Below are 57671 nucleotides of genomic sequence, written 5' to 3'. Positions count from 1 at the left end.
CTTTCGCGATCACACATATGCGTGAGGGACACTTAACCACTGCGTCTTGCCGCGAGCATGGCACCCCACCCCAGGGATGGGCCGGACGCGCTATCACTCGGAGCAGTCAAGCTTCGGCACCGGGCCGGAGCTGATCATGGAGGAGCAGGACGTGGAGTTCGACGTCACCATCGAGATCCCCAAGGGTTCGCGGAACAAGTACGAGGTGGACCACGAGACCGGCCGGATCCGTCTGGACCGTCGCCTCTTCACCTCGACCAGCTACCCGACGGACTACGGCTTCGTCGAGAACACCCTCGGCGAGGACGGCGACCCGCTGGACGCGCTGGTCATCCTGGACGAGCCCACCTTCCCGGGCTGCCTGATCAAGTGCCGCGCGATCGGCATGTTCAACATGACCGACGAGGCGGGCGGCGACGCCAAGCTGCTGTGCGTCCCGGCCTCGGACCCGCGGGTCGAGCACCTGCGCGACATCCACCACATCTCGGAGTTCGACCGCCTGGAGATCCAGCACTTCTTCGAGGTCTACAAGGACCTGGAGCCGGGCAAGTCGGTCGAGGGCGCCAACTGGGTGGGCCGCGCCGAGGCCGAGGCCGAGATCGAGGCCTCGTTCAAGCGCCTGGAGGCCCAGGGCGGCCACCACTGAGCTCCGCTCGGTAACCGCTGAAGGAGGGCGGGCGGCATCCCCACGCCGGGGGCGCCGCCCGCCTCTTCGCTTCCCGGCAGCCCCGCGACCCCGTCCGTGGCCCCTCCGTGGCTTCTTTCGCCTTGGAGGAAACGATTCCGCATACTGATACCGCCGTTGATCAAGGGTGGGAGGATGCGTGACGGAGGCCGAAGGGCCCGGTCCCGAGGACCGGAAGCCGAAGTCCGACGAGGCGCACAGCGCCTTCACCCCGCCGCCCGGCATGGAGCCGGAGGTCCCGGACGAGGACCAGGCCACCTCCGAGTTCGCGCTCCCGGAGGGCCTCGCGACCGCCCCCGCCGGCTCCGAGGGCTCCGCCTTCGCGGCACCGGCCACCTACAGCGCCCAGCACTCCCCGCCCGCCTACACCCCGCCCCCCGCCCCGTCGTTCCCCGCCTCCTCCCCCTGGCAGGACCGGATGCGCACGATGCTGCGCATGCCGGTGGACGTCCGCCCGGTGCCCGAGGCGGCGCAGCGGCAGACCGAGTCCGGCCCGGCCGTGGGCCGCGTCCTGGACCTCACCCTGCGCATCGGCGAGCTGCTCCTCGCGGGCGGCGAGGGCGCGGAGGACGTGGAGGCGGCGATGTTCGCCGTGGCCCGCTCCTACGGCCTCGACCGCGCCGAGCCCACCGTCACCTTCACCCTGCTGTCGATCACCCACCAGCCCTCCCTGGTCGGCAACCCGGTCTCCGCGAGCCGCACCGTGCGCCGCCGCGGCACCGACTACACCCGCCTCGCCGCCGTCTTCCGGCTGGTGGACGACATCAGCGCGCCCGACGTGGAGATCTCCCTGGAGGAGGCCTACCGCCGCCTCGCCGTGATCCGCCGCAACCGCCACCCCTACCCCACCTGGGTGCTCACCGCCGCCGCCGGACTGCTCGCGGGGGCCGCCTCCGTCCTGGTCGGCGGCGGGGTGACGGTGTTCTTCTGCGCCGCCCTCGGAGCCATCCTCGGCGACCGGCTGGCCTGGTACTTCGCCGACCGCGGGTTGCCGGAGTTCTACCAGTTCGTGGTCGCGGCGATGCCGCCGGCCGCGATCGGGGTGGCCCTGAAGCTCGCCGAGTTCGACGTCCGCGCCTCCGCCGTGATCACCGGCGGCCTGTTCGCCCTGCTGCCCGGACGGGCCCTGGTCGCGGCCGTGCAGGACGGCCTGACCGGCTTCTACATCACCGCCTCGGCCCGGCTCCTGGAGGTCATGTACCTCTTCATCGGCATCATCATCGGCGTGCTCGTCGTGATCTACGTGGGCCTCCAGTTCGGCGCCGCGCCCAACCCCGACGAGGTCCTCCAGATCCCGCACCGGCCGGTTCTCCAGACGTTCGCCTCGATGGTGCTGGTGTTCACGTTCGCGATCCTGCTCCAGCAGGAGCGCTCCACGGTGTGGATCGTGACCCTGAACGGCGGGGTCGCCTGGGTCACCTTCGGCGCCCTGCGGGCCGCCGACCTGCCGCCGGTCCCGTCGACGGCGGTCGCGGCCGGGCTGGTCGGCCTGTTCGGGCAGCTCTTCTCCCGGTACCGGTTCGCGTCGGCGCTGCCGTACGTGACGGCGGCCATCGGCCCGCTGCTGCCGGGCTCGGCGACGTACTTCGGGCTGCTGTCGATCGCCGAGAACCGGCTGGACAGGGGGCTCGCCTCGCTCACCAGCGCCGCGGCCATCGCGCTTGCGATCGCGATCGGGGTGAACCTGGGCTCCGAGAGCTCGCGGCTGTTCATGCGGATCCCCGGTGCGCGCAGCGCCGCCAAGCGCCGGGCCGCGGCGAAGCGCACCCGCGGCTTCTGAGCCCCCTCCGGGGCGCGAGGGACCCCCGGACACGCGTGTGCCCCGGAGACGGGCGTCTCCGGGGCACACGGGGCTCGTGGCGGCTTGCGGGGGCGCCTGCGCGCCCGTACGTCAGCGCTTGGCGTGGCGGCCGCGCTGGCCGGGGGCCGACGGCGGCTCCTCCATCGGGTACCCGGGCTGCGCCGGGGCGGAGGCGGCGGCCTTCTTGGCCTTGCGGGCCTTCAGCACCTCGAAGATCACGGGGATCACCGAGATCAGCACGATGACGATGAAGATCGCCTCGATGTTGGTCTTGATGAACTCGAACCGGCCGAGCTGGTAGCCGAGGACGGTGACGCCCGCGCCCCACGCGACACCGCCGATGACGTTGTACGTGAGGAAGACCCGGTACTTCATCGCGCCGGCGCCCGCGACCATCGGGGCGAAGGTGCGGATGATGGGCACGAAGCGGGCGAGCACGATCGCCTTGGGGCCGTGCTTCTCCATGAAGTCGTGCGCGGCGTCCAGGTTCTCCCGCTTGAAGACCTTGCTGTTCGGCCGGTTGAACAGCTTCGGACCGAAGAACTTGCCGATCAGGTAGCCCACCTGGTCACCGAGGATCGCGGAGGCCGCGATCAGCGTGCAGACGAGCCACAGCGGCTGGCTGATGCTGCCGCTGGCGGTGAACAGGCCCGCGGTGAACAGCAGGGAGTCCCCGGGCAGGAAGGCGAAGAGGCCCGACTCCGCGAAGACGATGACCAGGATGCCGATCAGGCCGAACTTCCCGATCAGGTAGTCCGGGGACAGCCACGCGGGGGCGAGGGCAAGCGTGTAGAGGGGTTCCACGTTTCCGGGCTCTCCTGGATCAGCAGGGGGACGTCTGCGGTGGGGGACGCGACGATGCAGGCGGTCTCAATTATGAACGCACACCGCCCCCACCGGGTTCCAGGGACCGGAGGGGGCGGTAGGCGGTGGAATGTCCGCTACGCCTTGCGGACGGCGTTGGCGGTGATCGAGTCCCGCAGGTGCTCGGCCACGCCCGGGCCCATGCCGTCGTAGAAGGCCTTGAACCGCTCGTCGGAGACGTACATCTCGCCGAGGCAGACGTGCATCTCGTACCCGCACTCGTAGTAGCGGTCGCAGATGTGCCGCCGGTGTTCCTCGGCCATGTCCATGGCCGCCTCGCCGTCGGCGGGCTCCCCGGCCGCCACCAGGGCCGCGTACCGGGCGCCCCAGTCGGTGACCTCCTCCTGGATCCGCTGCCAGTCGGCCTTGGTGTAGGCGGCCGCCCGGCGCTGCGATTCGGCGTAGGCCTCGGTGCCGCCCCAGCGGCGCTCGGCCTCCTCCGCGTACTGCTCCGGGTCCTTGTCCCCGAACACCTCGAACCTCTCCTCGGGCGTGAGGTTGATGCCCATCTTCTTCGCCTCCATGGCGTGCTCCACGGCCTTGGCCATCTGCTGGAGCCGGGCGATCCGGTCGGTCAGGAGGGCGTGCTGCCGGCGCAGGTGCTCCCTCGGGTCCGATTCCGGGTCGTCCAGCAGGACCGCGACCTCGTCGAGCGGGAAGCCGAGCTCCCGGTAGAACAGGATCCGCTGCAGCCGGTCCAGATCGGCGTCGTCGTAACGCCGGTGGCCCGCGCCGCTGCGGCCGCTCGGGCAGAGCAGGCCGATCTCGTCGTAGTGGTGCAGGGTCCGCACCGTCACTCCGGCGAAACCGGCGACCTGGCCCACGGAGTAGCCCATCGCTCTTCCGCTCCTTCGGTTGGGTACGCCCTCCACTGTGGTTCCTCACGCCGCGTGAGGTGCAAGCCCGTCTTCCGGGGGGAGGCGGGATCAGCCCATCGCCTTGGTGCCGTCCAGGGTCTCGCGGATGATGTCCGCGTGGCCCGCGTGCCGGGCGAACTCGCGGATCAGGTGCAGCAGCATCCAGCGCATCGAGACCGTGGCGTCCTTGGGGAACCAGGGCGCCGGCGGCAGCGGGAACTCGTCGTCCAGGCTCGGGAGCGACTCGACGAACCCGGTCGTCTGGTCCTTGACCGTGTCCCAGAACGCGAGGGCGGACTCCAGGGTCTCCCCCTCGCCCAGCCGGAAGCCCTCGTGCCAGTCCTCGGGCGCGCGCCGGTGCTCGTTCGGCTTCTGCTGCGCCATGCGCAGCCAGTTCAGCTCGACCTCGGCCACGTGCTTGATCAGCCCGGCCAGGGACAGCTCGCTCGCGGTGGGCCGGCTCGCGGTCTGCTCGGGCGTCAGCCCGGCCGCCGCGCGGCGCAGCGCCTCGCGCTGGTCCTCGACGAAGAGCAGGAGGGTGCCGCGCTCGTCTCCCGCGACTTCCTGGGTGGGGTGTGCCATGACCGACCGCCTTTGCCGTGGTGGTGTGCGGGGTGTTCCCCGCCGACAGCCACCACGTTACGAACGCTTGCGGTCAGCTTCTGTCCTTGATCGGCCCCTAGAACGGAAAAGTCGTCCGGCCGTGCTGGATGGAGATCCACTTCTGGGTGGTGAAGGCCTCCACGGTGGCCTCCCCGCCCAGCCGGCCCAGGCCCGAGGCCTTCTCCCCGCCGAACGCGGTCAGCGGCTCGTCGCCGATGGTGGAGTCGTTGACGTGGATCATCCCGGTCTCGACGCGCCGTGCGAAGCGGACCCCGCGCTCGACGTCACGGGTGTGCACCGCGCCGCTGAGCCCGTACGGGGTGGCGTTGGCCAGGCGCACCGCCTCCTCCTCCCCGTCGAAGACCACCAGCAGGGCGACGGGGCCGAAGATCTCCTGGCCCAGCAGCGGCGAGTCCTCGGGGAGGCCGGCCAGGACGGTCGGCTCCACCAGGTTGCCGCGCGTGGAGCCCCGGACGAGGGCCGTGGCTCCGGACTCGACGGCGCGGTCCACGAGGGCGGTCAGGGCGTCGGCCTGGAAGGAGTTGATCAGCGGGCCGATGTGCGTGTCGGCCTCGCGCGGGTCGCCGGTCTTCAGGGCACGGACCCGGGCGGTGAACTTCTCGGTGAACTCCTCGGCCACGGAGGCGTCGACGAGGATGCGGTTGGCGGCCATGCAGACCTGGCCCTGGAAGACGAAGCGGCTGAAGACGGCGGCGTCCACCGCGTAGTCGACGTCGGCGTCGTCGAGGACCACCAGGGCGCTGTTGCCGCTCAGCTCCAGCACGGTCCGCTTGAAGTGGCGGGCGGCCACCGCGCCCACGTGCCGTCCGGTGCGGTCGGAGCCGGCGAAGGAGATCACCTTGGGGACGGGGTGGGTGAGGATCGCGTCGCCGATCTCGGCGATGTCGGTGACCAGCACGTTCAGCAGGCCGGCCGGCAGCCCCGCGTCCTCGAAGATCTTGGCGATGATGCCGCCGCCGGAGACCGGGGCGTTCTGGTTGGGCTTGATGACCACGGCGTTGCCGAGCGCCAGCGCCGGGGCGACCGACTTCAGGGTCACCAGGAGCGGGAAGTTGAAGGGGCTGATCACGGCGACGACGCCGACGGGCAGCCGCTGGACGCGGTTCTCCTTGCCCGTGACCGGCGAGGGCAGGATGCGGCCCTCGGGGCGGACGGCCAGCCGGATCGCCTCCCGCAGGAACTCCAGCGCGAGGTGGACCTCGTACTCGGCCTTGGGACGCGTCCCGCCGAGCTCGTCGATCATGACCTCGACGATCTCCTTCTGGCGCTCCTCGGTGATCCGCAGGGCGCGCTCCAGGACGGTCCGTCTGGTGTAGGGGCTGGCGGCGGCCCAGTCGCGCTGCGCCCGCTCGGCCGCGCGGTAGGCGCGGTCCACCTGCTCGACCGTGGCCACGGTGACGGCCGCGAGCTTCTCCCCGTTGTAGGGATTGACGTCGATGATGTCCCACGAACCGGTGCCGGCCAGCCATTCGCCGTCTATGTACTGGTGAGCCAGGTCGGTGAATATGGACATGCCATCCCTTACTGCGAGCGCGCACCCCTGCGCTGCACCGGAGACCGATCGTTCTTTATAGAGCACTGATCAGACGTCATAGTACGTGCGGTTCAAGACAGTTGGAGCAGTCCGCGCAGGAGGTCGCGGGTCTGGTCGGGGTCGGGGCAGTCGGCCTGGAGCCGCTCCATCGCCCGTGCGTACTGCCCCACTTCCTCTTCCTTGTCCAGGTAGAGCGCACTGGTGAGCTGTTCCAGATAGACGATGTCCTGGAGGTCGGACTCGGGGAAGCGCAGCAGGGTGAAGGCGCCGCTCTCACCGGCGTGTCCGCCGAAGGAGAAGGGCATCACCTGGAGCTGCACGTTGGGCCGCTGGCTGATCTCGATCAGGTGTTCCAGCTGGCCGCGCATCACGTCGCGGTCGCCGTAGGGGCGGCGCAGCGCGGCCTCGTCGAGGACGGCGTGGAAGACGGGCGCGTTCTCCGAGACGAGGACCTTCTGGCGCTCCAGGCGCAGGGCGACGCGGCGGTCGATCTCGGCGGGGGAGGCGTTCGGCATGCCGCGCTTGACGACGGCCTGGGCGTAGGCCTCGGTCTGGAGGAGGCCGTGGACGAACTGGACCTCGTAGATGCGGATGAGGGAGGCCGCGCCCTCCAGGCCGATGTAGGTCTGGAACCACCCGGGGAGCACGTCGCCGTAACTGTGCCACCAGCCGGCCGCGTTGGCCTCACGGACCAGCCCCAGGAGGGACTCCCGCTCCGCGCCGTCCGTGACCCCGTAGAGGGTCAGCAGGTCTTCCACGTCCCTGGCCTTGAAGCTCACCCTTCCCAACTCCAAGCGGCTGATCTTCGATTCGGATGCGCGGATCGAGTAGCCGGCCGCCTCACGGGTGATGCCGCGGGATTCTCGGAGTCGCCTGAGCTGTGAGCCCAGGAGGATGCGGCGCACCACAGAACCGCTGGCTTCTGCGGTCACTAGTACTGCCCTCCCCATCGCAATGGTGTGCGCGTGGTGTGCGCGTGCCTCGTCGGGGCCCCCGTATCCCCGGTCCCGCAGTCTGCCACCAAAACGCATCGGCCCGTACTCGTTCTGTAACGGAATCCGGCGTCCCGGAAAAGAAGTCCGTAAGTATGCGTAGGAAGAAATGAGCAAGAACCGTCACGGGAGTGGACAGGTCCGGCGCGTGCACGTGCATCTGCCCTTGCATACGGCTTCGGCATTCGGAACGATGGTGCCGCGCACCTGCGTGCTCTTCGCGCCGGCGCCGGACCCACCCCGCAGTTCTCTTTGGCCGGAGCCGACCGCTTCGTCCGCGAATCCCGGGAGTGCCTCGCATGGGGACGATTGGATCGGTCATGCTCGAGCCGTTACGGCAGGGGCTGCCCCCGGTCGATCCCACGGCTGTCTCCGGGTCCGCCTCCTGCGCCCTGCCCGCCCGCTTCGAAGCGGTGCGGGGCGCCCGCTCCTTCACCAGATCGACCTTGTCCCAGTGGGGCCTGGACGAGCGCTTCGACGACGTCGCCCTGGTGGTCTCCGAGCTCGTCACCAACGCGCTGCGGCACGCCCTCCCGGACGACGCCCGGCCCCGCGGCGGCGAGCAGCCGGAGCCGGCGGCGGTACGGCTGCACCTGATGCGGTGGAGCACGCGGCTGGTGTGCGCGGTGCGCGACCCGAGCGAGGACCGACCGGGGGGCTCGTTCGCGCCGGAGCGCACGGACGAGAACTGCGACCTGGAGTCGGGGCGGGGGCTGTTCCTGGTGGACTCCTACAGCGACAGCTGGGGCTGGCACCCGCTGGCGGGCCGGCTCACCGGCAAGGTGGTCTGGGCGCTGTTCCTGCTCCAGGACTGACCGCGCGCCGCGCGGGGCCGACCGCGTCCCGTACGGCACACCACTGGCCGGGCCTGATCCTTGCGATCAGTCCCGGCCAGTGCACGTGCATGGCCCGATCCGGGTGCGCTGTTCGTTCAGCCGATCAGATGGTCGAACTCGCCGTCCTTGACGCCCAGCAGCAGCGCCTCTATCTCGGCCGGCGTGTAGACGAGCGCCGGACCGTCGGGGAAGCGCGAGTTGCGCATGGCGACGTCGCCGCCGGGCAGTTTGGCGAACTCCACGCAGGATCCCTGCGAGTTGCTGTGTCTGCTCTTCTGCCAGGTCAGCTCATACAAGGAAGTGAGTTCTGCAGCTGCCGTCCCGTTGTACGCGTGGTCCACAGGAAGCCCCCGATAGTGCAGATGTCAACTCCACCGGATCATAGCTGTGTTCACCCACGCATGCATGGGCAGATGCACGTGCACGCGCGGTGCCGCAATGATCACTGTCAGGGGCGGAGGGCCCGCGAGACCTCGTCCAGCGAGTCCAGGAGCCGCTCCGCCGCCTGGCGTACGACGCCCGATGCCGGGACGCGGTTCCCCCCGTCCAGCAGCGCGCGCACCTCCTCCCATTCCGGAACCCGGCGCTCCCGCACCGCCCTCGCCCCCGCCGCCGTCGCCGAGGCCAGCGCCCGCGCGAGCTCCGCCGCCCCCGGGGCGGGAGCCTGGGCCCGGTCCGGGAGGTGCGCCTCCAGCAGCATGGCGCCCCGGCCGAACGCGGCCACGGCCTCCCCGGCACCTTCGGCGGCCGCCCGGGACAGGCCCCGGTGGCGCACCGGCTCCCCCTCGGCCCGCGCGAGGGCCTCCTGCCAGGCGACGCGGGCGTCACGGGCCGCCAGCAGGGCCTCCCGCACCTCCTGCCTCCGGGCCCCGGCCGGATCGGCGTACGGCCCGAGCACCGCGGCCGCGTAGCGGCCGTCGGCGGCGAGCCAGTCGGCCAGCCGGGTACGCAGCCGCGGCGTCTCCCAGGCCGGGTACACGGCGTACGCGAGCATCGCGACGACCCCGCCCACCAGGGTGAGGGCGATCCGGTCGGGAACCGTCTGGTCCCAGCCGACGCCCCCCATCCCGAGCAGGAACACGACGTAGGCGGAGACGAAGACCTGCGTCACGGCGTACCCGGTGCGCATCAGCGCGTACATCAGCCCCGCGCTGACCACGGCCAGCAGCCCCGACAGGTACGTCCCCGGCCGGACCAGCTGCACGATGCCGGTGGCCGCGCCCACCCCCACCAGCGTCCCCGCGAAACGGGCGACGGCCCGGGACCAGGTCTGGGTGAAGTCGGGCCGCATCACCATCACCGAGGTCATCGGCGCCCAGTAGCCGTGCCCGAACGGCAGCGCCTGTCCGAGCAGGTACCCGGCGCAGGCCGCCCCCGTCACCCGCACGGCATGGCGCAGGACGGGCGAGTCCGGCCGCAGCTCGGCCCGTACGGCCTTCAGCACCAGCGGCACCAGGGCCGGCACGGTGGGCCGCAGCCGGACCTCGCCGGGGTCGGCGGGGCGCCCGGTGCCCGGCTCGGCCGTCTCCAGGACGTCCTCCAGCAGCGCGGCGAGCCTGCGCGCGGCCCGCAGCGGCGCCCCGTGGAGCACCTCCGAGGGGTCGGGGGCCCTCAGCACCTCCAGGGCCGGTCCGGGCAGCCGTACGGGGCCCCCGTGGCGGATCGCGTGCGCGGCGGCGTCCAGCACGCTCCCGGCGGCGGCCAGCAGCGCCCGCACCCGGTCGCGCCCGGGCCCTTCGGCGGGGGCTCCGACGGCGGGGTCGGCGAGCGAGGCCAGCACGGGCCTGATCCGCTCGGCGAGCCCCCGCGCCCCGTGCAGCTCGGCGGGGCGCCGCCGGGCCTGCCGGGCGGTGACCGCGGCCGCCTCCCGGGCCTTCATCAGGGGTCCCGGATCGAAGGCGCAGACCGGGTCGTGGCGCAGCCGGCGGGCGTAGTCGGCCTCTGCGGCGAGCGCGTCGGCCAGGGCGTCGCGCTGGGCGCCCCAGCGGCGGACCGGGAAGAGCACGATCAGCAAGGCCTGGACCACCCCGCCGGCGGCGATCATCGCGGCGTGCCCGGCGGCCTGCGGGACGGAGGTCGGCAGGGTGACGGTGACCAGCATGATCGCGACGTTGCCGGACGCGATCATCCCGGCGGTCGGCCCCGCGGCCCACAGCAGCCCCGCCCCGAAGGACCAGAGGGCCAGCATGGGCAGGAACAGCCCGAGCTCGGCCGAGCCGACCAGGTACCCGAGGAAGGTGGAGACGGCCAGGGTCAGCCCGGCGGCGAGGGCCAGCACGGGCCGCGGGCGCCAGCTCTGCTGGAAGGTGGCCACGGCGGCCATGAAGGCCCCGAACGCGGAGCTCGCCGCCGCGCCCGGCCCGAGGAGGGCCAGCCCGGCCCCGATGACGACCGCCAGGCCGGCGGCGGCCCGCAGCGCGACGAGCGGCTCCAGGCGACGCCGCTCGACGGTCACGGCCACCCGCGCGGTGTCCCTCAGCGCGCGGAGCCAGCCCATGGCGTCGAGCCTAACCGCCCCGAGGGTTTTCAGGATTTCTTCAGACTTGTACGGGACCCTTGCCGCGCTGTTCGATGGCCCCGAATCATCGGTGCGTCCCTGTCCTCCGCCCCTCACCCGAATGTAGGTATCCCATGCTCCGCAACGGCCTGGAGCCCTGGCACCTGATCATCGTCCTGGTGGTCTGCCTGATGCTGTTCGGTTCGAAGAAGCTGCCCGACATGGCCCGTTCCCTGGGCAAGTCGGCCCGCATCCTGAAGTCGGAGGCCCGCGCGCTGCGCTCGGAGAACGCCCAGGACACGGCCTAGGGCAGCGAGGGCCGCCTGCCTCCCATGTGGGCGGCGTCGGCGGCGGCGGTGCCGTCCTCCCAGCCCGCGTGGTCGGTGGCCCCGCGCAGCCGGGTCGTGGTGGTCCGCGGGAACATCTCGTCGGCCCGGGAGGTGACCGCCACGTCCCGGGCCACCAGCGCGGGCAGGTAATCGGGCGCCTCGGCGGCCGTGTGCTCGGCGGTCTCGGCGAGCCTGCGGCCGAGCCGGCTGGCGTACGCGAGCAGGAACGACTGGCGGAAGGTCTTGGTCCGCTTGCGGCCCCCGGCCCGCTGCGCCGCCTCGGCCCGCGTCATGGCGGCCGTCCCCTGCACCAGCAGCGAGGTGAACAGCAGCTCGACCGCCTCCAGGTCGCTCTCGAAGCCGACCACGGTCGAGAACCCGAAGGCGCTGTTCCACACCGCCCGGCAGCGGTTGGCGGTGGCCACCGCGTCCAGCAGGACCGCCTTGGCCTCCTCGTACGGGGGCTCCACCCCGATCCGGCAGGCACCGGGCACCCGCGCCGGCCCGCCGCCGCGCACCGCGAGCAGGGCCTCGTCCACGGTGTGCCGGGCCATGAGCTCCTGCGCCTTGGCGCTGAGCGCCTCGGCCTCCTCCGGGTAGGTGGTCGCCTCGGCCTTGGCCAGCAGCGCCCGGATCCGCCCGAGCATCCGCGGCTCGATGTGCGCGTGCTCCGCGAGGTCCCCCGCAGGATCCCCCGGGACGGGCCCGACCGGCTCGACGGACGGCAGCCGGACCAGCAGCCGGTACAGCTCCAGGACGGCGGTGGCCAGGGTGAACCGGTCGGCCCGCTCGCGCCGCGCGAGCGCCTCGGCGTACGCCTCGTCCGACGCCCACCACACGTCCCCGGCCCCCCACCCGTCGGGCAGCCGTGCGTACCGCCGCGCCTCGGCGGCGACCAGGTCCCCGAGGACCCGCTGGTGCGCCTCCCCGAGGTCCCGCCGCACGAGCCGCTCCACATCGGCGGGCCGCCACCCCCGCTCCCAGGCCCGCCGCAGGAACCCCTCCCCGCGCCGCAGCAGCTCCCGCCCGACGTCTCCCCACGCCCCGGCGGCCAGCACGGAGGCGCCGGTGTCGAGCCCCGCGTCGTCATGGGTGTACAGGGCGGCGGCAAAAGCCCGGTCGACCAGGCCGGCGATCTCACTCACCGCCTCAGGGTGTCACGGCCCCCGCGACGACCGGCCGGCCGTCCCGCCCCGGCCGGAACCCGGCCCCGCCGGCCGGGGCCGGACCCCGGAAACACGGAAGAGGGGCCGGGCGGGGAGACGGCCCCGCGCAGCGGCTCCCTGTCAGCCCCCGGTGGGACACTCGCACTCGTGAGCGACCACCCCACCACCCCCTGGGCCCTGACGGAGACCCCGGACCACCAATGGCAGGCCACCCCCGTCCCCCCACCCCCCACGGGCCCCCTCACCTTCGCCACCCCCGCGGAGGCGATCCGCTCCGCACCGCCCGCCACCCGCTGGATCTGGCGCTCCACCGCGGCCGTCTACCCCCGCCTCCTGGCCGCCGGCCTCCGCGTGGACCGCTGCTACGACATCGAGGACGCCGAGCTCCTCCTCCTCGGCCACGAGGGCCGCTCCGGCGAACCCCGCTCGGCCGCCGCCGCCTGGGCCCGCCTCACCCACGCCCCCGTCCCCCCGGACCCGCCGGCCCGCACCGCCGCCCCCGCCCCCGTCCGCACCCAGGACTCCCTCTTCGACGCCGCCGGCCTCGCCGACCCGCACCACCAGCCGGCCGCTCCCCTGCCCCTGGAGGCCCTCCTCGCCGTCCACGCCGACCAGGCCCGCCGGCACGCCGCCACGGCCCACCCCGACCGGCTCCGCCTCCTGACCGCCGCCGAGTCGGCGGCGTTCCTGATCGCCGCCGAGATGCAGCACACCGGCATGCCGTGGCGGGCCGACGTCCACCGCGCCCTGCTCACCGAGCTGCTCGGCGAGCGCTACGCCGGCCGGGGCGAGCCCCGCCGGCTGGCGCAGCTGGCCGAGGAGGTCTCCGCCGCGTTCGGCCGCCGGGTCCGCCCCGACCTGCCCGCCGACGTGGTCAAGGCCTTCGCCGAGGCCGGGATCGCACTCCGCTCGACCCGCCGCTGGGAGCTCCAGGAGGTCGACCACCCGGCGGTCGCGCCGCTCCTCCTCTACAAGAAGCTCTACCGGATCTACACCGCCCACGGCTGGTCCTGGCTCGCCGACTGGGTCCACGACGGCCGTTTCCGCCCCGAGTTCGTCCCCGCCGGCACCCTCACCGGCCGCTGGGTCACCCACGGCGGAGGAGCCCTGCAGATCCCCAAGGTGATCCGCCGGGCGGTCGTCGCCGACCCGGGCTGGCGGCTCGTCGTCGCCGACGCCGACCAGATGGAGCCCCGCGTCCTCGCGGCGATCTCCCGCGACCCCGCCTTCATGGAGGTGGCCGGCCGCCCGGAGGACCTCTACGCGGCCGTCTCCCGCCAGACCTTCTCCGGCGACCGGGAGAAGGCCAAGATCGCCGTGCTGGGCGCCGTCTACGGGCAGACCTCCGGCGACGGCCTCAAGAACCTCGCCGCCCTGCGCCGCCGCTTCCCCCGCGCCGTGGCGTACGTGGACGACGCCGCCCGCGCCGGCGAGGAGGGCCGCCTGGTGCGCACCTGGCTGGGCCGCACCTGCCCGCCCCCGGCCGGCGCCGCCGAGGACGGGGAGGCCGGCCTCCCCCAGGACCGCGAGGACGAGGCCACCGGCCGGCCCCCGTCCTACGCCTCGACCGACACCCGCGCCCGCGGCCGCTTCACCCGCAACTTCGTCGTCCAGGGCAGCGCCGCCGACTGGGCCCTGCTGATGCTGGCGGCACTGCGCCAGGCCACCGCCGGGATGCGGGCGGAGCTGGTGTTCTTCCAGCACGACGAGGTGATCGTGCACTGCCCGGCCGAGGAGGCCGAGGCCGTCGCCGAGGCGATCCGCGCGGCCGGCGACCGCGCGGGCCGGATCGCCTTCGGCGACACCCCCGTCCGCTTCCCGTTCACCACGGCGGTCGTGGAGTGCTACGCCGACGCGAAATGAGCGGGGCTCACCCGAGATCGCGGAAATAGATGTGGAACCCCTCCCGCACGAACCCCTCCGACTCGTACAGCCCCTGCGCGACGTGGTTGTCGTACGCGGTCTCCAGCTGCACCCCGACGACCCCGGCCTGCCGCGCCCGCTCCAGCACCTCGCGCAGCAGGGCCCGCCCGGCGCCGGTGCGGCGCCCCGCCGGTGCCACGTACAGGTCGTTGAGCACCCAGGCCGGCCGCAGCGTAAGCGAGGAGAAGGTCCGGTAGACCTGCGCGAACCCGACCGTCCCCAGACCCGCCACCTCGCCGAGCAGCACCAGCGACTCGTCCCTGGCGATCCGCTCGGCGAGGAACTCCCGCGGCCGGTCCGGGTCTTCGACCTTCACCTCGTAGAACTCCAGGTACCCCCGGAACAGCTCGGCGGCCACATCGAGGTCCGCCTCCCCGGCGACCCGTACCGAAACCCCACCCTGCTCAGCCATCCGACGCTCCTTGATCACTCGCGCTTGGCCGTCCATTGTGCGCGGGACCGCAGGCCGGCACCACCGCCGCGGCTCAGGGACCGGTGACGGGCTGGGCGGGCAGCGCGAAGACGTGCCGCGGAGTGACGATCTTCGTGATGGCCTCGCCGAAGGCGGTGCTCGGCTCGGACCCCCGGTACGGGATGTCGGTGTTGAGCAGCACCACCAGCGTGGCCTGCGCCCGGGGCAGGTGGACGGCCAGCGCCTCGTAGCCGGGCAGCGAGCCGTTGTGCCCGATCCACCCGGCGACGTCGAACAGGCCCAGCCCGTACCCGGCGTCCGGCGCGGCCTGGACCAGCTTCAGCCGCCGGGCCTGGGTGGCGGGCTTGAGGAGGGTGCCGGCGGCCAGGGTCCCGGCCCAGCTCCGCAGGTCACCGAGGTCGGAGGTCATCGCCCCGGCGGCCCATCCCCAGGAGGGGTTCCAGTCGGCGGCGTCCTGGACCTTCCCGTCGGCGGTCTGGTCGGTGTAGCCCTGCGGGTGCGGGTCGGGGAACCGGGCGTCCGTCGGGAACAGCGTGTGCCGCAGCCCGGCCGGCTGGATCACCTGATCGGTGACGAACCGGTCGAGCGGCTGCCCGCTCACTTTCTCCACCACCAGCCCCAGCAGCACCAGATTGGTGTTGCAGTAGGAGAACTTCTGCCCCGGAGCGAACAGCACCGGGTGCCTGAACGCGTACGAGAGCAGCTCCTGCGGGGTGAACGGCCGCCGCGGATCGCTGGTCAGGGCCTTGAAGAACCCCGCGTCCTCGGAGTAGTCGTACAGGCCGCTGCGCATCTCGGCCAGCTCGCGCAGCGTGATTCGCTCCCCGTTGGGCACACCCGCCACGTACTTCCCGACGGGATCGTCAAGCCCCGCCTTCCCCTGGTCGACCAGCCTCAGCAGCGCGGTCACGGTGAAGGTCTTGGTGACGCTTCCGATCCGCATGTTCATGTCGGTCTTCATCGGCGCGCCCGTGGCCCTGTCGGCGACCCCGAAGGCCCGTACGTACTCCCCCTTGCCCGGCGCCGAGAGCGACACGAGCACCCCGGGCACCCCGGCCTCCTTGAGCACCTTCCGCACGGCCCCGTCCAGCTCCGCCGCCACCGCCGGCGTGAGCTCCGGGAACCCGTCGGCCTCCGGCGCGGCCGCCAGGACCTCGGGCCCGCCGGGCTCCCCCGCACGCCCCGCCCCGCCCCCTCCGGGCACCACCACCAGCCCCACCACGGCCGCCCCGACCGCCACCCCACGCCACCGCGCCACCCTGCCCGGCATCCCACCACCACCGTCCGGGCACATCGATCCGAACACAAGAAACCCCAGGTCACGGACAATGTGACCTGGGGTTTCGCTGAGCCGCCTTCGGGATTCGAACCCGAGACCTACGCATTACGAGTGCGTTGCTCTGGCCAACTGAGCTAAGGCGGCACCGCTGGGAAGACGAGAAAATTCCCCTGCGGGAGGCTCTCATCAGCAGCGTCGCCAAGTCTACAGGGTGCGAACCGATGCCCCGAACCAGGTTTCGTCCGGGGGGTCAGCAGCGCTTCCCGGCGGGTGGGGTCCGGCCCTCCAGGAGGTAGCGGTTGATCGCGGTGTCGATGCAGTCGCTGCCCCGGCCGTACGCCGTGTGGCCGTCGCCGTCGTAGGTGAGGAGGGTGCCCGAGTCGAGCTGGTCCGCCAGGGCCTGGGCCCACTTGTACGGGGTCGCCGGGTCGCGGGTCGTACCGACCACCACGATCGGGGCCGCTCCCCGGGCCTTGAGGGGCTTCGCCGTGCCCGTGGCCTTCACCGGCCAGTACGTGCAGTTCAGCGAGGCCCAGGCCAGCCCCGCCCCGAAGACCGGCGAGGCCTTCTCGAAGGAGGGCAGGGAGGCGTCCACCGCCTCCGGGCCGGCGAAGGCCGGGGGCTGGTCGAGGCAGTTCACGGCCGCGTTCGCGAACATCAGGTTGGCGTACTTGCCGTCCGTCTCGCGCTCGTAGTAGCTGTCGGCGAGGGACAGCAGGCCCGCGCCGTCCCCGTTCATCGCCTCCGTGAGGGCCTGGCGCAGGTGCGGCCAGGCGCTCTCGTCGTACAGCGCCGCGATCACGCCGGTCGTCGCGAGGGACTCGCCCAGCGGGCGGCCCGGGTCGCCGGAGGGGACCGGCTGGGCGTCCAGCGTGCGGAAGAACTCCTTCAGCCGCTGCCCCTGCGCCTGGGGCGTCCCCCGCCCCAGCGGGCAGTCGGCCTGCTTGGCGCAGTCCTTGGCGAAGGAGCTGAAGGCCGTGTCGAAGCCGGCCGTCTGGTCGCGGTTGAGTTCGAGCGCCGGCCGCGAGGGGTCCATCGCCCCGTCCAGGACCAGTCGGCCCACCCGGCCCGGGAAGAGGTCCGCGTACGTCGCGCCGAGGAAGGTGCCGTAGGAGGCGCCGACGTAGTTCAGCTTCGCGTCGCCCAGGACCGCCCGGAGGAGGTCCATGTCGCGGGCGGCGTCCACCGTGGAGACGTGCGGCAGGATCCGCGCGGAGCGCTGCCGGCAGCCCGCCGCGAACTCCTGGAACGCCGCCACCAGCCGGGCCCGTTCCGCCTGGTCGTCCGGGGTCTGGTCCACCTGGGTGAAACGGTCCATCTCCGGGCCGGTCAGGCATTCCACGGGGCTGCTGCGGGACACCCCGCGCGGGTCGAAGGAGACCATGTCGTAGCGGGCGCGCACGGGCGCCGGGTAGCCGATGCCGGCGTACGCCTGGAGGTAGCCGATGCCGGAACCGCCGGGGCCGCCCGGGTTGACCACCAGGGAGCCGAGCTTGCTGCCCGGGCCGGTGGCGGTGCGGCGGGACACGGCGATGTCCACGTCCTGGCCGGAGCCCGGGTTCGCGTAGTCCAGCGGCGCCTTCATGGTGGAGCACTGGAAGCCCTGGACACCGCAGTCGCGCCAGCTCAGCTTCTGGTCGTAGTACGGGCGCAGCCCGGACGGCACCGGGGACGGCTCCGCCGAGGCCGAGGCCACGTCCGGGCTGCCCGAGGTGCAGCCGGAGAGCAGCAGCCCGGCGGCTGCGATCACGGTCCCGGTGGTACGCAGCAGTCGCCTGGTGTCCATGCGGCGAGCGTACGGCCTGCGGAGGCGCCTGTCCGTCGGCCGCCGCCCGCGCGGCCGCCCGCCGACCGGGGACGGACCCGCCGTGCGACGACCGTACGGTCCTGCCCGCGCACCGCCCGGGACCGCCCGTACGGGTGAACCCGTCAGCCGGCCCGCAGGGCCATCGTCATGGCCTCCACGGCCAGGAGCGGGGCCACGTTCCGGTCGAGGGCCTCGCGGCAGGCGATGATCGCCTCGATGCGCCGCAGCGTCCGCTCGGGGCCCGAGGCGCGGGCGATCCGGTCCAGGTCGGGGCGTATGTCGTCGTTGGCGAGGGCCAGGGCGGAGCCGAGCTGGAGGGCCAGGACGTCCCGGTAGAAGCCCGTCAGGTCGGTGAGGGCGAGGTCGAGGCTGTCGCGCTGGGTGCGGGTGCGGCGACGCTTCTGGCGGTCCTCCAGCTCCTTCATCACCCCGGCCGTGCCGCGCGGCAGCCGGCCGCCGGCTCCCGCCCCGGCGCCGAGCGCGGCCCTCAGCTCCTCGGTCTCCTTCGCGTCGACCTCCTCGGCGACCTGCTTGGCGTCCTCCGCGGCCGCGTCCACGAGCTCCTGCGCGGCCTTGAGGCAGCCGCCCACGTCATCCACCCGCAGGGGCAGCTTCAGCACGGCGGCGCGCCGGGAGCGGGCGGCCTCGTCGGTGGCGAGCCGGCGGGCCCGGTCGATGTGGCCCTGGGTCGCGCGGGCGGCGGCCGCGGCGGCGGCCGGCTCGACGCCGTCGCGCCGCACCAGCACCTCGGCCACCGCCGCCACGGACGGGGTGGTCAGGGTGAGGTGGCGGCAGCGGGAGCGGATGGTGGGCAGCACGTCCTCCAGGGAGGGGGCGCACAGCAGCCACACGGTGCGCGGGGCGGGCTCCTCCACGGCCTTCAGCAGGACGTTGCCCGCGCCCTCGGTGAGCCGGTCGGCGTCCTCCAGGACGATGACCTGCCAGCGGCCCACCGCCGGGGAGAGCTGGGCCCGGCGGACCAGGTCGCGGGTCTCCTTCACGCCGATCGACAGCAGGTCGGTGCGGACGATCTCCACGTCGGCGTGCGTCCCGGCCATGGTGGTGTGGCAGCCGTCGCAGAACCCGCAGCCCGGCTCCCCGCCGAGGGCGCGGTCCGGGCTGACGCACTGCAGGGCCGCCGCGAAGGCCCGGGCGGCGGTGGCCCGCCCGGAGCCGGGAGGCCCGGTGAACAGCCAGGCGTGGGTCATCTTGGAGCCGGGCGGCAGCGGTTCGCCCTCGGCGGCGGCCGTGACCAGGGCGTCGGCGTCGCGGGCGGCGGCGGCCAGCTGCGCGTGCACGCGCTCCTGGCCGACCAGGTCGTCCCACACGGGCATCCCGCCCACCGCCTCTCACGTCCGTGGGCGCTCCGCACCCGCCTGCTCACATTGTGGCGCGCGCCACCGACAATCCGTCCCCGGTGCGGGGTGCGCCCGCCCGCCGGCTCACCGGCGACGGCGCCATCCGCCCCGGCCGCCGTCGCCCCGGCCGCCGTCGTCACCGCGCTCGTCGCGGTCGTCGCGCTCGTCGCGGTGGTCCGGCCGGGGGCCCAGCAGCTCGTCCGCCAGGGTCGGCACGTCGTCCATGGGGGTCGCCTCGGCCCAGTCGGACGGGGCCCGGCGCGGCCGGCCGTCCCCGTCGAAGACGGGCAGCTCGCGGGTCACGTCGTTGCCGGAGTCCCGGAAGATCCCCGGCGGCACCCGGTCGGCCGGGGGCTCCTGGGTGTGCGGGGCCGTCGGACGCTCCGCCGGACGGGTCCGCCCGCCGGGTGCGGCACCCGGTCCGTCGGGCCGTACGGCGGGCAGGACCGCCGTCTCGTCGGACGGGCGCGCCGCCGACGGGTCGACCTTGGGCACGGGGACCGTCTGGGTCACGTCGTCCGGCTGGACGACCCGGCGCACCACCGGCGTCTCGACCGTGACGGCCTCGTCCGCCGGGAGCGGGTCCTTGCTCATCACGACCTTCGGCGCGGGCGCCTCGGCGGCCTTCGCCCGGGCGGCCTCCGCGGCCCTGGCGGCGGAGGCCTCCGCGAGCTTGCGCGCCTCCTCCGCCCTCAGCAGGGCCTCCTCGGCCCGCCGCTGCTTCTCCAGCCGGCGCTCCTCCGCCTCGGCGCGCAGCCGGGCCTCCTCCGCCTCCTGGAGCCGGATCCGCTCCCGCTCGGCGGCGAGGGCCCGCTCCTCGGCCTCGGCGCGCAGCCGCTCGGCCTCGGCCCGGACGCGGGCCTCCGCCTCGGCCCTGCGCCGCTCCTCCTCGGCCTTCAGCCGGGCTTCCTCCGCCTTGCGGGCGGCCTCCGCCTCGGCCAGCCGACGTGCCTCGGCGGCCTCCCGTTCGGCCTTGAGCCGGGCTTCGGCGGCCTCCCGCTCCGCCCGGAGCCGGGCCTCCTCGGCCTCCCGCTCCGCCCGGAGCCGCGCCTCCTCGGCCTCCCTGGCCAGCCGGGCCTCCTCCTCGGCCTTCAGCCGGGCCTCCTCCGCCTTGCGGGCCGCCTCCGCCTCGGCCTTGCGCCGGGCCTCCTCCTCGGCGAGCCGGCGGGCTTCCAGCTGCGCGGCCACCTCGGCCTCGGACAGCGGGAGCATCCGGTCCAGGCGGTGGCGCACGACGGTGGTCACGGAGCCGGGGTCCTGGCCCGCGTCGACCACCAGGTAGCGGCCGGGGTCGGCGGCGGCGAGCGTCAGGAAGCCGGCCCGCACCCGCTGGTGGAACTCGGTCGGCTCGGACTCCAGCCGGTCGGGCGCCTCGGTGAAGCGCTCCCGCGCGGTCTCCGGGGACACGTCCAGCAGCACGGTCAGGTTGGGGACCAGGCCGTCCGTGGCCCAGCGGGAGATCCGGGCGATCTCGGTCGGGGACAGGTCGCGCCCGGCGCCCTGGTAGGCCACCGAGGAGTCGATGTAGCGGTCGGAGATGACCACCGCGCCCCGCTCCAGGGCGGGCCGGACGACGGTGTCGACGTGCTCCGCGCGGTCGGCCGCGTACAGCAGCGCCTCGGCGCGGTTCGACAGCCCGGCGGAGGAGACGTCGAGCAGGATGGAGCGCAGCCGCTTGCCGACGGGGGTGGCGCCGGGTTCCCGGGTCACGACGACCTCGTGGCCCTTGCCCCGTATCCAGTCGGCCAGGGCCTCGACCTGGGTGGACTTGCCGGCTCCGTCGCCGCCCTCCAGGGCGATGAAGAACCCGGTCGCGGACGGGGCCTGTACGGGCTCCCCGCCGCGCAGGGCGTCGCGCAGGTCGCGGCGCAGCGGTACGCCGCCGCGGTCGTCGGCCCGGGTGAGGACCAGGACGGCGGCGGGCAGCAGCAGCACGCCGAGCAGCATCAGGGTGTAGGCCGCGCCGCCGTGCACGAGGACGACGGCGCCGCCGCCCAGCCGGTGCGGGCCGATCAGGGCGGCCAGCACCGGGGCGCCGACGGCCCCCAGGGCCACGGCCACCCGCACCACGGCCTGCAGGTGCTCGGTGGCCCGGGCCCGGCGGAACTCCTCGGTCTCCTGGTCGAGCAGGGTGTGGCCGGTGTTGGCGGCGACGCCCGCGGCGAGCCCGGCGAGCAGCGCCAGGAACAGCACGGTCGCCGTGTCCCGCACCAGGCCGGTCAGCAGCAGCGCCAGCCCGGCGACGGCCATGGCCAGGGCCAGCAGCCGGCGCCGGGAGAGGCCGGGCAGGACCTTCCCGGCCTGGGTGGCGCGGATCCCGGCGGCGGTGCCGCCGACGAGGGCGAGCACCATCAGGGCGTACGAGGAGGGGCCGCCGCCCAGGTCGAAGGCGTGCAGCACGGCGACGGAGGCGGCGCCGGCCACGGCCGCGGCGACGGCGGCGCAGGCCAGCACGAGCAGCCGGAACGCGCCCGTACGGCCCTTCTCGGCCCGGTCGCCCGCCCGCGGGGCCCGCAGCCCCTCCAGCGGGGAGCGCGGCCTCGGGGTCTTGACGGCGGGCAGCGTCAGCGGCAGCAGCAGCGACACGGAGGCGGCGAACAGACCGGCGGCGACGTACGAGCCCAGCGCCGACGGGTTGGCGGCGAACCAGTCCACGCCCAGGCCCAGCGCCCGCCCGACCAGGGTCGCGACGAGCAGGGCGGCGGCCGCGACGGGCATCGCGGCGAAGGCGGTGCGCAGGCTGAGGCGGCGCAGGGCGTCGAGGTGGTCCGGGAGCGGGCGCACGGTCGCCCCCTCCGGCGGCGGCGCGGGCAGCAGCCCGGGGGCGGCGCTCTCCTTGGCCAGCGTCCACACCCGCTCGGCGGCGCCGGAGACCAGCACGGTGGCCAGCAGCGCGGTCGTGGCGTGCGCCGGGATCCAGTCGAGCCAGAGCGGTGCGACGACGAACAGCACGATCCGCAGCCCGTCGGCGCCGACCATCGTCCAGCGGCGGTCGAGCCGGCCACCGGGGGCGGTGAGCCGGGCCAGCGGGCCGAGGAGGACCGCGCCGAAGAGCACCGTGGCGAGGACCCGCACCGCGAAAACGGCGGCGACGGAGAGGGCCGCGCCCCGGTAGCCGCCGCCGAAGAGGTTTCCGGAGGCGGTGGTGACCGTCGCCTGAAGGGTCAGCAGGACGAGGACCAGCAGGGCGAGGGCGTCGCCGATGCCGGTCACCAGCTGGGCGCTCCACAGCCGGCGCAGCCCGGGGGTGCGCAGCAGGGCGCGCACCGCTCGCTCGCGGGAGTCCGCGGCCAGGGCTTCGTCGTAGGCGGGGTTCTCGGAGGCGGTCACGACCGTCGGCTGCTCGGCTCGCGTCATCCGCCCAGCCTATCCGCTGCGCCGGGCCGTTGCCGTGGCCTGTGGACGGCGCCCGCTGTGACCCCGGACCCACCGCGCGGGGACGGGGTCACGCCCCGCCCCCGCGGGGGACTACTCGTCCGCCGGGGCGGCGGCGGCAGCCTTCTTCGCGGCCGCCGTCGTCGTCTTCTTCGCCGCCGTCTTCTTGGCCGCCGCGGCCGTCGTCTTCTTCGCGGCGGTGGTCTTCTTCGCGGCCGTGGCCTTCTTCGCCGGGGCCTTCTTGGCGGGCGCCTTCTTGGCCGGGGCCTTCTTGGCGGTCTTCTTCGCCGGCCCCTTGGCCCGCTTCTCCGCGAGCAGTTCGTAGCCCCGCTCCGGCGTGATCGTCTCGACGTCGTCGTCGCGGCGCAGCGTCGCGTTCGTCTCGCCGTCCGTCACGTACGGGCCGAAGCGGCCGTCCTTGACGACCACCGGCTTCTCGCTGACCGGGTCCGTGCCCAGCTCCTTCAGCGGCGGCTTGGCCGCGGCCCGGCCGCGCTGCTTGGGCTGCGCGTAGATCGCGAGGGCCTCGTCCAGGGTGATCGAGAAGAGCTGGTCCTCGGTCTCCAGGGACCGCGAGTCCGTGCCCTTCTTCAGGTACGGGCCGTAGCGGCCGTTCTGGGCGGTGATCTCCACGCCCTCCGCGTCCGTGCCCACGACGCGCGGCAGCGACATCAGCCGCAGGGCGTCCTCCAGGGTGACCGTGTCCAGGGACATGGTCTTGAACAGCGAGGCCGTGCGCGGCTTGACCGCGTTCTTGCCGGTCTTCGGGGTGCCCTCGGGCAGGATCTCCGTCACGTACGGGCCGTAGCGGCCGTCCTTGGCGACGATCTGGTTGCCGCTGACCGGGTCCGCGCCGAGCGCGAACTCGCCGCTCGGCTTCGCGAACAGTTCCTCCGCGTAGGCGACCGTCAGCTCGTCCGGGGCCAGGTCGTCCGGCACGTCGGCCCGCTGGTGGCCCTCCGCGTCCTTCTCCCCGCGCTCGACGTACGGGCCGTAGCGGCCGACGCGCAGCACGATGCCGTCGCCGACCGGGAAGGAGGAGATCTCCCGGGCGTCGATCGCGCCGAGGTCGGTGACCAGTTCCTTGAGGCCGCCGAGGTGGTCGCCGTCGGCCGGGACGACCTCGGTGGCGTTCTCGGAGCCGAAGTAGAACCGCTTCAGCCACGGCACGGACTGGGCCTCGCCCCGCGCGATGCGGTCGAGGTCGTCCTCCATCTTGGCGGTGAAGTCGTAGTCGACGAGCCGGCCGAAGTGGGTCTCCAGCAGGTTCACGACGGCGAAGGACAGGAAGGACGGGACGAGCGCCGTGCCCTTCTTGAAGACGTAGCCGCGGTCGAGGATCGTGCCGATGATCGACGCGTACGTCGACGGGCGGCCGATCTCCCGTTCCTCCAGCTCCTTGACCAGCGAGGCCTCGGTGTAGCGGGCCGGGGGCTTGGTCGCGTGGCCGTCGGCGGTGATCTCCTCGGCGGCCAGCGCGTCGCCCTCGGCCACCTGCGGCAGGCGGCGCTCGCGGTCGTCGAGTTCGGCGTTCGGGTCGTCGGCGCCCTCGACGTAGGCCTTCATGAAGCCGTGGAAGGTGATCGTCTTGCCGGAGGCGCTGAACTCGGCGTCCCGGCCGTCGGCCGCGCGGCCGCCGATCTTCACGGTGACGGAGTTGCCGGTCGCGTCCTTCATCTGAGAGGCGACGGTCCGCTTCCAGATGAGCTCGTACAGGCGGAACTGGTCGCCGGTCAGGCCGGTCTCGGCGGGGGTGCGGAAACGATCACCCGAAGGCCGGATCGCCTCGTGCGCCTCCTGGGCGTTCTTGACCTTGCCGGCGTAGACCCGCGGCTTCTCGGGCAGGTAGTCGGCCCCGTAGAGCTGCGTGACCTGCGCCCGCGCCGCCGCCACCGCGGTGTCGGAGAGCGTGGTGGAGTCCGTACGCATGTAGGTGATGAAGCCGTTCTCGTACAGCTTCTGCGCCACCTGCATCGTCGCCTTCGCGCCGAAGCCCAGCTTGCGCGAGGCCTCCTGCTGGAGGGTCGTCGTGCGGAACGGCGCGTACGGCGAGCGGCGGTACGGCTTGGACTCGACCGAGCGGACGGAGAACGCGGCGTCCTGGAGCGCGGCGGCGAGCGCCCGCGCGTTCGCCTCGTCGAGGTGCAGCACGTCGCCCTTGAGCTGCCCGATCGGTCCGAAGTCGCGGCCCTGTGCGACGCGCTTGCCGTCGACCGTGTTGAGGCGGGCGACCAGGGAGGACGGGTCGGAGGCGTCACCGGCGCGGCCGGTGCCGAAGGTGCCGGTCAGGTCCCAGTACTCGGCGGAGCGGAAGGCGATGCGCTCGCGCTCGCGCTCGACGACGAGACGGGTGGCGACGGACTGGACGCGGCCGGCCGACAGCCGCGGCATGACCTTCTTCCACAGGACCGGCGAGACCTCGTAGCCGTAGAGGCGGTCGAGGATGCGGCGGGTCTCCTGCGCGTCGACCATGCGCTGGTTGAGCTCGCGCGGGTTGGCGACGGCGTCCCGGATGGCGTCCTTGGTGATCTCGTGGAAGACCATCCGGTGGACGGGGACCTTGGGCTTGAGGACTTCCTGGAGGTGCCACGCGATGGCTTCGCCCTCGCGGTCCTCATCGGTGGCGAGGAAGAGTTCGTCGGACTCGGCCAGCAGGTCCTTGAGCTTCCTGACCTGGGCCTTCTTGTCCGCGTTGACGACATAGATGGGCGCGAAGTCGTGCTCGACGTCCACGCCGAGACGGCGGACCTCGCCGGTGTACTTGTCGGGGACCTCGGCCGCGCCGTTCGGGAGGTCGCGGATGTGCCCGACGCTCGCCTCGACGACGTATCCAGGGCCGAGGTAGCCCTTGATCGTCTTCGCCTTGGCAGGGGACTCGACGATGACGAGTCGGCGGCCGCCCTGTGCGGTCTCGCTAGTCGGGGACAACTTGGCTCTTCTCTCCGGTCGGCACTCGGTCGCAGTACGGCGACGCTGCGGAGTGTGACGGTACAACCCGCCCCCGTGTCAAACGGCACAAGCCCGCAACGGCCACTCGAACGGTAACCCGACAAGTGCCATTTCTGCCGCCCGGATGCCGCGCCGGGCCCTTCCCGGTCACCGGGCCGAGTGGCCCGGGGGCCGTCTGGCCCCGCCCCCGCACCCGCCGCGACGTCGGGTTTCACCCCCGGCGGAGATCATCGCCGGTCCGTGCCTCAGAACCGCTGGAGGCACCAGACTCCCAGGGCCAGCGACCCCGCTCCGGCGAGCAGCGCCAGCGGTACGGCCACCGCGGGGCGCACGCCTTCGGCCACCGGTGCCCGGCGGCTCGCGCGCGCCCCCGTCCAGACCAGCAGGGCCGTGCCGAACAGCAGGAACACGCCCGCCGCGAAGACCGCCGGACCGCGTTCCATGCCGTTCCCCCTCCACCCGGGCCGCTCGGGGGATCCCCCCGAATCCCCCGCCGAGCGGGAGCCTGCCACCCGTGGGGGAACGGCGGGCGAACCCCGGGTTACATCACGGGTCCGCCCGGCGCCGCCGCCCCGGACCGCTACCGGCCGGGCTCCTGCACGGGCTCCAGGAAGCCCTGCTCGACCAGCATCCGGATCGCCTCCGGGGTACGGTCCCGCAGCAGGACCGGGTCCTCCTCGACCAGCTGGGCGATGGCGTCGAGGATCCGGCCGGCGCTGAGCGAGCCGTCGCACACGCCGGCGAAGCCCGCCCCGACCGTGTCCACCTTCGTGGCCCGGCGCATCCCCCGGTTCTGCCGCAGGACCACGTGCTCGGGGTCCTCCGCGCCGGGCGCGCCGACCTGCTCCTGGACGACCTCCCCGGTCAGCCGGAAGTACCCGGCCAGCAGCGCGGCGTCGTCGTGCTCGCGCAGGTAGTCCTGGCGGGCGAAGTGCGCGAGGACGGTCTCGCCGAGCGGCTGCTCCACCGTGTGCGGCCACTCCTCGACGACGATCGAGGGCTCGGCCGCGTCCGTGCGGCGCAGGGTGATCCAGCCGAAGCCGACGGCCTTGGTCTTGCGGGACTCGAACTCGTCCAGCCAGTCCTCGTAGCGCGCCGCGTACTCCGCCGGGTCGGCGCGGTGGTCGCCGGCGTCGCGCAGCCACAGCTCGGCGTACTGCGTCACGTCCTGCACGTCGCGCTGCACGATCCACGCGTCGCAGCCGCGCGGCACCCAGGAACGGACCCGGTCGCGCCAGTCCTCGCCCTCCACGTGCTGCCAGTTGCCGAGGAACTGCGCGAACCCGCCCGGGTTGAGGTGGGCCCCCGCCTGCTGGACCAGGGTCCGGCACAGGTCGTCGCCGCCCATGCCGCCGTCCCGGTAGGTGAGGCGGGCGCCGGGGGAGATGACGAAGGGCGGGTTGGACACGATCAGGTCGTACGCGGCGTCCCCGACCGGCTCGAACAGGGACCCGGTGAGCAGCTCCGCCTCGGGCGCCCCGGAGAGAGCCAGCGTCAGCCGGGTGAATTCCAGGGCCCGCGGGTTGACGTCGGTGGCGGTGACGCGGGTGGCGTGCTGGGCCGCGTGCAGCGCCTGGATCCCGGACCCGGTGCCGAGGTCGAGGGCCGAGCCGACGGGGACGCGGACGGTGATCCCGGCCAGGGTGGTGGAGGCCCCGCCGACGCCGAGGACGACCCCCTCCTCGCGGCTGCCGATGCCGCCGGCCCCGCCGACGGCGCAGCCGAGGTCGGAGACGATGAACCAGTCCTCGCCGTCGGGACCGCCGTACGGGCGCACGTCGACCGTGGCGTGCACCTCATCGCCCTCCCGCCGCAGCCAGCCGTCGGCGAGCGCGGCCTCGACGGGCAGCGCCCGCGCGGCGTGCGCCTCGGGGACGGGGCACTGGAGGAGGAACAGCCGGACCAGGGTGGCGAGGGGGTCGTCGCCGTGGCTGCGGGTGGCGCGCAGGGCGGGCACCGTCTCGCTGCGGGCGAGCGCGGCGTAGGCGGGGGCGCCGAGCAGGTCGAGCAGCCCGTCGGCGGTGAATCCGGCCGCGAGGAAGGCTGCGCGGAGCTCGGCGGCGCGGTCGGGCTGGGGGAGGCTGGTGGTACTCACCCGTCCATTGTGGCCGCTGCCACCGTCGATCCGTACGACCGGCGGGAGCCGGTCGCGCAGGCGCGCGACGGGCGGGGCGGAGGCGGACCGCGCCCGCCCGCGCCCCGTGCGGCGGAGCTACTTGGGCGCCGAGACCTGGCAGCCCTTCTGGGTGTAGATCACCTTCAGCCCGGTCGAGTTGAGCTTCTCCTTGCTCGCGGTCTCGTTGGCCGCCACCTCGGTGAGCCCGCTGGCCACCTGCTGGAGGCCGTCCGCGAACTTGGCCTGGTCCTTGGGGTCGAGCGCGTCGATCTTCGTCTTGAGGTCGGTGTAGCCCTTGGAGATCTCGCCGTAGCTCTTCACCACGGAGTCCTGGGCGGACTTGCCGTCCTTGACGGGGGCCTCGCCGGCGGCCGTCAGGGAGGCCGCCATGCTCTTGTAGGAGTCGGAAAGGGTCTGGAACGCGGCCGAGTCGGTCGACTGGACCTCCTCGGGCTTGCTGCTCTGCGAGGCGACGCGCTTCAGGTCGTCGTTGGTGGTCTTGATCTTGGTGAGCTGGGGCTCCCACTTGTCGCAGACCTTCTTGGCCCAGGCGTCAGCCTTCTTGTCGCCGTCGTCGTCACCGCCGCAGCCGGACAGCGCGAGCATCAGTACCGCACCGCAGGACACCGCGGCCGCAAGCTTCTTGTTCACCGGATTGGTCCCTTCGAAGGCTCTCGGCCGGAAGATACACGCCCGCCATCCGAGCACACAGAAAGGCGGACGGACGGCGCGTCAGTACGCGCCGCCCGTCCGCCGTTCGGGCGCATCCCCCGAGCCGGCCCGCCCACGGGGCCGCGGGACCGCCTCAGGGGCTCCGCGGGGTCAGGAGACGGTCGCCGGGTCGGCCGGCTGCGCCACGCGCTCCGCGGCCGTGTCCTCCCCCTCGTCACCGCCGACGGCGATGCCGCGGCGCTTGGACGTGTACACCGCACCGACGATGATCAGCAGGGCGATGGCCGCGACGACGGCCCGGACGGTCGCGCTGGTGTCCGCGCCGTAGCTGAACTGCACGACCGCGGGGGCGATCAGCAGGGCCACCAGGTTCATGACCTTCAGCAGCGGGTTGATGGCCGGGCCGGCGGTGTCCTTGAACGGGTCGCCGACGGTGTCGCCGATGACGACCGCGGCGTGGGCCTCGCTGCCCTTGCCGCCGTGGTGGCCGTCCTCGACGAGCTTCTTGGCGTTGTCCCACGCGCCGCCGGAGTTGGCGAGGAAGACCGCCATCAGGGTGCCGCAGCCGATGGCGCCCGCGAGGAAGGAGCCGAGTGCGCCGACGCCGAGGGTGAAGCCGACCGCGATCGGGGTGAGCACGGCGAGCAGGCCGGGCGTGGCCAGCTCGCGCAGGGCGTCCTTGGTGCAGATGTCCACGACGCGCCCGTACTCGGGCTTCTCCGAGTAGTCCATGATCCCGGGGTGCTCGCGGAACTGGCGGCGCACCTCGTAGACGACGGCGCCCGCGGAGCGGGACACGGCGTTGATGGCCAGGCCCGAGAACAGGAACACGACGGCCGCGCCCAGGATCAGGCCCACCAGGTTGTTGGGCTGGGCGATGGCGAGGCTGAGGTTCATCTCGCCGGCCTTGGCGCCGACCGTCTTGACCGCGTTGGTGATGGCGTCGTTGTACGAGCCGAAGAGCGCGGCCGCGGCGAGGACGGCGGTGGCGATGGCGATGCCCTTGGTGATGGCCTTGGTGGTGTTGCCGACGGCGTCGAGGTCGGTGAGGACCTGGGCGCCGGCGCCCTCGACGTCCCCGGACATCTCGGCGATGCCCTGGGCGTTGTCGGAGACCGGGCCGAAGGTGTCCATGGCGACGATGACGCCGACGGTGGTGAGCAGGCCGGTGCCGGCCAGGGCCACCGCGAAGAGGGCGAGCATGATGGACGTGCCGCCGAGCAGGAAGGCCCCGTAGACGCCGAGGCCGATGAGCAGCGCCGTGTAGACGGCGGACTCCAGGCCGACGGAGATGCCGGCGAGGACGACGGTGGCGGGGCCGGTCAGCGAGGTCTTGCCGATGTCCCGGACGGGGCGGCGGCTGGTCTCGGTGAAGTAGCCCGTCAGCTGCTGGATGAGGGCCGCGAGCACGATGCCGATGGCGACGGCGACCACGGCCAGGATCCGCGGATCCCCGTCGTGGCCCAGGATCGCGGCGTCCTCGACCCCGGTGAGCTCCTTGTAGGTGGCCGGGAGGTAGGCGTAGACGGCGGCGCCGACGAGCACCAGGGAGATCACCGCGGAGATGAAGAAGCCGCGGTTGATCGCGGTCATCCCGCTGCGGTCGGAGCGGCGCGGGGCCACGGCGAAGATGCCGATCATGGCGGTGATGACGCCGATGGCGGGCACGATCAGCGGGAAGGCGAGACCGAGGTCGCCGAAGGCGGCCTTGCCGAGGATGAGGGCGGCCACGAGGGTGACGGCGTACGACTCGAAGAGGTCGGCCGCCATCCCCGCGCAGTCGCCGACGTTGTCGCCCACGTTGTCGGCGATGGTCGCGGCATTGCGCGGATCGTCCTCCGGAATGCCCTGTTCGACCTTGCCGACCAGGTCGGCGCCCACGTCGGCGGCCTTGGTGAAGATGCCGCCGCCCACGCGCATGAACATCGCGATGAGCGCGGCGCCGAGGCCGAAGCCCTCCAGCACCTTGGGGGCGTCGGCGGCGTAGACGAGCACGACGCAGGAGGCGCCGAGCAGGCCGAGGCCGACGGTGAACATGCCGACCACGCCGCCCGTACGGAAGGCGATCTTCATGGCCTTGTGGGCCACTTCGGTCAGGTCCTTGGCGGGTTCGCCCTCGGCGGGGGTGGCCTCGCGGGCGGCCGCGGCGACCCGCACGTTGGCACGGACGGCGAGGCGCATGCCGATGTAGCCCGTGGTGGCCGAGAAGAGGGCGCCGACGAGGAAGAAGGCGGAGCGCCCCGAGCGCTGCGTCCAGTCGTCGGCGGGGAGCAGGAAGAGCAGGAAGAAGACCACGACCGCGAAGATGCCGAGGGTGCGCAACTGACGGCCCAGATAGGCGTTCGCGCCCTCCTGCACCGCGGCGGCGATCTGCTTCATGCTGCTGGTGCCCTCGTCGGCCGCGAGCACCTGGCGGACCAGGATCTGCGCGACGACGAGTGCGGCCAGAGCGATGCCCGCGATGACGAACACGATGACCCGGTTGTCATCGGTGAGTACTGCGGCCGCCAGATCACCGGCGTGATCCGTGGCAATGGGGGTGAAGAGCCCCGTCATTCGTCCTCCTTGACGTGATGAGCTCAAGATGTGGACGGATTGTAGGGAGCGCACCCCGATCAAAACAGTGGGCGTGAAACGGAATTGGCGTTCTCTTGCTCCTCAGCAATAGATCGCGTCACTCCTTTACCCTCGAAAGAGGTAATGGGGCAAAGGCATTGACGGTCGATCAGCGGTCGAGACGATTTCCGGGGAAATGAAAAAGGCCCTGCTCAGCAGGGCCTTGATAAAGATCGGAAGATAGGACGGTCACGGTCTCACGGAAGATCGGCGCCGGTGGTGACGGGCCAGCGCATCCGGATCGTTCCGCCCGATTCCCCACTGGTCACGGAGACGTCGTCGACGAGCCCGCTGATCACGGCGAGGCCCATCTCGTCCTCGCCGTCGGCGTCCGGGTCCAGGGCGGCGTCCATCCCGGGCACCGGCTCGGAGGAGCCGCCGGACGGCCCGGGCACCTCGTCGCCGACCTCGATGGAGAACAGCTTCTCCTCCTCGGTCAGCACCACCCGGACGGGCGCGGTCAGCCCGTTGCTGCGGTGGAGTCCGACGGCACGGGAACAGGCCTCGCCCACGGCGAGGCGCACCTCGTCGAGGACGGCTTCTTCCACCCCGGCCCTGCGCGCCACGGCGGCCGCGACCAGGCGGGCCGTGCGGACGTGTTCGGGCTGGGCGCTGAAGCGCAGTTCAACGGTGGCCATGGCGTCCCCCTCGGACTACAGGCGTGCCTTGACAGGGGCCCGGACCACCCGTGGTCCGGTACCCCCTGCTCCTCATCGGCTCCCGCGCCGCCGGAGCGGCGCCCGCCGGGAGCCGTCAGTCGGTGGCGCTGACGGCGTCGTCCACGGAGGTGTGGATCGGGAACACCTTCGTCAGGCCGGTGATCCGGAAGATCTTCAGGATGCGCTCCTGGTTGCAGACCAGACGCAGCGAGCCCTCGTGCGCGCGGACGCGCTTGAGGCCTCCCACGAGCACACCGAGGCCGGTGGAGTCGAGGAAGTCCACTCGCTCCATGTCGACGACCAGGTGGTAACTGCCGTCGTTCACCAACTCCACCAACTGCTCGCGCAGCTTGGGCGCGGTATACACATCAATCTCGCCACCGACCTCCACGACCGTACGGTCGCCGACAGTGCGAGTCGACAGGGACAGGTCCACGGATCCTCCAGCACCTTGCTATCGAGCGGCGCCCCCCAGGGGCCTCCCACCCGAAGGTAGGGGAGGGATCGGCTGCCGCGATGGCATTCAATCACTTACCGGCAGGCGCGCACGACGCCTTGAGGCCATTGTCCCGCACGGCGGTGACACACTCGGTTCCAATGGCCAACACTCATCGCCCCGGTCCGGCCACGGCACCGGCGGACCCACGACCCACCCCCGGCACCGTTCTGGACCGCCTGTCACGGGGGCCTTCCCGAGCTGCGCGCATCACCCATACGGAGCACTTGCCCCCTCGGGAGGGTCGTCATGCGGTCTGGCCGCACCGGGTCCGAACGGATGTAGTAGCCGCGATCCGGGCGGCGGGTATCGAACACCCGTGGGAACACCAGGCCGCGGCCGCCGAGCTCGCCCTGGACGGCGCGTCCGTCGTCATCGCCACCGGGACGGCCTCGGGCAAGTCCCTGGCCTACCTGGCCCCCGTGCTGTCCGCCCTCGCCGACGGCGCCGAAGCCCCGAACGGGCGGGGTGCGACCGCCCTCTACCTGGCTCCTACCAAGGCTCTGGCCGCCGACCAGCGGCGCGCCGTCCGCGAGCTGGCCGCACCCCTCGGAAACGCCGTGCGGCCGGCCGTGTACGACGGGGACACACCCGTCGAGGAACGCGAGTGGGTGCGCCAGTACGCGAACTACGTGCTGACCAACCCCGACATGCTGCACCGCGGCATACTGCCCTCCCATCCGCGCTGGTCCTCGTTCCTCAAGGCCCTGCGCTACGTGGTGATCGACGAGTGCCACACCTACCGCGGCGTGTTCGGCTCCCACGTCGCCCAGGTGCTGCGGCGGCTGCGCCGGCTGTGCGCCCGCTACGGCTCCGAGCCGGTGTTCCTGCTGGCCTCCGCCACGGCGAGCGACCCCGCGGCGGCCGCCGCCCGGCTGACCGGCGTACCGGTCACCGGGGTCACCGACGACGCCTCGCCGCGCGGCGAGCTGGTCTTCGCCCTGTGGGAGCCGCCGCTGACCGAGCTGAAGGGCGAGAAGGGCGCCCCGGTGCGCCGCACCGCGACGGCGGAGACCGCCGACCTGCTGACCGACCTGGTGGTCCAGGGGGTCCGGACGGTGGCCTTCGTCCGCTCCCGGCGCGGGGCCGAGCTGATCTCCGTGATCGCCCAGGAGCGGCTGGCGGAGGTGGACCGGTCCCTGCCCCGGAGGGTCGCCGCCTACCGGGGCGGCTACCTGCCCGAGGAGCGCCGCGCCCTGGAGCGGGCCCTGCACTCCGGGCAGCTGCTGGGGCTGGCCGCCACCACCGCCCTGGAGCTCGGCGTGGACGTCTCCGGCCTCGACGCCGTACTGATCACCGGCTATCCGGGCACCCGGGCCTCCCTGTGGCAGCAGGCCGGCCGCGCGGGCCGGTCGGGACAGGGCGCCCTGGCGGTGCTGATCGCCCGCGACGACCCGCTGGACACCTACCTGGTGCACCACCCCGAGACCCTCTTCCGCCAGCCGGTGGAGGCCACCGTGCTGGATCCCGACAACCCCTACGTGCTGGCCCCGCACCTGTGCGCGGCCGCCGCCGAGCTGCCCCTGACCGAGGCCGACCTGGACCTCTTCGGCCCGGCCGCGGCCGGGCTGCTGCCCCAGCTGGAGGCGGCGAAGCTGCTGCGGCGGCGGACCGCGGCCTGGCACTGGACCCGCCGGGAGCGGGCCTCGGACCTGGCCGACATCCGCGGCGGCGGGGGCCGCCCGGTGCAGATCGTGGAGGCCGAGACCGGCCGGCTGCTGGGCACCGTGGACGAGTCCGCCTCCCACACCGCCGTCCACGACGGCGCCGTCCACCTCCACCAGGGCCGCACCTACCTGGTGCGACGGCTGGACCTGGAGGACTCGGTGGCCCTGGTCGAGGCGGCCGACCCGCCCTTCTCGACCACCGCCCGCGACACCACCTCGATCTCCGTCCTGGAGACCGAGACCGAGATCCCCTGGGGCGCCGCCCGGCTCTGCTACGGCTCCGTGGAGGTCACCAACCAGGTGGTGTCCTACCTGCGCCGCAAGCTGATCACCGGCGAGGTGCTCGGCGAGGCCAAACTGGACCTGCCGCCGCGCACCCTGCGCACCAGGGCCGTGTGGTGGACGGTCACCGAGGACCAGCTCGACGAGGCCCGGATCGGCCCGGAGATCCTCGGCGGCGCCCTGCACGCCGCCGAGCACGCCTCGATCGGCCTGCTCCCGCTGTTCGCCACCTGCGACCGCTGGGACATCGGCGGGGTGTCCGTCCCGCTGCACCCGGACACCCTGCTGCCCACCGTGTTCGTCTACGACGGCCACCCGGGCGGCGCCGGCTTCGCGGAGCGGGCCTTCCACACGGCCCGGGAATGGCTGACGGCCACCCGGGACGCCATCGCCGCCTGCGAGTGCGAGGCGGGCTGCCCCTCCTGCATCCAGTCCCCCAAGTGCGGCAACGGCAACGACCCCCTCCACAAGCGCGGCGCGATCCGCCTCCTCACCCGTCTCCTGGCCCCGGCCCCCTGACCGCCCGGCCCCCGGCACCGGGCCCGGGGGCAGGGGCGGGCCCGCCCGGGCCGCGGCCGCCGGGGCGAAGGGGCCGGCCCGGACGACCGCGGTGACCTCGGCCACCTCTCCCCCGACCCGGCATCCCGTCACCACCGCCCCCTGGGCCCCCGCCACCCGCCCGGCCGCCGCACAGGCGGCCCGCGGCCCGTGCGCCCAGGTGGCCGCCGCCGCGAGGGCCGCCAGATCGGCCGCGGCCCCCGCCCGGTGCCGGGCCACCAGCGCCTGACCCAGCAGCAGCACGCCCCCGAACACCGCCACCAGCACCGTGGCCACCGCGGTGGCCCACACCGTCGCGGAACCCCGGTCCCGGCTCACGGCGGCGGCCCCACGGCGTCCTCGGCCAGGGCCGCCGCCCGCGCCCCGAGCCGGACCGGAAGACCGGCCGGTCCCGGAGCGGGCGCGGCCACCCGCACCCGCCACAGGTCGCCGGACCGCTCCACCTCCACCTCCGCCCCCGGCGGGGCGGCCTGGCGGGCCGCCGCCAGCACCGCCCCGGCCGGTTCCGACCGGGCCGCCGCCCGGGCACCGGCCCGGGCGGCGTCCACACACCGGATCTGCGCGGCCGCCGCCATCAGCGCCCACACCAGCAGCGCCGCGAACAGCACCAGGGCCGGAATGACGAGCGCCGCCTCCGCCGTCACGCAGCCCCGGTCCGGTGCGGCCGGCGGCTTTCGCTCAGAAGGGCGCATCGAGCGCCTTCCCGATGGTCGACTGGAGTGCCGCCGAAACCACGTCACTCGTCACCACCTTGTACAGAACCGCGGCGAACGCACAGGCCGCGATCGTGCCCATGGCGTATTCCGAAGTCGACATTCCCGCATCGCGCCCCCGGCCGCTCACAGCCGCCCGCAGACGAAACCAGATGATCCTCATGACACCCTCCTGTGGGATTACGTTCTTGATGTGATTTCAGGTTGTGACTCCGAAACTCCGGACCGGATCACAGTTCACGGAGGACTTCGGTCTTTCAGCCGGCCGGCAGCAGACCGGAGGCCATTCCGATCACCACCGGGGCGACGCCCACCGCGAGGAAGGCGGGCAGGAAGCACAGTCCCACCGGCGCGGTGACGAGCACCGCGGCCCGCTGCGCCCGGGCGCCCGCCCGCCGGGACCGGTCCGCACGCAGGGCCGCCGCCAGCCGCGAGACCGGCTCCGCCGCCGGCGCCCCCGTCCGGGCCGCGCGCTCCAGACACTCGGCCAGCCCCCGCGCCCCGGGTATGCCCGCCAACCTCCCCCACGCCGCGCCCGGTTCCCCGCCGAGCCGCAGCTCCGCCCCTGCGAGCGCCAGCCGTTCGCCCACCGGCCCGCCCAGCGACTCCCCCACCACCTCGGCCGCCTCGACCGGGCCCGCGCCGGCCTCCAGACAGGCGGCCAGCAGATCCGCCGCGAGGGGCAACTGCCGCTCGGCCTCCCGCGGATCGGCCCCGGGGGCCGGCCGGGGCCGGGCCGCCCACCAGCGCACCCCGGCCGCCGCACCGCACCCGGCGAGCATCCCGGACACCCCGCCGATCAGCGCCCAGCCCGCCAGGAGCGCCCCGGCCGGCCCCGCCCAGCCCACCACCGCCGCCCGCACCCGCAGACCCCGCGGCGGCCCGCGCCGCACCGGCTCCGCCGCCCGGAAGACGACCGCGAGCCTGCGCCGCGCCGCCCGCCGCCCCAGCCGCGCCGACACCGCCGAGCCCGCGCACCACACCGCCACCGTCAGGCACAGGACCGTCCCCAGCCCGCGGACCGCCGTCCCGTCCATCACCCTTCCCCCGTCCGCACGATCCGCCGGCACCACAGCAGCCCCAGCACCTCCAGCACCGCACCCGCCGCCAGGCAGCCCCAGCCCACCGGGGAGTGCAGCAGGACCTTCAGCGGGTCAGCCCCGAGCCCGGTCCCCATCAGCAGCCCCACCAGCGGAAGCAGCGCGAGCACCACCGTCGTCGACCTGGCCCCCGCCAACTGGGCCCGCAACGACTCCTTCCGGTCCCGCTCGGCCCGCAGGGCCCCCTCCAGCCGGTCCAGCCCCGCCGCCAGCCCCGCGCCGCCGTCCACCGAGACCCGCCAGCAGGCCGCCATCCCGGCCAGCCCCTCCGCTCCCGGCTCCCGCGCCGCCTCGTGCAGGGCGCGGGCCACGTCCCCGCCGAACGCCGCGGCCGCCAGTACGGCCGCCTCCGCCGGGCCCGGACCCCCGGGGCCGGCCGCCGTACGCCGTATCGCCGCCGTCAGCGCCTGCCCCGGCTGGGCGCCGGCCCGCAGCTCACCCACCACGGCCCCGCACAGCTCCAGCACCCCGGCCGCCCGCGCGGCCCGCACCCGCTCCCGCTCCCGGACCCGCAGCCACCGGCGCAGCAGCGGCACCGAGACCGCCCCCAGCACCAGCGGGATCACCGATCCGCCCAGTACGGCCACCAGCGCACCGGCCGCGAGTCCCGCCCACTCCGGCCACCGCGCGGCCCGCACCCGCACCGCCGCCGCCAGCCGCCACCCGGGTGCGGGCGGCCGCGGCACCACCGGAACCCCGCCGGCCAGCACCAGCCGGGCCCGCCGGGACGTCCCGTCGCCCCCGGCCAGCCCCCAGGCGGCGGCCCCGGCGCACAGCACGCCGGCGAAGACCGGCACCGACCCGAGCGCCCCGGCGTTCACCGGGCACCCCGCAGCAGCGGCCCGAGCCGCTCCCAGCCCCGGTCCCGTACGAAGCCCCGCGCGCCCCAGCGCAACGCGGGCACCGTCACCACCAGCCCGCCCGGGTCCCGCTCCAGCACGTGCACCTCGGCCACGCGCCGGCGCCCCGACCGGTCCCGGGTGAGGTGGACCACGAGGGTGAGCGCGGCCGCCAACTGGCTGTGCAGGGCGGCCCGGTCGAGCCCGGCGGCGCTGCCGAGCGCCTCCAGCCGGGCGGGGACGTGCTCGGCGGCATTGGCGTGGACCGTGCCGCAGCCCCCTTCGTGCCCGGTGTTCAGGGCGGCCAGCAGATCGGCCACCTCGGCGCCGCGGACCTCGCCGACCACCAGCCGGTCGGGGCGCATCCGCAGGGCCTGGCGGACCAGGTCGGCCAGGGTGACGAGCCCGGCGTTAGGAACAGTTCGCTTGTCTCAGCCCCGGTCCTGTCTCAGCAGGAACCTGTCGAGCATGAGCTGACGGAGCCCTTGCAATTAGACCTATCCGTCTCAGGGTCTTTACTCATTCATGACCGGCCTGCGGCCGAGGCCGGCCATAGACGGTGGCCTGTCAGCAGACCTCGGCCATCGCGTTGATGCAGGAGATCTTGGAGGTCGCGGCCCCCTTGGCTTCCCTGCCAGGTCAGCGCGCTGAGCTTTGAGGGCGCCCAGGAGGCCCCCCAGCGCTTTGACGTGATCTCTAAGGACGGCCCGTCGGTCGTGGCGGCGATGACGCCGCGTCTTGGCCTACTCGGCGGTTTGACCGGTGCGCTGGAGCGCTGCATCGTCACCGTCGGTATCTCGAAGGTGGCTCTTTTGTGAGCGATCGATCAGTGATATCCCTAGTCGCAGCCGCTGCAACGGCGACCGACCGGGCTGCACGAGGGGGGAACGTGTCGGATCAACCCCTGGCGCCACAAAGCGGTCCTGCCGCACCGCCGCTGGTGCTCAAGGGTCCGGGGATGCAGTTTCCGTACATGCCGAGCCCCAAGGCGCTCGTCTTCGGGTACGACCCGGACGAGTTCGAGGAGTTCGTCAAGGAGTGGGTCCCGGCTCTTCAATCCGCGTATGTGCGGGTGGAGCGCCAGGGCGGCAGCGGAGACCACGGCATCGACGTGGCCGCGTTCCGCAGCACGCAGGGTCTGGAGGGGCCGTGGGACAACTACCAGTGCAAGCGCTACAAGAACGCCTTGAACTGGAGTACTGCCGCGGGTGAGATCCGCAAGATGTTCGCCGGTGTGGTGCTTGGGCATTTCGTCCTTCCCACCCAGTACGTCTTCGTCGCGCCGGCGTTCGCCCGCGGTCTGCGCGATGCGCTGGCGAAGCCGGCTCAGACTCGTAAGAAGTTCCTTGCGGAACTGACCGACACGAATGATGAGATCATCACCCGGCTGACGGCCGATCAGCAGCAGGCAGTGGCCCAGCTGGCCGAGCAGACAGACTTTGCGATGTTCGTGCCAGTCGACATGGATCAGATGCTTGAGCAGCACAAGACCACCCCGCAATGGGTCACGCGGTTCCCCGACGTACAGCGCGATCGCCCCGCCGTCATGCTGCCTCCGGACGAGCATGATCCCGAGGAGGCCCGCTACGTTCAGCAGCTGGTGCGGGTCTACGCCGAGCGGTGGAAGGCTGACGCCGACACTCTGGAACTGATCGCGCAGCATCCTGTAGCCGGTGATCACATGCGTCGACAGCGCGAGGCGTTCTACAGCGCAGAGTCGTTGCGGCGCTTCGCCCGGGACGCTTACCCCGACGGACACTTCAACGCGGTCATGGACGACGTCCACTCGATTGCGGTAGAGGTGCGCGACAAGCGCTTCGAACTCGGCTGGGACCGCCTGCAGGCCGTCCTGGAGGCCGCCGGTGTCATGGCGCTGACGGAGACAGTTCTCGCCCGGTACGTGAGGCCCCTGGACCGCAAGGGGGTATGCCATCACCTGGCGAACGAAGGCCGACTGAAATGGTGTGAGGAAGGAGGAGCCGCGTGAACCCGCTCAATAGCCCGCTGGAGATCAGCGTGCGAGCCCTGGTGCTCCTGGCGGAGATCCACCCCGAGCCCCTCGACCTGGCACAGCTGGCCCTCCTTGACCACGCCGTCCTCCACAGCGGCGACCTCGACGGCCCTCCCTCCCTGCATCCTTCCTTGCCCGGGCACTCCGGTGAGCTGGGCATGAAGCGCACCGTGCTGGAACAAGCTCTGCTGGTCCTCATTCGTGCCGGGCTCGCCGGAGTCGAGGCCGACGAGACGGGACTGGTGTACCGAGCCACTGAACGCGGGCCCGCTTTCGTCGACATCCTTGAGGCCCCCTACGTGGGCCGGCTGCGGGAGCGCGCCGAGTGGGCCGTGCACCACTGGGCTCCCGACACCGACGTAAGACAGGCCACTGCGGAACTCATCAGTGGCTCCCTGTCCGCATCCGCGCCATTCGAGGGCCGCCGTGAGTGAACTGCAGCTGACCCATCTCACCTACTGCGGAGCCAATCTCCCACCGGCGCAGATCGTCTTCGGCCCGGAGCTGACCGTCATCTACGGCACCTCCGACACCGGCAAGTCGTTCATCGTGAAATCGATCGAGTACATGCTGGGCGGCGCCGACCTGGCGATGGTCCCCGAAGGCGACGGCTACACACAGATCCTTTTGGGTCTGCTCATGCCGGATGGCAGCCCGCTGACGCTAGTGCGAGCCCCTGACAGCAACAGCATTTTCCTCTACCACGCGGATCTGCGTGATCTTGTGATGGCCACGCCGGATGCGTCGGTTACAGCGGTCCACAACGCTCGCAGCCGCAACAGCCTCTCCATCCATCTTCTGCGCGCGCTCGGCTTGGACGAGGTCCTGATCCGCAAGAATGAAGCTGGCGGTACCCGCCCCCTCGCGCTGTCCGATTTGCTGCACCTGTCGCTAGTCACCGAGAAGCGCATGATCGGCGACGTCCCGCCGGTGCTACGTACCGGGACCGCCAGCACGCGAACCGCGGAGCTATCCGTCATGCGATTCCTAGTCACCGGAGAGGGGGACCCAGCCGTAGACACCGGCCTCAATGCCGGGCAACGCCGTGTCCACAAGGGCCAGGTACAACTGTTGGATCAGCTTGTCCTCGACCTGTCGGCCAAGCTCGTTACGCAGGAGAACGAGCGCCAGCTCCGCGACCGGCTCATCCGGATCCGCACCGCGCTGGACGAGCAGTCCGCACCACTGCGCCAGGTCAACGAATCCCACCGCGAAGCGGTCGACTCCCGCATGGAAACCGCCCGGGAACTGGCCGCCCTAGATGAGCGGCTGACCGAGGTCAGTGACCTGCTGGGCCGCTTCAAGCTGTTGGAGGCCCAGTACCGCTCGGACCTGGAACGGCTGGCCATGGTCAACGAAGCCGGCAGCATCCTCGGATACTTCAAGGTCGGCACATGCCCGTTCTGCGGCGCCGAACGCGAGCACCAGCAGGCCAACCACCGGGTGGAGGAAACCACCCAGCTTCACATCGCCGTCCAGGCAGAGGCAGCTAAGACGACCGCGCTGCTTGCCGACCTACTGCCCACCATCGCCGACCTTGACGGCGAGCAGACAGCTCTGATCAGCCGCCGGGTGGAGGCGCAGTCCGACATCGGCGTGTGGGACCAGATCATCGCCGACCTGGAAGGCGGCATCGCCGCGCTGCGCTCCAATGTCGAAGAGCTGGTCGAGGAGCGCTCCATCGTCGAGCGGGAACTGGAGCTGCAGGCCCGCATCGCGGAGCTCGACGACAAGAAATCCCGCCTGGTCGGTGAGGGGGCCGTTGTCACTACACGCCCGACCCAGCACATCCCGACCGCCACGGTGGGAGCCTTCGACTCCATCCTCCAGCAGACCCTCAACGCCTGGCAGGTACCGGCGGCTGACCACGCCGAATACGACCAGTACTACGCCGAGATCCGTGCGGGCGGCCGCAAGCGGATAGAACGCGGCAAGGGGATGCGCTCGGTCCTGCACTCGGCGTTCACGACCGCGCTGGCTCGCTTCTGCATGGACCGGGACTTGCACCATCTCGGCTTCGTCGTCTTGGACTCACCTGTGGTCACCTTCCGCGACCCGGAACCCGACGACATCGACGATGTGGAGCTGACCTCCACCGTCGTGGACCGGTTCTACAAGGACATGCTGTCCTTCCCCGGCCAGGCCATCATCATGGAAAACGGCGACCCTCCCACCAAGGTGCTCTCCGAAGCCGTCACCTACCACTTCACTGGAACGGTAAGCGGCGGCAGAGCGGGCTTCTTCCCCGCGTCCATGCGTTAGCTACGGGCCAGAGGGGGCCTGACCAGGGCATGGTCAGGTTCAGGGGTGGCCGAGGGCTTGGGGCACCCGACCAGTCGGTAGGGGACGTCTTGTCTTCGAGTTACCTGAGATGGCCGTAGGCGGGCACCTTCTCGGTCCTTGCCACGCCGGTTTCTCGGCTTTGCCTGGAATTCAGCCCCTTCCGCCCCTGTCGGCCTGCGGCGAATGACGAACACGGGGCCGTGACCAGCGCGAATGCCTGGTCACGGCCCCGTGGTGGTGAGGGGCTCAGCGGCGGCCGAGCGTTCGGGGCATCCATCCGGCTTCGCGCCACTGGTCGGTATTGAGGGTGCCGCGGGCGTCGATGACCTTGGGGCTGGTGGTGCGGGTGGCGAGTCGCTTGGGGTCGATCGTGGTGAAGTGGTGCCACTCGGTGAGGTGGAGGAGGAGGTCCGCGTCGTCGACGGCGGCGATGGGGTCTTCGACGTAGTCGAGTTCGGGGTGGAGCTTTCGGGCGTTGTCGAGTGCCTTGGGGTCGGTGACGGTGACGGTGGCGCCGAGGTCGTGGAGGGCCTGGGCGACGGCGAGGGCGGGCGAGTCGCGGATGTCGTCGGTCTCGGGTTTGAAGGCGGCGCCCCAGACGGTGATCCGCTTCCCGCGCAGGTCGCCTCCGAGTTCTTCGCGGGTGAGGTCGATGACGCGCTGCCGACGGCGGGCGTTGACGGCGGCGGCTTCGCGGAGGATGCCGACGGCCTGGCCGGCGTTGAGTTCGTCGGCGCGGGTGACGAAGCCGGCGAGGTCCTTGGGCAGGCAGCCGCCGCCGAAGCCGAGGCCGGGCCGCATGCCGTGGCGGCCGATGCGGTGATCGTGGCCGAGGATGTCGGCGAGCTCGGCGACGTTGGCTCCGGAGGCTTCGCAGACCTCGGCCATCGCGTTGATGAAGGAGATCTTGGTGCCGAGGAAGGAGTTCGCGGCGCCCTTGGCGAGCTCGGCGGTGGCCCAGTCGGTGACGATCGTGGGAGTCCCCGACTCGATGATCTTCTCGAAGGCCTGCCGCAGCAGGGCCTCGGCCCAAGAGTGGGTGGTGTTGAAGCCGAGGACGAGGCGGTCGGGGCGGAGGGTGTCGTCGACCGCGAAGGACTCGCGGAGGAACTCGGGGTTCCAGGCGACCTCCACGAGGTCCCCTGCGGGGGCGTACTCGCGCAGGATGTCAGCGACGCGGGGTGCGGTGCCGACCGGGACGGTGGACTTGACCGCGACGACGGCCGGGGTCGTCAGACCGGGGGCCAGGCGACGGACGGCGTCGAAGAGGTGGGTGAGGTCGTAGGCGTCGGTGCCGGGCTGGTTCGGGGTGCCGACGCCGATGAAGTGCAGGTCGGCGAAGTCGGCGGCCTCGCCGTAGGAGGCGGTGAAGCGGAGCCGGCCTGACGCGGTGTGCTTGGCGAGGAGCCCGTCCAGGTCGCGTTCGAAGAACGGGGCCCGACCGGAGTTGAGGGTGTGGACCTTGTCGATGTCGGAGTCCATGCCCAGGACCTCATGGCCGAGTTCGGCCATGCAGGCCGCGTGGGTGGCACCGAGGTAGCCGCATCCGATGACGGTCAGTTTCATGAGCGGGTGTCCCTTCGGGTGGGGCTGCCGTGGGCGGCCCCACCGTTGCCCCGCCCAGAAGGGCGGGGTGGTCAGGAGGGCCGGGCGGCCAGGCAGCGGTAGATCCCGTCCCGGATGAACGGTGGGATCGTGAGGATGTCGAGGTAGTCGGGGGCGAAGAACTGGAGCTTGACGCCCTCGGCGAGAAGCAGGTCCGTCTCGTCGCCGTCCCAGGAGCCGAAGAAGAAGGTGATGATCTGACCGGAGCCGCGCTGGTCGGTGATCTCGAACAGCTCGGTCAGGTTCTCGACGGTCAGACCCGCTTCTTCGTCGAGCTCGCGGACGATGGCGTCGGCGGGGGATTCCCCGGGGTCGCAGCCGCCGCCCAGGACGGACCAGTGGGCGGGCCAAGCGATCTCGGGGAGGTCATCGCGGAGGTGGAGGAGGAGTTCGCCGCGGCGGTTGGTGATGATCGCGACGGCTCCGCGGGCGGGGGCCGACTCCTCGGTGGGGGTGTTCTCGGAGTGCATCCCCTCACCGTAGTAAGGCGGTTGGAGATCATGCGGCAGCCCTCACCGTCTGGTCAGAAAACCAGGCGGCTGCCATGAGGGCCTGCATCCGGGTGCGGTCGAACCGGCTGCCGTGGGTCAAACCCCCCTCGAGGAGGGGGCGGAAGCCCGTCGGGGCGTCGGTCAGAGCCATCCGGATCTGGCTGTCGGCCCAGGCCGCAAGGTTGTCGTTGAGCCAGGTCGGGACTGGGGAGGCGAAGCCGAGCTTGTCGCGGCTGGCCCAGACCTCGCGGGGCAGGCCGAGGGCCTTGCCGGCGTCTCGGAGGATCCGCTTGCCCTGGGCCGGGTCGGTGATCTTGTAGTCGGCCGGCAGGCGGTAGGAAAGCTCGACCAGGTCGCGGGCCAGGTAGGGGGACCGGCGTTCGAGCGCGTAGGCGGAGGCGAGCTTGTCGCTGGTCATCACCAGCGGCCGCCAGGCCGTGGCCAGGTCCGCCAGCGTCAGGCTGCGGGCCAGGTCCCCGCCCGCGCGGGCCATCGCGTCGGCGACGAGGTCGCGGAGGCGGCCGTCGGGGTCGGGGCCGCGGAGGATCAGCCTGGTGACGGCCTCCGCCGGGTCGAGGGGTTCGCCGGCGGTGTGCATGAGCTTGGCGGCCAGCGGGCGGTATGCCTCCAGGCCGGCGTTCAGGACGGCGTCGGGTCCGAAGAGGACCAGGGCCTGGCGGACGTAGCCCATCAGGAACTCGTCCGGCCCGAGTCCGCCGATCACGACGCGAAGGCCGAGGTCGGCGATCTTGCGATAGGCCATGTGCTCGGAGAACGTGGACGCGTTCCCCATGGGGTAGTCCAGGGCCCGCATCATGTGGGGCAGGGCCTGGGTGAAGTCGGCGTGGTCGGGCTCGACCACCACCAGCTCGGCCCCGATGTCCCGGGCGATGATCGCGGCGGTGGAGGACTCGTCCAGGCGGTCCTGGCCCGGGTAGCGGACCGTGACGCAGACGGGGGGCCGCATCAGGTAGGCCAGCACGGCCGAGTCCAGCCCGCCGGAGAGGAGGAGGGCAAAGTCGCAGGCCGGGGACCTGAGCGGGATCTGCTCGGCCAGGATCGTGGAGAACTTCGCCAGGGCCTCGTCGTAGGTGCCGGTGAACGGGGCCCGGTCCTCCAGGTGCCACCAGGTCATCTGGTCGATGGAGCCGGTGGTGACGTCGAAGGACAGCAGGGTGGCCGGGGCAAGCAGCTGGATGCCCTGGAACGGGGTGTCGACCCCGACGGGGGTCTCGATCGCGGTGACCTCGGGCCGTAAGACCAGCGGGGCCGGTCCGTAGCCGGTCAGGGTGGTGACCTCGGAGGCGAACGCGAGCCGGCCGCCGTCCAGCCGCCAGTAGAGCGGCTTCTCCCCGAGCCGGTCGCGGGCCAGGAACAGCTTCGCGGTGCGGGGGTCATAGATGGAGATGGCGAACATGCCGTCCAGGCCGTCCAGGCAGGACGGGCCGATCTTGGCCCAGGCCCGCAGCAGGAAGTGGGCGTCCGACTCCCGCTCGCTGATCTTGATGCCCCAGGCGGCGGCCTGCTGCCGCCAGTTGTAGATCTCCCCGTTGAAGGCCAGCAGGAGTCCGGTGTCACGGTCCAGGTAGGGGCCGGGCATGGCCTGCGGGTCGACGATCAGGAGGGTGTTCATGGCCAGCACCGCCCGCCCGTCGCGGGCGGCGGCGTGCATGGTGCCGTCCGGGCCGCGGTAGTGCTGCGAGTCGCCCATCGCGGCGACGGTCTTCTCGTGCCGGAGAGCGTCGCCTCCGGCCAGTCCTGCGATTCCGCACATCTGGTTCACCCCCGAGCGTGAAGTCGTGGTGCCTGACGGCGGTCGCCGCCGGGAGCCCCTTCCTGGCGTCCCGGCGGCGGCCTGTGCCCTCATCACACCCGCCGGGCCCGCATGCCTGGCAGGGCTCGCAGGGGGGCTCACAACTCGCAAAGCAGGTTCACCCAGGGTCCGCAGGGCAATACCCTCAGTGCCTCAAGACGCGGGAAGAGAGTGCGACTTCCCGTGCCCAGCCGGAGTGCGCCGACCGGAAATGCCCTGTCGAGCATCCGGCCCCGTGGCGTTTCCTCGTCAGCAACAGCGTTGCTGACCTGGTGGAAGAGGGGATTCGGGTGGCGTCGACCAGCCGCCGGAAGCGTCCGCCGAACGCGGACCTGGACCGGCTCATCGAGACCTGCGGCGCCAGCCACAAGTCTCTGGCCCTGCGGGTCAACCAGCTCGCCCAGCAGGCCGGGCTGGAGACGGACTACTCGCATACCTCCATCGCGAACTGGTGCCAGCGGGGCATGATCCCCAAGTGGCCGGTGCCCACGTTCCTCGCCCAGGCGATCTCCGAACGGCTCGGCCGACCGGTGGCCCTTGGCGAAATCGGTATGGGCGATGCGGAGACACCGGACGCCGATGTGGGGTTGGATTTCCCGCGGGACCGTGCTGATGCGGTCCGAGTGGCCACCTCGTTCTGGAGCTTCGTGAACCGCCGCGACTTCTTAACCGGATCCGGCTTCGCCGTCTCCGCGTTCACCACCCCCGTGACCCGCTGGCTGGTCACCCCCGCCGACGAGGCGGCCGACGTCGCCGGCGGCAAGAAGCAGGTCGGCCGGGCCGACCTGGAAGAACTCCGGGACGCGGCCGACGAGGCCCGCCGCTGGGACTCCAAATACGGCGGCGGGAACTGGAAGGCCAACTCCGTCACCGTCTGCCTCCAGGAACGGGCCGCCCCGCTGCTGCGGGGATCCTTCACCGACGCAGTCGGCCGCGACCTGTTCTCCGTCACCTCCGAGCTGTCCCGCCTGGCCGGGTGGACGGCCTTCGACGTGGGCCAGCACGACGTCGCCCAGCGGCACTTCATCCAGGCCCTCCGCCTGGCCCGCGCGGGCGGGGACGTTCAGCTCGGCTGCTATGTCCTGACCACCATGGCCATGCAGTCGCTGCTGCGGGGCTTCGGCTCCGAGGCCGTCGATATGGCCCAGGGAGCCTTCGAGCGGGCCAAGGGCCAGGCCGCCCCGCGTGTCCTGGCGTTCACCAAGCTCATCGAGGCGCGTGCCCATGCCCGCGAGAGGGACGCCAGGGCCGCCTCGCGGGCCTTGGCGGCCTCCGAGGACCTCCTGGGTCAGGCGGACACGGCCAGCGGCTCAGAGCCCGCCTGGATCGACTTCTATCACCACGCGAGGCTGTCGGCGGACGCTGCCGAGGTCTTCCGGGACCTGAAGAATCCGAAGGCGGCCCTGGCCTGGAACCAGCGGGCCGCCGCGATGCCGTCCGGGGTGTTCACCCGCTCGGTCGGAATGAGGCTGGCGATCGTGGGGACCGCCCACCTCCAGGCCCGCGACCTGGACCAGGGCCTGGACCTGGGCAACCGGTCCGTGGACATCCTCGCCCGCGTCCAGTCCTCCCGGGCCAAGGACTACGTCCGCGAGTTCAACACCGCCCTCGCCCCCTGGCGGCGCGAGCCGGCGGTCCGCGAGTTCATCCACCGCACCCGCACCGAACTCCAGATTGCCCCGTAATACGGGCTGGTCACACACCGGCATAGACCTCGTGCACGGTGTCGTCGGCGTTCACTAGCCAGGCCCGTTTCAACACTCCCGGATAGAGAGAGGTGGCCTCCCTCATCAGGTGTCTGGCCACGTCCGGATGGAGCGGCGCAATGGCCGGAGACGGCCTCCTCGGCGGGCTGTTTTCTGTGTGCAGGGCCGGGGGCTGCCAGCCGACCCTCGCGTCGAGCACAAGCCCGGTTCTCAGACCGAGTTCGGCAGCGCGACGCAACTGGCCATGGCCGCCAGTCTTCTCCTTGTGATCGGTCAACTTTTCGTGGAGGGGTCGAGCGAGCGCGTCGCCTGCTGGGCCGAGGTCATGCACCCAGCCTTGTGGGGTGAGTCGATGGCGCACTTGCAGAGGTTCGGGCAGAGCGAACGACAGCATGACCGGCTGGGATGGGTCCGTCGGCGTCCAGGGTTCCGCGACTGGGTAGGCCGAGATCGGATCGAAGCGGGGATCCTCGGTATCGAAGACTGGTTGTCCCGAGCGTGCGGCCTGCTCGGCCAGTGCGACTACGCGGGCGAAGTAGCGGTTGCGTTCCTTGACCTTCCCCTGCTGCGGGGTGACCGTGACTAGGAGTCCGCCTGTCGGGCTCAGTAGCACCGCGCGCACAAGGAGGCGGTTGAGGGTTTCTGAGGCCACCCGCATTGCTGACGGAATCCAGGTGCTTCCGGGCAGCGGCACCATCGTGTGGTCCACGAACCAGTCCATTCCATCCACTGAGAGATGCGCATCCACAGTGAGGACCCCCGCGTCGACCTCGAACAGAGCCTCGTAGCGGGCCCTCTCGTCATCCGGCTTTCCCCGGAGTGCCACATGCTGCCCCTGCGCCGTGAGGTGGGCACTCAGGAGTCGGAACGCCGACTCCTCCTGGGGGCTGGCGGAGAACAGCCGCCATGGATCAAGGTCCTGTGCCACGCCAATCCCCTTCAAAGTCGTTTCCAGTCCGTCAGTCAAAGCTGGCCCCAACTTCTACGTCCGTGAGCCGCCTGGTGCCGCGAGCCAGCTCTCCGCGAGGTCATCGACCGCACCCGCACCGAACTCCAGATCGCGGCCTGAGGCAGCCGTTCCCCCTCCTCGAGGAGGGGGAACGTACTCATGAAACCCGCTCGTCGCGTACGGACTTATGTGCTCAGCCGTCTGTTCGAACGGGACCGGGCTCCGCGGCGGGAGCCGGGAGCGAGGCCAGGCGTCGGCTGGTGCCGAGCTTCCTCTTCAGCGCGAAGTTCTCGTGGTAGAGGTTCGCCGTTACCGCTGCGAGGGCATCGAACTTGCCCTGAAGTTGAGTGAGTTCGGCCTTTGACTCGCGAAGCTGTCGGCGGAGCTTCGCAATCTCCTCATCCCGTTGGACTTCGCCCGGGCTTCGCAGGACCGGGCGGGCGACCTTGGCGTCCCACTCGACAAGGATGTCCTCGGCCCGGTGGATGGTGGCATGGCTGACCTGGGCCTCGCGGGCGAGGTTCTCCTTCGTCAAGGCGCCGTTGGTGTGCAGGGGCTCCCCGGCCAGCAGCCGGGCCATGGCCTCGCGGATCTTGGTGGCGGTCGCTGCGGATACCGGCATCAGAGGCCTCCTTCCAGGGTGGCGAATTGTGCGGTGATCGACTGCACCTCGGCGAGACGAATCTCGATGGACTCACGTCGCGGTGGGGAGAGCCGTTCGCGTCGCAGCGTGTCCCTCAGATCACCTTCTTCAGCGATCCAGTAGGGAGCATTCTTCAAGGTCAGCACGGAGTTGCGGCACTTTCCGGGCTGGCAGGCACCCAGCAGGGGCTGCTTGCCCCGTTGCTCGGCCGGCAGCTGGTTCTGGCACTCGGCGGTCGACGCCTGCCACAGACAGTGGTTGACCGTCCCGAAGTGCAGCTGGGCGAACTCATCCCGCAGCAGGCTGACCTGCATCCGCTCGTCCGCGATCTGAGCCTGGAGATGCGGGTCGCTGTCCATGGCCGTGATGACCTTGTCCAGACCGGCGTGCAGCCGGGCGGCGCCGGGGCCGATAGCGACCGGCTCACCCTGCCGGCGTGCTTTGAGGAGCTCGACGAGCTTGCGGGCCGCGGCCAGCTCGAGCTGGTTGTCGAACTCCTTGCGCCAGTTCTCGTCGATCCGGCCGTAGCCGGCGGTGACCTGGTTGGCCAGGGCCCGCCGGGCGGCGTGCTTGAGCTGGATTCCGAGCGCGATCTCGCCGTCGGGCTGCTGGGCGGTGATGATCGCCATGGTCTTGCGGAACATGTGCGGCCTCACCAGCCCCTCGGGGATGGCTTCCAGGCCGGTCCGGTCCAGCGTCCTGTTGATGTTCTCGATGAAGAAGTCGATGTCGCGGAAGGCTTCGAACCCGGCCCGGCCGCGGGTTCCTTCCGGCAGGAACCCGCTGGGCGGGGCCAGGGTGGCGAAGATATGGCTGTCGTGCCATGACAGGCGTTCGGCGACCGCCACCGCCTGTGCGACTGGCTCGATGATCCACCACTTGAGGCGGGGCCGGGACTCGTCGTGCTTGATCTTCCGCGAGGCCAGCGCCGGAGAGCCAAAGTGCTGAACAACGGAGTTGCGTTCGATCTCCTGTAGTTCGCTGTCACGCATGAGGGTCAGTGCGGCGATGAAGATGTAGCAGGCCGCCCGGACCATCCGCAGGGCGTGCTCGAGGTCGCCGTCCTCGATGTAGTCGGTGCGGTCCTCGCTGATCGCCTCACGGACCCACTGCTGTCGCTGACGCGTGCGGGCAGTGCCGCTCGTGAAGACGTTCGCCCTGGTCACCGTGCCGAACACCCGGCTTTCCAGGTTCAGCCAGACCGGCTCGCCGGCCGGCCCGTGGGGGCTGTTCTCCCTGCGGACCGGGATGCGGTTCGCAGGATCGGCCAACCACTGCCGGACCTGGACGTCGAGCTCGTCGGGCCGCCGGTTGCGGCCACGTGCGGGGTGGGCGATGTCACCGAGGGCAGCCCGACCATCCTTGGCTGTGACGGGTCGGACACGGCCGGCGTCGACCAGCCGTTGGACCATCGTGCGCCTCATCTGGTGGCGCTCGGAGTCCCGGCCGGCCTTGAACACGCCCTGGCTGATGCCGTCTGTCAGCCACAGGCTCAGCGTCGACCACATCACGGTGCCCGCCGGGTATCCGCGGAAGTCCCTGGCGTGGACCGGTACCAAGGAGGCGGGTTCCTGCACCCAGGCGGCGAGCTTGGCGTCGGTGTCCCGGGCGTGATGGGTCTGTCGCCGCGTCCCGGTCGATTCGGCCACGGCCGCGGTCTGCCGGTCGCGGCGTTCAAGGATCTGCGGGGCCATCTCCTCGATGTAGAACCAGGCGGCCCGCAGCAGCGGCCACCAGATCGCCGGGGGAATGGAAGGAGTGGTCACCTCTCCCAGGAATGTCCGGTCAGCCACCTCGGCAGCGGATTTGCCGGGCCAGGGATCCTCCAGCAGGCCCCCGCCGGTCAGGAGCGGAGCGAACTCCAGGAGGCGGCGAATGGTCAGGACATCGTTGGCCAGAGTCGACGTTCCGCACGTCAGAGCGTGATGGTCGAGGTAGTCCTGCCAGTCGTCCGCCGCCCAGGCCGCCAGATCGTGCGGCATCTTCTGCTTGACCGCCCATACGGCGATGAGCCGCATCTTGTCGCACATCACCCTGACCGACGACAGGCCCCAGTTCTCAGCCCGGAAGAACAGACCGGCATCCCGGAGGATCTTGTGGCTGGAGTTGAGCATCCCGAAGGCGATCTCACGGGTCCGCAGGTTCCAGAGCGGGTCCGCGGGGAACGTGGCCCGCCAGGCGCTCTTCACCCGGTTCGCCGGCCGGCGCAGGCAGTCGCCGGGCCAGTACCCGGCCTGCCCGAAGAGCGGGACCTCCGCTCCGATGATGAGGTTGCGGTGGCCACCGAAGACGGGTGTGCCGTCGGGGATGGTCTGCGAGGGCAGCGACTGGAAAGCTGCGGCGGTCGTCATCGGTCGTACTCCGTTCGCATTCCGAGCGGCAGATCGAGGCGGAATTTGCCCTCCTCGATCTGCTGGCGGGCATCAGGAAGCTGTTCCGCGCACTCGGTGAACACTTCCTTCAGCGCCGCTGCCTGAACGCCCCAGGTGGCCTGCCAGACCGGCGGGGCCAGCACCTTGCGCATGTGGGCGATGTGGTCGTCGAGCATCAGCAGCCTGGGCAGCTGCGAGGTGAACACCACCGCGTTCGGGCAGATCATGCACATCGCCGGCGCGACATGGCAGAGCCTGCCCTTGGGCGTGTGGGGGGAATCGTGGGGATCACGGCAGTTGACGACACCCATGTCGAGCTCGCCATGCTGCAGGGCCTTGCCCTGCTCGGCTGAAATGCCCAGTTCAGCGGCCGTTTCCGGCTCCGCCAGCATGGCCTCGGCCCCCTCGGTGACCAGCATGGGCTTGCCTGGTTTGATCTTGCTGAAGACCCCGCGCTGAGCCCGGTTGACGGCCCGGCCCGCGAGGACGTGTGCGGTCGTGCCGTGGGCGTAGTGGCCTCGGAAGACCTCGATGTGGTGGTCGTCGCCGGCCAGGTCGCTCAAGGTGCCGCCCAGGGCGGCGACCCGGGTGGTCTTCGACGTCTTGCGCAGGCGCCGCACGTCGTGCGGCAGGGAGATCTTCGCCGGTTCGCCCTCCATGTCCGGATGGGTGGTGATCCAGTCGGAGAAGCGGCGTCCGGAAGCTCGGAACAGTGCCCGCCCCGCGATCATGTGACGCCGGTAGTCGGTGGATTCGACGGCCGTGAACAGCCACGGCTCGGTCTCGAACGCCTCCCGCGTCATGGCGTTCACCGCGATCAGGCGCCGCAGCAAACCCGGGACGTCCCAGTTCCCGGTCCCCGGGTAGGCCAACTCGCCAGGTGCCTCGTCTTCCTCGAGCGGGCGCTCGTTCACCCGCGGCCCGTCGTAGCCGTGCAGGTGGGGCCGGATCCGCTGGGCTCGCAGTTTGGTCTGCACCACCCGGACCCCCTCATCGCTGAACTCCAGGTCATCCAGGGCGAGATCGTGCACCTCTTCGGAAGTGGCGTCGCCCATGGCCAGCAGGAGCAGGACACGGAACGGCTGCAGGTCGAGTTCGCTGGGGAACAGCAGCCAGCTGACCGCGGTCATCACGCCGTACTTCCCGCCGAAGCGGGCCATGTAGAGCGGATCGGCCACCACATCCCGCAAAGGCTCCGGCCACCACTTGAAGTGCGACGGGAGATGAGACAGCAGAGCCGGCATGTCCAGCACTCCGTGCCGGGCCGCCCAGACCAGGTTCGGCAGCGACCGCCAGCCCTCACTTCGCGGGTCCTGCCCCTCGGCGAGCAGGGCCCGGCCAACAGCGAGCCGCTTCTCCAGAGCCCGGATGTCCGCCTGGGCGCTGTCCCGCAAGAGCAGACGCTCGTGGTTGGCGAACTCGTCCAACGGCTCGCTCGTGCCGCCCCGGAACGTCGGGGGCCCTTCAGCCCGCCGCCTCAGACGCTCGGGCACCTTCGCGTCCCGGACCGCCCGGTGGCCCACAAGGATGAGCAATGCCCCGGCCAGCACATTCGGCCGGTTCGAGCCTGGCTTGTAGCGGGGCAGGAGGTCCTCCTCCCACTGGTAGATGACCTCCGCCAGGTCGACAGATCCGCCGTCCAGCCGGGCTACGCCCGGGTCAAGGCCCTCGGCGGCCAGATGCTTGTCGACGAACGCCAGGAAGCTGCGGATCGCGGAGACGTACTGGTTGCTGGAGGTCAGGCCCGCCTTGCGGTGATAGTCCAGCCAGGCGTCGGCCAGCTGGCCCGCCAGGGTCGAGCACCGGAAGTCCGCCGGGTCGATCCGACTGACCATCCGCTGGTGCCGGTAGACGTAGACCAGTTCCCGGACCGCGATTCGCTCCTGCGGAGCCGGCGGCTTCGCGGCGACTGTGGGACGCGGCCGGCTCTTGCGTTCTCCTCGGCGCGGCATCAGGCAGCCCTCCCCGGCGCCAGACGGGCCGCATAGTCGGCGTAGGTGGTGTCCTGGGCATTCCAGTCCGCGATCGCCCGGGCGACCAGCAGGTTCGTCTTGCGGATGTAACGCAGATAGCGCATGGTCGACGTCGCCTGGCGATGGCCGAGCAAACGCTGAACCGTCAGCTGTGGCGACTTGCTGATGTGGTCGGCCAGGTAGACGGTGTGCCCGCCCAGGCGCCGTAGTTCTGCTTCCTGGGCCGCGACCAGCTCGGTCAGCAACTGGAGCATGAAGATCGCGAACGTGTGCCTCAGGTCGTGAATCTTGAACGCCCGCGGCACCACCGTCTCGAGCTTGTATTCCTTGCTGATCCTCAGGGCCCGCACGTGGGCGTCCTCGAAGACCTGGTGCCAGCGCTGAGGGGACAGCATGCGCCCGCCGCGACCAACGAACAGTGCCATCGGCTCCAGACCCCGGTCGCCCTCGATGACCGCGATCCGGCGGGTGGCCACGTCCATGTCCTTGACTGTGAAGGTCCGCCGGCGCCCGTGCAGGACTCCGCTCACCTTGCCCTGCCGGGAGTTGATGTCGTCGACGACGAACAGATCGGCCCGGTGGCGGTGCAGCGTGCGGGCTGCGGCGTGCACGACTTTGGCCCGCTCGGTGCGCCGGTAGAAGTCGATCTCCCGCAAGGTGGCGTGCTGGATCTCCACCGTGCGGGGGAGCTTGTACTTCGCCATGTCCCGCAGATCCACCAGCGCCGCCGAGCCGTCCCGGCGCGGTGGCCCGACTTCGATGTCGAGGAGAGTACTGAACTCCCGCAGACGCATCCCGGTCGTCACCGCCAGCTCCGCCGCCGCGCTGTTGCGCAACGGCGCCGCCCCTCGGAACGACCGGTCCACCCGCTCGTCGGGCAGCAGGCCGCGAAGGCCCACCTGCTTCAAGAACCGCCACTGCGAATAGGTCAGATGCCGGACGTCGAGATCGTTGACCACCGACACGGACAGAACATCCTTGCCGTTCTTGCGCCGGTGGTACGGGCGCCGGTCCAGCAGCTTCACGTCCTCGACGGCCCAATCGTAGAAGTTGTGGATCGCGGCTCGTCGGCGCATCCACGTCGCCGCGGACACCGGCTCGTCCCGGTACTCCATCAGCTCGTTCTTGTACGCGACGAGGTCATCCTCCGTGGCCGACAGCAGGTCCGTAGGAGGATCCAGAGCCTCAAGGAAGCCCACCAGGTCCATCAGGTCGTACGCGTAGTCCTCGAGCGAACCCGCATCCAGACGCTTGGCCAAATCGAAGAAACACGAGGTCAACGGCTCCAGCGGGCGCATATCCGGACCCAGGAAGAACGGCGTCCCCTCCTTGAGCGCTCCCGCACGGGTCACGTACTCGACCCAGTCCAGATCCACACCCTCCACGGCACCCGCGTGCCGCCGCACCTTGCGGTGCGACACGAAGACGTACTCCACGAAGCCCCCACCCTGAGACATGAACGATCTCTTGAACCTAACAGCGACCCCTGGTGTACCGCTGAGACAGAGAGACATCCATGAACTATTGATCTAACCGGCGCCCTCCTGGTTCGCGGGGCGGGTCTCCAGCCGCACCACATGGGGGTGGTCCGGCCGCAGTTCGGCGGAGTCCTCGGCCAGCACGATCCGTTCGGCGGGGCCGACCAGGCCGAGCAGGGCGCTGAGGAGGGTGGTCTTGCCCGTGCCCGTGCCGCCGGAGACGAGGAAGGACAGCCGGGCCTCGACCATCGCCCGCAGCAGCCGCTGGCCGCCCGGCGGCAGGGTCCCGGCCGCGACCAGCTCGTCGAGCGTGAACGCCCTGGGCCGCACCACCCGCAATGACAGGCACGCCGACCCGACGGCCACCGGCGGGAGCACGGCGTGCAGCCGGGTGCCGTCCGGCATCCGGGCGTCCACCCAGGGCCGGGCGTCGTCCAGCCGCCGCCCCGCGACGGCGGCCAGCCGCTGGGCCAGCCTGCGCACGGCCTCGGCGTCGGGGAAGGTCACCGCCGTCAGCTCCAGCCCGCCGCCCCGGTCCACCCACACCCGGTCCGGGGCGGCCACCAGCACGTCCGTCACCCCGGGGTCCGCCAGCAGCCGCTCCAGTGGTCCCGCGCCGACCAGCTCGGACCGCAGTTCGGCCGCCGCTCCCAGCACTTCCGCGTCCCCGAGCAGCCGGCCCTGCGCCCGCAGGGCCGCCGCGACCCGGGCCGGGGTGGGCTCCGCCCCGCTTTCGGCCAGCCGCCGGCGTACGGCGTCCAGCAGGACCGCGCTCATGCCGGGACCCCCTGCGCCGGGCCGAGCGCCCGCTGCCAGAAGCCGTCGCAGAACCGGGCCAACGCGCCCCGCGCGCCCGGCGGTTCCCCCTCGGCCACCCGACCGGGCAGCCCCAGCTCCACCGGTACCTCGCCGGCCAGCGGCGCTCCCAGCAGCCCGGCGACCGCTTCGGCGTCGAGCCCCTGCCGGCAGCGGCCGCGTACGACCACGCGGACGTCCCGGGCCACCATCCGCACTCCCGCTGCCACCCGCCCGGCCGCGGCCACCGACCGCAGTTCGCCGGGGACCACGAGCAGCACGAGGTCCAGCTGGGCCAGCACCTCCGCCACGGCCTCGTCCACCCGCCGGGGCAGGTCGACCACGACCACCCCGCCCCGCCGGCGGGCGGCGGCCACGACCGACCGCATCGCGGCGGGCGGGACCACCACCCGGTCCCCGCGGTCCCAGCTCAGCACCCGCAGCGCGTGCAGCTCGGGCAGGGACTCCTCCAGCGCGCCCGCCCCGACCCGGCCGCGCGAGGCGGCGAAGTCCGGCCAGCGCAGCCCCTCGGCCGCCTCACCGCCGAGCAGGACGTCCATGCCGCCGCCGAGGGGGTCCCCGTCGACGAGGACGGTGCGCTGCCCTCCCCGGGCGGCCCGGAGCGCGAGGGCGCAGGCGAGGGTGGAGGCCCCGGCCCCGCCGCTGCCGCCGATGACCCCGACGCTCAGGGCGGGCCGTCCGGCCCCCTCGACGACATCGGCGAGCCGGTCGACGAGCCGGTTCTCGGCGTCGGGCAGCCGCAGCACCTCCTCGGCGCCGATCTGCACCGCCCGCTGCCAGACGAAGGGATCGTCGAGGTCCCGGCCGACGAGGAACACCCCCTCCCGGCGCGGCGCCCCGCGTACCCGGCGGGCGGCGTCGTCCCCGACGAGGACCAGCGGGGCGGTGTCCCAGCCGACTCCGCCGGGCGGACCGGCGGAGTCCGTGCCGCCGTCGCCACCGGGCCCGTCGCCCGCTCCGCCCCGCTCCGGCACCGCGTGGTGCACGTGCGGTTCGGCGCCCGCCGCCGCGCACAGCCTCAGCAGGTCGTCGAGCAGCAGCGGGTCCTCGGTGATGACCAGCGGCCGCCCGCCGCCGGGCCCGGTCCCCGCGGTGCGGGCGGGCAGCCCGCCCCCTCCGGCCACCACGGACGCCGGCGCTTCACACGACTTCGATCCAGCCACGATCTCCGCCCCCTTCTCACTGCAAATCCAGACGCCGCGGACTTCGCGGCTGGAATCACCGTGCAGGGAACCGGAAAAAGAAGTGGATCTTGCTGGAAAACTGTGGACGAGAAGGTCCTTGTGAATATTTTCCCCACCCCTGCGGGTGAGTTCCGCAGCGCGCCGGAACAACTACACAGCGTTACGCGTCGAAGAGGGTGAGGGCCTGTGCCGTGCGGGCCCGCCGAGGAGGAAGGGCCGGGAGGATGTCCGTGGCAACCCTGGAAAGTGGGACGCGAACCGCGTCCGGACATGCGACGACCCCCGCCGGGGGGGAGAGCGGGGGTCGTCCCCACGGTCCGACTCGGGGGGGGAGGAGCCAGACCGGGTTAGCACGGTCGCGAACGATCCGTGACTTCCATGGTGTACCCGAGAGCCTTCTCAGGCAAACCCACGCGCCACACCTTACGCCGAATGGTGGGCGCATATGCTCGGTGCGTGGAAAATCAGCCCTTGCCGCACTCCTCGCCCCGGACCGCCGCCTTCTTCGACCTGGACAAGACGGTCATTGCGAAGTCCAGCGCCCTGACGTTCAGCAAGTCCTTCTACCAGGGCGGCCTGATCAACCGGCGGGCCGTGCTCCGGACCGCGTACACCCAGTTCATCTTCCTGGCCGGCGGCGCCGATCACGACCAGATGGAACGGATGCGCGAGTACCTGTCCGCCCTGTGCAAGGGGTGGAACGTGCGCCAGGTGCGGGAGATCGTCGCCGAGGCCCTGCACGACCTCATCGACCCGATCATCTACGACGAGGCCGCGTCCCTCATCGAGGCCCACCACACCGCGGGCCGTGACGTGGTGATCGTGTCGAGCTCCGGCGCCGAAGTCGTCGAGCCCATCGGGGAGATGCTCGGCGCGGACCGGGTCGTCGCCACCCGCATGGTGGTCGGCGAGGACGGCTGCTTCACCGGGGAGATCGAGTACTACGCCTACGGGCCCACCAAGGCGGAGGCCGTGCGCGAGCTCGCCGAGTCCGAGGGCTACGACCTCGCGCGGTGCTACGCGTACAGCGACTCCATCACCGACGTGCCGATGCTGGAGGCCGTCGGGCACCCGCACGCGGTCAACCCCGACCGGGCCCTGAGGCGGGAGGCGGTCGCGCGGGAGTGGCCGGTACTGGTGTTCAGCAAGCCGGTACGGCTCAAGCAGCGGCTGCCCGGACTGTCGGTCCCCGCACGGCCCGCGCTCGTCGCCGCGGCGGGGGGGGGGGGGGGGGCGGCGCCCGCCGGGGGGGGCGTGGGCGTGGCCGGTGCCGTCCAGGACGGCGAGGGGGCCGTTGCCCTGGAGGGGGGAGGGCGAGGG

The 57671-nt window shown here is 72.1% G+C and carries 46 protein-coding genes, 1 tRNA gene and 3 pseudogenes (1 of these 50 running past the window's edge); 12 read left to right on the top strand and 38 right to left on the bottom strand.

Annotation, left to right across the window (positions count from 1 at the left end; translation table 11 throughout):
* Nucleotides 1-17 carry the 5' end (the start) of a D-alanyl-D-alanine carboxypeptidase/D-alanyl-D-alanine endopeptidase gene (gene dacB, locus WDV06_RS12860; RefSeq protein WP_395509820.1) on the bottom strand. The gene continues 1426 nt to the left of window position 1, outside the view, so 17 of the gene's 1443 nt are visible here — the first part of the coding sequence; its start codon is at nt 15-17; its stop codon lies beyond the left edge, outside the window.
* Nucleotides 18-151: 134 nt separating this feature from the next.
* Here dacB and WDV06_RS12855 point away from each other — a divergent pair, with 134 nt between their 5' ends.
* Nucleotides 152-646, top strand: coding sequence for an inorganic diphosphatase (locus WDV06_RS12855; RefSeq protein ID WP_045946146.1), 495 nt, complete (start codon nt 152-154; stop codon nt 644-646).
* 178 nt (nt 647-824) lie between these two features.
* The gene (locus WDV06_RS12850) at nt 825-2465 is read left to right on the top strand and encodes a threonine/serine exporter family protein (RefSeq protein WP_395509819.1); all 1641 of its coding nucleotides are present in this window, start codon (nt 825-827) and stop codon (nt 2463-2465) included.
* A gap of 111 nt (nt 2466-2576) precedes the next feature.
* On the opposite strand, the gene WDV06_RS12845 is transcribed toward WDV06_RS12850, so the two are convergent.
* From WDV06_RS12845 to WDV06_RS12825, 5 genes are all read right to left on the bottom strand, one after another.
* Complete coding sequence (locus WDV06_RS12845; protein WP_395509818.1) at nt 2577-3290, bottom strand: VTT domain-containing protein; 714 nt, start codon at nt 3288-3290, stop codon at nt 2577-2579.
* Between the two features lie 137 nt (nt 3291-3427).
* Complete coding sequence (locus WDV06_RS12840) at nt 3428-4186, bottom strand: MerR family transcriptional regulator (RefSeq protein ID WP_395509817.1); 759 nt, start codon at nt 4184-4186, stop codon at nt 3428-3430.
* A gap of 90 nt (nt 4187-4276) precedes the next feature.
* Complete coding sequence (locus WDV06_RS12835) at nt 4277-4789, bottom strand: DinB family protein (RefSeq protein ID WP_395509816.1); 513 nt, start codon at nt 4787-4789, stop codon at nt 4277-4279.
* Nucleotides 4790-4886: 97 nt separating this feature from the next.
* Complete coding sequence (locus WDV06_RS12830; protein WP_395509815.1) at nt 4887-6344, bottom strand: aldehyde dehydrogenase family protein; 1458 nt, start codon at nt 6342-6344, stop codon at nt 4887-4889.
* A 92-nt stretch (nt 6345-6436) separates the two neighbouring features.
* A complete protein-coding gene (locus WDV06_RS12825) occupies nt 6437-7315 on the bottom strand; it encodes a helix-turn-helix domain-containing protein (RefSeq protein ID WP_395509814.1) in 879 nt (292 codons plus the stop codon).
* 362 nt (nt 7316-7677) lie between these two features.
* Here WDV06_RS12825 and WDV06_RS12820 point away from each other — a divergent pair, with 362 nt between their 5' ends.
* Nucleotides 7678-8172, top strand: coding sequence for an ATP-binding protein (locus tag WDV06_RS12820; protein WP_395509813.1), 495 nt, complete (start codon nt 7678-7680; stop codon nt 8170-8172).
* 116 nt (nt 8173-8288) lie between these two features.
* Here the strand turns inward: WDV06_RS12820 and WDV06_RS12815 are convergent, their stop codons facing one another.
* Nucleotides 8289-8534 carry a DUF397 domain-containing protein gene (locus WDV06_RS12815; protein WP_045946130.1) on the bottom strand — a complete coding sequence of 82 codons (246 nt, stop codon included), beginning with the start codon at nt 8532-8534 and terminating at the stop codon, nt 8289-8291.
* A gap of 107 nt (nt 8535-8641) precedes the next feature.
* Nucleotides 8642-10690, bottom strand: coding sequence for an FUSC family protein (locus tag WDV06_RS12810; protein WP_395509812.1), 2049 nt, complete (start codon nt 10688-10690; stop codon nt 8642-8644).
* Nucleotides 10691-10824: 134 nt separating this feature from the next.
* Between WDV06_RS12810 and tatA the strand changes: the two genes are divergently transcribed.
* Complete coding sequence (gene tatA, locus WDV06_RS12805) at nt 10825-10998, top strand: Sec-independent protein translocase subunit TatA (RefSeq protein WP_395509811.1); 174 nt, start codon at nt 10825-10827, stop codon at nt 10996-10998.
* On the opposite strand, the gene WDV06_RS12800 is transcribed toward tatA, so the two are convergent.
* Nucleotides 10995-12155 (bottom strand): DUF2786 domain-containing protein, encoded by a 1161-nt coding sequence (locus tag WDV06_RS12800; RefSeq protein WP_395509846.1) that lies wholly within the window; start codon nt 12153-12155, stop codon nt 10995-10997. The two genes, tatA and WDV06_RS12800, sit on opposite strands and share 4 nt — an antisense overlap.
* Nucleotides 12156-12332: 177 nt before the next feature.
* Between WDV06_RS12800 and WDV06_RS12795 the strand changes: the two genes are divergently transcribed.
* Entirely contained in the window at nt 12333-14048 is a 1716-nt protein-coding gene (locus WDV06_RS12795) for a bifunctional 3'-5' exonuclease/DNA polymerase (RefSeq protein WP_395509810.1), read from the top strand.
* A 7-nt stretch (nt 14049-14055) separates the two neighbouring features.
* Here the strand turns inward: WDV06_RS12795 and WDV06_RS12790 are convergent, their stop codons facing one another.
* The 13 genes from WDV06_RS12790 to bldG all read right to left on the bottom strand — a co-directional run bounded on the left by WDV06_RS12790 (nt 14056) and on the right by bldG (nt 31808).
* Nucleotides 14056-14520 (bottom strand): GNAT family N-acetyltransferase, encoded by a 465-nt coding sequence (locus WDV06_RS12790; protein WP_395509809.1) that lies wholly within the window; start codon nt 14518-14520, stop codon nt 14056-14058.
* A gap of 73 nt (nt 14521-14593) precedes the next feature.
* Nucleotides 14594-15811: a serine hydrolase domain-containing protein gene (locus tag WDV06_RS12785; RefSeq protein WP_395509808.1), complete on the bottom strand. Its 1218-nt coding sequence runs from the start codon at nt 15809-15811 to the stop codon at nt 14594-14596.
* Between the two features lie 79 nt (nt 15812-15890).
* Nucleotides 15891-15964, bottom strand: a tRNA-Thr gene (locus WDV06_RS12780).
* 106 nt (nt 15965-16070) lie between these two features.
* Complete coding sequence (locus WDV06_RS12775; RefSeq protein ID WP_395509807.1) at nt 16071-17606, bottom strand: alpha/beta hydrolase; 1536 nt, start codon at nt 17604-17606, stop codon at nt 16071-16073.
* A gap of 143 nt (nt 17607-17749) precedes the next feature.
* On the bottom strand, nt 17750-18961 hold the full coding sequence (locus WDV06_RS12770) for a DNA polymerase III subunit delta' (RefSeq protein WP_395509806.1): 1212 nt from the start codon (nt 18959-18961) through the stop codon (nt 17750-17752).
* 108 nt (nt 18962-19069) lie between these two features.
* Nucleotides 19070-22342, bottom strand: coding sequence for a dTMP kinase (gene tmk, locus WDV06_RS12765; RefSeq protein ID WP_395509805.1), 3273 nt, complete (start codon nt 22340-22342; stop codon nt 19070-19072).
* Between the two features lie 111 nt (nt 22343-22453).
* A complete protein-coding gene (topA, locus tag WDV06_RS12760) occupies nt 22454-25288 on the bottom strand; it encodes a type I DNA topoisomerase (RefSeq protein ID WP_395509804.1) in 2835 nt (944 codons plus the stop codon).
* Nucleotides 25289-25554: 266 nt separating this feature from the next.
* Nucleotides 25555-25752 carry a hypothetical protein gene (locus WDV06_RS12755; protein WP_395509803.1) on the bottom strand — a complete coding sequence of 66 codons (198 nt, stop codon included), beginning with the start codon at nt 25750-25752 and terminating at the stop codon, nt 25555-25557.
* A gap of 137 nt (nt 25753-25889) precedes the next feature.
* Nucleotides 25890-27404: a DUF7059 domain-containing protein gene (locus tag WDV06_RS12750; RefSeq protein WP_395509802.1), complete on the bottom strand. Its 1515-nt coding sequence runs from the start codon at nt 27402-27404 to the stop codon at nt 25890-25892.
* A 117-nt stretch (nt 27405-27521) separates the two neighbouring features.
* Complete coding sequence (locus WDV06_RS12745) at nt 27522-28076, bottom strand: small secreted protein (RefSeq protein WP_395509801.1); 555 nt, start codon at nt 28074-28076, stop codon at nt 27522-27524.
* A gap of 171 nt (nt 28077-28247) precedes the next feature.
* Nucleotides 28248-30653 carry a sodium-translocating pyrophosphatase gene (locus tag WDV06_RS12740; RefSeq protein ID WP_395509800.1) on the bottom strand — a complete coding sequence of 802 codons (2406 nt, stop codon included), beginning with the start codon at nt 30651-30653 and terminating at the stop codon, nt 28248-28250.
* Between the two features lie 257 nt (nt 30654-30910).
* Nucleotides 30911-31351 carry an ATP-binding protein gene (locus tag WDV06_RS12735; RefSeq protein ID WP_395509799.1) on the bottom strand — a complete coding sequence of 147 codons (441 nt, stop codon included), beginning with the start codon at nt 31349-31351 and terminating at the stop codon, nt 30911-30913.
* A 115-nt stretch (nt 31352-31466) separates the two neighbouring features.
* Nucleotides 31467-31808 carry an anti-sigma factor antagonist BldG gene (gene bldG / locus WDV06_RS12730; RefSeq protein ID WP_049716377.1) on the bottom strand — a complete coding sequence of 114 codons (342 nt, stop codon included), beginning with the start codon at nt 31806-31808 and terminating at the stop codon, nt 31467-31469.
* Between the two features lie 80 nt (nt 31809-31888).
* On the opposite strand from bldG, the gene WDV06_RS12725 reads away from it, so the two are divergent.
* Nucleotides 31889-34336, top strand: coding sequence for a DEAD/DEAH box helicase (locus tag WDV06_RS12725; protein ID WP_395509798.1), 2448 nt, complete (start codon nt 31889-31891; stop codon nt 34334-34336).
* Nucleotides 34337-34432: 96 nt separating this feature from the next.
* Here the strand turns inward: WDV06_RS12725 and WDV06_RS12720 are convergent.
* The 6 genes and pseudogenes from WDV06_RS12720 to WDV06_RS12695 all read right to left on the bottom strand — a co-directional run.
* A pseudogene (locus WDV06_RS12720) lies at nt 34433-34630 on the bottom strand (Rv3654c family TadE-like protein); the annotation flags it as partial.
* A 59-nt stretch (nt 34631-34689) separates the two neighbouring features.
* Nucleotides 34690-35067 (bottom strand): TadE family type IV pilus minor pilin, encoded by a 378-nt coding sequence (locus WDV06_RS12715; protein ID WP_395509797.1) that lies wholly within the window; start codon nt 35065-35067, stop codon nt 34690-34692.
* A complete protein-coding gene (locus tag WDV06_RS12710; RefSeq protein ID WP_395509796.1) occupies nt 35054-35251 on the bottom strand; it encodes a DUF4244 domain-containing protein in 198 nt (65 codons plus the stop codon). Before WDV06_RS12710 ends, WDV06_RS12715 begins: the two co-directional genes overlap by 14 nt.
* A gap of 94 nt (nt 35252-35345) precedes the next feature.
* Complete coding sequence (locus WDV06_RS12705) at nt 35346-36125, bottom strand: type II secretion system F family protein (protein ID WP_395509795.1); 780 nt, start codon at nt 36123-36125, stop codon at nt 35346-35348.
* Nucleotides 36125-37009, bottom strand: coding sequence for a type II secretion system F family protein (locus WDV06_RS12700; RefSeq protein WP_395509794.1), 885 nt, complete (start codon nt 37007-37009; stop codon nt 36125-36127). The genes WDV06_RS12705 and WDV06_RS12700 overlap by 1 nt, the downstream gene beginning before the upstream one ends.
* Nucleotides 37006-37437, bottom strand: a pseudogene (locus tag WDV06_RS12695) (ATPase, T2SS/T4P/T4SS family); the annotation flags it as partial. The pseudogene WDV06_RS12695 and the gene WDV06_RS12700, both read right to left, overlap by 4 nt.
* Nucleotides 37438-37716: 279 nt before the next feature.
* Here WDV06_RS12695 and WDV06_RS12690 point away from each other — a divergent pair.
* From WDV06_RS12690 to WDV06_RS12675, 4 genes are all read left to right on the top strand, one after another.
* Entirely contained in the window at nt 37717-37845 is a 129-nt protein-coding gene (locus WDV06_RS12690) for a hypothetical protein (protein ID WP_390170179.1), read from the top strand.
* A gap of 71 nt (nt 37846-37916) precedes the next feature.
* Nucleotides 37917-39014, top strand: coding sequence for an ABC-three component system protein (locus tag WDV06_RS12685; protein ID WP_395509793.1), 1098 nt, complete (start codon nt 37917-37919; stop codon nt 39012-39014).
* On the top strand, nt 39011-39472 hold the full coding sequence (locus tag WDV06_RS12680) for an ABC-three component system middle component 2 (protein WP_395509792.1): 462 nt from the start codon (nt 39011-39013) through the stop codon (nt 39470-39472). Before WDV06_RS12685 ends, WDV06_RS12680 begins: the two co-directional genes overlap by 4 nt.
* Complete coding sequence (locus tag WDV06_RS12675; RefSeq protein WP_395509791.1) at nt 39465-41300, top strand: hypothetical protein; 1836 nt, start codon at nt 39465-39467, stop codon at nt 41298-41300. Before WDV06_RS12680 ends, WDV06_RS12675 begins: the two co-directional genes overlap by 8 nt.
* A 267-nt stretch (nt 41301-41567) precedes the next feature.
* Here WDV06_RS12675 and WDV06_RS12670 read toward each other — a convergent pair whose 3' ends face one another.
* The 3 genes from WDV06_RS12670 to WDV06_RS12660 form a co-directional block, all read right to left on the bottom strand.
* Nucleotides 41568-42887, bottom strand: a complete 1320-nt coding sequence (locus WDV06_RS12670; protein WP_395509790.1) for a UDP-glucose dehydrogenase family protein — start codon at nt 42885-42887, stop codon at nt 41568-41570.
* A gap of 71 nt (nt 42888-42958) precedes the next feature.
* Nucleotides 42959-43396 (bottom strand): NUDIX domain-containing protein, encoded by a 438-nt coding sequence (locus tag WDV06_RS12665; protein ID WP_395509789.1) that lies wholly within the window; start codon nt 43394-43396, stop codon nt 42959-42961.
* Nucleotides 43397-43424: 28 nt separating this feature from the next.
* A complete protein-coding gene (locus tag WDV06_RS12660; protein WP_395509788.1) occupies nt 43425-45191 on the bottom strand; it encodes an asparagine synthetase B family protein in 1767 nt (588 codons plus the stop codon).
* 329 nt (nt 45192-45520) lie between these two features.
* Here WDV06_RS12660 and WDV06_RS12655 point away from each other — a divergent pair, with 329 nt between their 5' ends.
* Complete coding sequence (locus WDV06_RS12655) at nt 45521-46915, top strand: sporulation protein (protein ID WP_395509787.1); 1395 nt, start codon at nt 45521-45523, stop codon at nt 46913-46915.
* A gap of 10 nt (nt 46916-46925) precedes the next feature.
* On the opposite strand, the gene WDV06_RS12650 is transcribed toward WDV06_RS12655, so the two are convergent.
* The 7 genes and pseudogenes from WDV06_RS12650 to ssd all read right to left on the bottom strand — a co-directional run bounded on the left by WDV06_RS12650 (nt 46926) and on the right by ssd (nt 56291).
* Complete coding sequence (locus tag WDV06_RS12650) at nt 46926-47864, bottom strand: hypothetical protein (protein ID WP_395509786.1); 939 nt, start codon at nt 47862-47864, stop codon at nt 46926-46928.
* 214 nt (nt 47865-48078) lie between these two features.
* The gene (locus tag WDV06_RS12645) at nt 48079-48507 is read right to left on the bottom strand and encodes a hypothetical protein (protein WP_395509785.1); all 429 of its coding nucleotides are present in this window, start codon (nt 48505-48507) and stop codon (nt 48079-48081) included.
* Nucleotides 48507-50879: a hypothetical protein gene (locus tag WDV06_RS12640; protein ID WP_395509784.1), complete on the bottom strand. Its 2373-nt coding sequence runs from the start codon at nt 50877-50879 to the stop codon at nt 48507-48509. The genes WDV06_RS12645 and WDV06_RS12640 overlap by 1 nt, the downstream gene beginning before the upstream one ends.
* A complete protein-coding gene (locus tag WDV06_RS12635) occupies nt 50876-52852 on the bottom strand; it encodes a hypothetical protein (protein WP_395509783.1) in 1977 nt (658 codons plus the stop codon). Before WDV06_RS12635 ends, WDV06_RS12640 begins: the two co-directional genes overlap by 4 nt.
* Complete coding sequence (locus tag WDV06_RS12630; protein WP_395509782.1) at nt 52852-54309, bottom strand: site-specific integrase; 1458 nt, start codon at nt 54307-54309, stop codon at nt 52852-52854. The genes WDV06_RS12635 and WDV06_RS12630 overlap by 1 nt, the downstream gene beginning before the upstream one ends.
* A 96-nt stretch (nt 54310-54405) precedes the next feature.
* Nucleotides 54406-55128 (bottom strand): annotated as a pseudogene (locus WDV06_RS12625) (CpaF family protein); the annotation flags it as partial.
* Entirely contained in the window at nt 55125-56291 is a 1167-nt protein-coding gene (gene ssd, locus WDV06_RS12620; protein WP_395509845.1) for a septum site-determining protein Ssd, read from the bottom strand. The gene ssd and the pseudogene WDV06_RS12625, both read right to left, overlap by 4 nt.
* 492 nt (nt 56292-56783) lie before the next feature.
* On the opposite strand from ssd, the gene WDV06_RS12615 reads away from it, so the two are divergent.
* The coding region (locus WDV06_RS12615; RefSeq protein ID WP_395509781.1) for an HAD family hydrolase at nt 56784-57671 on the top strand (888 nt) is incomplete at its 3' end.

Source organism: Streptomyces racemochromogenes, assembly GCF_044129415.1.
Taxonomy (GTDB): domain Bacteria; phylum Actinomycetota; class Actinomycetes; order Streptomycetales; family Streptomycetaceae; genus Streptomyces; species Streptomyces racemochromogenes_A.
This window is presented reverse-complemented; position numbering and strand designations above follow the sequence as displayed.

Bases quoted from the DNA above. Each gene is read 5' to 3' on its own strand.
- WDV06_RS12840 (WP_395509817.1), bottom strand. From the start codon at position 4,186: ATGGGCTACTCCGTGGGCCAGGTCGCCGGTTTCGCCGGAGTGACGGTG.
- WDV06_RS12835 (WP_395509816.1), bottom strand. From the start codon at position 4,789: ATGGCACACCCCACCCAGGAAGTCGCGGGAGACGAGCGCGGCACCCTC.
- WDV06_RS12830 (WP_395509815.1), bottom strand. From the start codon at position 6,344: ATGTCCATATTCACCGACCTGGCTCACCAGTACATAGACGGCGAATGG.
- WDV06_RS12825 (WP_395509814.1), bottom strand. From the start codon at position 7,315: ATGGGGAGGGCAGTACTAGTGACCGCAGAAGCCAGCGGTTCTGTGGTG.
- WDV06_RS12820 (WP_395509813.1), top strand. From the start codon at position 7,678: ATGCTCGAGCCGTTACGGCAGGGGCTGCCCCCGGTCGATCCCACGGCT.
- WDV06_RS12810 (WP_395509812.1), bottom strand. From the start codon at position 10,690: ATGGGCTGGCTCCGCGCGCTGAGGGACACCGCGCGGGTGGCCGTGACC.
- tatA (WP_395509811.1), top strand. From the start codon at position 10,825: ATGCTCCGCAACGGCCTGGAGCCCTGGCACCTGATCATCGTCCTGGTG.
- WDV06_RS12790 (WP_395509809.1), bottom strand. From the start codon at position 14,520: ATGGCTGAGCAGGGTGGGGTTTCGGTACGGGTCGCCGGGGAGGCGGAC.
- WDV06_RS12785 (WP_395509808.1), bottom strand. From the start codon at position 15,811: ATGCCGGGCAGGGTGGCGCGGTGGCGTGGGGTGGCGGTCGGGGCGGCC.
- WDV06_RS12775 (WP_395509807.1), bottom strand. From the start codon at position 17,606: ATGGACACCAGGCGACTGCTGCGTACCACCGGGACCGTGATCGCAGCC.
- WDV06_RS12770 (WP_395509806.1), bottom strand. From the start codon at position 18,961: ATGCCCGTGTGGGACGACCTGGTCGGCCAGGAGCGCGTGCACGCGCAG.
- tmk (WP_395509805.1), bottom strand. From the start codon at position 22,342: ATGACGCGAGCCGAGCAGCCGACGGTCGTGACCGCCTCCGAGAACCCC.
- WDV06_RS12755 (WP_395509803.1), bottom strand. From the start codon at position 25,752: ATGGAACGCGGTCCGGCGGTCTTCGCGGCGGGCGTGTTCCTGCTGTTC.
- WDV06_RS12740 (WP_395509800.1), bottom strand. From the start codon at position 30,653: ATGACGGGGCTCTTCACCCCCATTGCCACGGATCACGCCGGTGATCTG.
- WDV06_RS12735 (WP_395509799.1), bottom strand. From the start codon at position 31,351: ATGGCCACCGTTGAACTGCGCTTCAGCGCCCAGCCCGAACACGTCCGC.
- WDV06_RS12725 (WP_395509798.1), top strand. From the start codon at position 31,889: ATGGCATTCAATCACTTACCGGCAGGCGCGCACGACGCCTTGAGGCCA.
- WDV06_RS12715 (WP_395509797.1), bottom strand. From the start codon at position 35,067: ATGCGCCCTTCTGAGCGAAAGCCGCCGGCCGCACCGGACCGGGGCTGC.
- WDV06_RS12710 (WP_395509796.1), bottom strand. From the start codon at position 35,251: ATGAGGATCATCTGGTTTCGTCTGCGGGCGGCTGTGAGCGGCCGGGGG.
- WDV06_RS12705 (WP_395509795.1), bottom strand. From the start codon at position 36,125: ATGGACGGGACGGCGGTCCGCGGGCTGGGGACGGTCCTGTGCCTGACG.
- WDV06_RS12670 (WP_395509790.1), bottom strand. From the start codon at position 42,887: ATGAAACTGACCGTCATCGGATGCGGCTACCTCGGTGCCACCCACGCG.
- WDV06_RS12665 (WP_395509789.1), bottom strand. From the start codon at position 43,396: ATGCACTCCGAGAACACCCCCACCGAGGAGTCGGCCCCCGCCCGCGGA.
- WDV06_RS12660 (WP_395509788.1), bottom strand. From the start codon at position 45,191: ATGTGCGGAATCGCAGGACTGGCCGGAGGCGACGCTCTCCGGCACGAG.
- WDV06_RS12645 (WP_395509785.1), bottom strand. From the start codon at position 48,507: ATGCCGGTATCCGCAGCGACCGCCACCAAGATCCGCGAGGCCATGGCC.
- WDV06_RS12640 (WP_395509784.1), bottom strand. From the start codon at position 50,879: ATGACGACCGCCGCAGCTTTCCAGTCGCTGCCCTCGCAGACCATCCCC.
- WDV06_RS12635 (WP_395509783.1), bottom strand. From the start codon at position 52,852: ATGCCGCGCCGAGGAGAACGCAAGAGCCGGCCGCGTCCCACAGTCGCC.